The sequence below is a fragment of the Massilia sp. LXY-5 genome (assembly GCF_059801075.1).
Genome location: NZ_JBNNEH010000001.1, coordinates 454,832 through 512,502 on the forward strand (window position 1 = coordinate 454,832; position 57,671 = coordinate 512,502).

General features: G+C 63.1%; 47 protein-coding genes, 1 tRNA gene and 1 pseudogene (2 of these 49 running past the window's edge). 30 read left to right on the forward strand and 19 right to left on the reverse strand.

Annotated elements, in window-relative coordinates:
* Positions 1-1,552: the 5' end (the start) of an efflux RND transporter permease subunit gene (locus ACI48I_RS02065; protein WP_498573181.1), read on the reverse strand. It extends 1,568 nt beyond the left edge of the window; 1,552 of the gene's 3,120 nt are visible here — the first part of the coding sequence; the start codon lies at positions 1,550-1,552; its stop codon lies off the left edge, out of view.
* A 4-nt stretch (positions 1,553-1,556) separates the two neighbouring features.
* Complete coding sequence (locus ACI48I_RS02070) at positions 1,557-2,783, reverse strand: efflux RND transporter periplasmic adaptor subunit (protein WP_498573182.1); 1,227 nt, start codon at positions 2,781-2,783, stop codon at positions 1,557-1,559.
* 337 nt (positions 2,784-3,120) lie between these two features.
* On the opposite strand from ACI48I_RS02070, the gene ACI48I_RS02075 reads away from it, so the two are divergent.
* Complete coding sequence (locus tag ACI48I_RS02075; RefSeq protein ID WP_498573183.1) at positions 3,121-5,223, forward strand: putative bifunctional diguanylate cyclase/phosphodiesterase; 2,103 nt, start codon at positions 3,121-3,123, stop codon at positions 5,221-5,223.
* Here ACI48I_RS02075 and ACI48I_RS02080 read toward each other — a convergent pair.
* Positions 5,204-6,178, reverse strand: coding sequence for an endonuclease/exonuclease/phosphatase family protein (locus ACI48I_RS02080; RefSeq protein ID WP_498573184.1), 975 nt, complete (start codon positions 6,176-6,178; stop codon positions 5,204-5,206). The two genes, ACI48I_RS02075 and ACI48I_RS02080, sit on opposite strands and share 20 nt — an antisense overlap.
* Before the next feature lie 38 nt (positions 6,179-6,216).
* Between ACI48I_RS02080 and ybaK the strand changes: the two genes are divergently transcribed.
* The 3 genes from ybaK (at position 6,217) to ACI48I_RS02095 (ending at position 8,162) form a co-directional block, all read left to right on the forward strand.
* On the forward strand, positions 6,217-6,708 hold the full coding sequence (gene ybaK, locus ACI48I_RS02085) for a Cys-tRNA(Pro) deacylase (protein ID WP_498573185.1): 492 nt from the start codon (positions 6,217-6,219) through the stop codon (positions 6,706-6,708).
* 66 nt (positions 6,709-6,774) lie between these two features.
* Positions 6,775-7,395 carry a glycerol-3-phosphate 1-O-acyltransferase PlsY gene (gene plsY / locus ACI48I_RS02090; protein ID WP_498573186.1) on the forward strand — a complete coding sequence of 207 codons (621 nt, stop codon included), beginning with the start codon at positions 6,775-6,777 and terminating at the stop codon, positions 7,393-7,395.
* 104 nt (positions 7,396-7,499) lie between these two features.
* Positions 7,500-8,162, forward strand: coding sequence for a DsbA family oxidoreductase (locus ACI48I_RS02095; RefSeq protein WP_498573187.1), 663 nt, complete (start codon positions 7,500-7,502; stop codon positions 8,160-8,162).
* 120 nt (positions 8,163-8,282) lie between these two features.
* Here the strand turns inward: ACI48I_RS02095 and ACI48I_RS02100 are convergent, their stop codons facing one another.
* The 3 genes from ACI48I_RS02100 to ACI48I_RS02110 all read right to left on the reverse strand — a co-directional run bounded on the left by ACI48I_RS02100 (position 8,283) and on the right by ACI48I_RS02110 (position 11,421).
* Positions 8,283-9,137 carry an endonuclease/exonuclease/phosphatase family protein gene (locus tag ACI48I_RS02100; RefSeq protein WP_498573188.1) on the reverse strand — a complete coding sequence of 285 codons (855 nt, stop codon included), beginning with the start codon at positions 9,135-9,137 and terminating at the stop codon, positions 8,283-8,285.
* A 98-nt stretch (positions 9,138-9,235) separates the two neighbouring features.
* Positions 9,236-10,276 (reverse strand): tRNA (adenosine(37)-N6)-threonylcarbamoyltransferase complex transferase subunit TsaD, encoded by a 1,041-nt coding sequence (tsaD, locus tag ACI48I_RS02105; protein ID WP_498573189.1) that lies wholly within the window; start codon positions 10,274-10,276, stop codon positions 9,236-9,238.
* An 86-nt stretch (positions 10,277-10,362) separates the two neighbouring features.
* Positions 10,363-11,421 (reverse strand): 3-deoxy-7-phosphoheptulonate synthase, encoded by a 1,059-nt coding sequence (locus ACI48I_RS02110; protein WP_330635414.1) that lies wholly within the window; start codon positions 11,419-11,421, stop codon positions 10,363-10,365.
* Positions 11,422-11,532: 111 nt separating this feature from the next.
* On the opposite strand from ACI48I_RS02110, the gene ybiB reads away from it, so the two are divergent.
* From ybiB to ACI48I_RS02170, 12 genes are all read left to right on the forward strand, one after another.
* The gene (gene ybiB / locus ACI48I_RS02115) at positions 11,533-12,504 is read left to right on the forward strand and encodes a DNA-binding protein YbiB (RefSeq protein WP_498573190.1); all 972 of its coding nucleotides are present in this window, start codon (positions 11,533-11,535) and stop codon (positions 12,502-12,504) included.
* 249 nt (positions 12,505-12,753) lie between these two features.
* Positions 12,754-13,272 (forward strand): DUF4402 domain-containing protein, encoded by a 519-nt coding sequence (locus ACI48I_RS02120; RefSeq protein WP_498573191.1) that lies wholly within the window; start codon positions 12,754-12,756, stop codon positions 13,270-13,272.
* A 33-nt stretch (positions 13,273-13,305) separates the two neighbouring features.
* A complete protein-coding gene (locus tag ACI48I_RS02125; RefSeq protein WP_498573192.1) occupies positions 13,306-13,842 on the forward strand; it encodes a DUF4402 domain-containing protein in 537 nt (178 codons plus the stop codon).
* Between the two features lie 38 nt (positions 13,843-13,880).
* Entirely contained in the window at positions 13,881-14,729 is an 849-nt protein-coding gene (locus ACI48I_RS02130) for a fimbrial biogenesis chaperone (protein WP_498573193.1), read from the forward strand.
* 908 nt (positions 14,730-15,637) lie between these two features.
* Positions 15,638-17,437: an MSCRAMM family protein gene (locus tag ACI48I_RS02135; protein WP_498573194.1), complete on the forward strand. Its 1,800-nt coding sequence runs from the start codon at positions 15,638-15,640 to the stop codon at positions 17,435-17,437.
* Between the two features lie 96 nt (positions 17,438-17,533).
* The gene (locus tag ACI48I_RS02140; protein ID WP_193688425.1) at positions 17,534-18,754 is read left to right on the forward strand and encodes a BaiN/RdsA family NAD(P)/FAD-dependent oxidoreductase; all 1,221 of its coding nucleotides are present in this window, start codon (positions 17,534-17,536) and stop codon (positions 18,752-18,754) included.
* Positions 18,755-18,935: 181 nt separating this feature from the next.
* Complete coding sequence (rpsU, locus tag ACI48I_RS02145) at positions 18,936-19,148, forward strand: 30S ribosomal protein S21 (RefSeq protein WP_005665410.1); 213 nt, start codon at positions 18,936-18,938, stop codon at positions 19,146-19,148.
* 136 nt (positions 19,149-19,284) lie between these two features.
* On the forward strand, positions 19,285-19,734 hold the full coding sequence (locus ACI48I_RS02150) for a GatB/YqeY domain-containing protein (protein WP_193688426.1): 450 nt from the start codon (positions 19,285-19,287) through the stop codon (positions 19,732-19,734).
* 114 nt (positions 19,735-19,848) lie between these two features.
* Positions 19,849-21,645, forward strand: coding sequence for a DNA primase (dnaG, locus tag ACI48I_RS02155; RefSeq protein WP_498573195.1), 1,797 nt, complete (start codon positions 19,849-19,851; stop codon positions 21,643-21,645).
* A 256-nt stretch (positions 21,646-21,901) separates the two neighbouring features.
* Positions 21,902-24,127, forward strand: a complete 2,226-nt coding sequence (rpoD, locus tag ACI48I_RS02160; RefSeq protein WP_227496685.1) for an RNA polymerase sigma factor RpoD — start codon at positions 21,902-21,904, stop codon at positions 24,125-24,127.
* A 122-nt stretch (positions 24,128-24,249) separates the two neighbouring features.
* Positions 24,250-24,328: transfer RNA gene (locus tag ACI48I_RS02165), tRNA-Ile, on the forward strand.
* A gap of 177 nt (positions 24,329-24,505) precedes the next feature.
* On the forward strand, positions 24,506-25,672 hold the full coding sequence (locus ACI48I_RS02170) for a GGDEF domain-containing protein (RefSeq protein WP_193688429.1): 1,167 nt from the start codon (positions 24,506-24,508) through the stop codon (positions 25,670-25,672).
* On the opposite strand, the gene ACI48I_RS02175 is transcribed toward ACI48I_RS02170, so the two are convergent.
* On the reverse strand, positions 25,655-26,635 hold the full coding sequence (locus ACI48I_RS02175) for an MBL fold metallo-hydrolase (protein ID WP_193688430.1): 981 nt from the start codon (positions 26,633-26,635) through the stop codon (positions 25,655-25,657). The genes ACI48I_RS02170 and ACI48I_RS02175 overlap by 18 nt on opposite strands.
* Positions 26,636-26,912: 277 nt before the next feature.
* Here ACI48I_RS02175 and ACI48I_RS02180 point away from each other — a divergent pair, with 277 nt between their 5' ends.
* Positions 26,913-28,826 carry a bifunctional diguanylate cyclase/phosphodiesterase gene (locus ACI48I_RS02180; protein ID WP_498573196.1) on the forward strand — a complete coding sequence of 638 codons (1,914 nt, stop codon included), beginning with the start codon at positions 26,913-26,915 and terminating at the stop codon, positions 28,824-28,826.
* 24 nt (positions 28,827-28,850) lie between these two features.
* Here ACI48I_RS02180 and ACI48I_RS02185 read toward each other — a convergent pair whose 3' ends face one another.
* Both ACI48I_RS02185 and ACI48I_RS02190 read right to left on the reverse strand, forming a co-directional pair.
* A complete protein-coding gene (locus tag ACI48I_RS02185) occupies positions 28,851-30,131 on the reverse strand; it encodes a cytochrome P450 (protein WP_498573197.1) in 1,281 nt (426 codons plus the stop codon).
* A gap of 122 nt (positions 30,132-30,253) precedes the next feature.
* Positions 30,254-32,587 (reverse strand): CHASE domain-containing protein, encoded by a 2,334-nt coding sequence (locus ACI48I_RS02190; RefSeq protein ID WP_498573198.1) that lies wholly within the window; start codon positions 32,585-32,587, stop codon positions 30,254-30,256.
* Between the two features lie 223 nt (positions 32,588-32,810).
* On the opposite strand from ACI48I_RS02190, the gene ACI48I_RS02195 reads away from it, so the two are divergent.
* The 4 genes from ACI48I_RS02195 (at position 32,811) to ACI48I_RS02210 (ending at position 36,596) form a co-directional block, all read left to right on the forward strand.
* The gene (locus ACI48I_RS02195) at positions 32,811-33,269 is read left to right on the forward strand and encodes a cupredoxin domain-containing protein (RefSeq protein ID WP_193688434.1); all 459 of its coding nucleotides are present in this window, start codon (positions 32,811-32,813) and stop codon (positions 33,267-33,269) included.
* Positions 33,270-33,368: 99 nt separating this feature from the next.
* On the forward strand, positions 33,369-33,989 hold the full coding sequence (locus tag ACI48I_RS02200) for an LON peptidase substrate-binding domain-containing protein (protein ID WP_193688435.1): 621 nt from the start codon (positions 33,369-33,371) through the stop codon (positions 33,987-33,989).
* Between the two features lie 5 nt (positions 33,990-33,994).
* A complete protein-coding gene (locus ACI48I_RS02205; protein WP_193688436.1) occupies positions 33,995-34,744 on the forward strand; it encodes an anti-sigma factor family protein in 750 nt (249 codons plus the stop codon).
* 358 nt (positions 34,745-35,102) lie between these two features.
* Positions 35,103-36,596, forward strand: a complete 1,494-nt coding sequence (locus ACI48I_RS02210) for a DEAD/DEAH box helicase (protein WP_498573199.1) — start codon at positions 35,103-35,105, stop codon at positions 36,594-36,596.
* Positions 36,597-36,660: 64 nt separating this feature from the next.
* Here the strand turns inward: ACI48I_RS02210 and ACI48I_RS02215 are convergent, their stop codons facing one another.
* Positions 36,661-38,334, reverse strand: coding sequence for a histidine kinase famiy protein (locus ACI48I_RS02215; protein WP_498573200.1), 1,674 nt, complete (start codon positions 38,332-38,334; stop codon positions 36,661-36,663).
* 444 nt (positions 38,335-38,778) lie between these two features.
* Between ACI48I_RS02215 and ACI48I_RS02220 the strand changes: the two genes are divergently transcribed.
* The 5 genes from ACI48I_RS02220 to galU all read left to right on the forward strand — a co-directional run bounded on the left by ACI48I_RS02220 (position 38,779) and on the right by galU (position 43,106).
* The gene (locus ACI48I_RS02220) at positions 38,779-39,000 is read left to right on the forward strand and encodes a hypothetical protein (RefSeq protein ID WP_498573201.1); all 222 of its coding nucleotides are present in this window, start codon (positions 38,779-38,781) and stop codon (positions 38,998-39,000) included.
* Positions 39,001-39,104: 104 nt separating this feature from the next.
* Complete coding sequence (locus tag ACI48I_RS02225) at positions 39,105-39,833, forward strand: glycosyltransferase family 2 protein (RefSeq protein WP_498573202.1); 729 nt, start codon at positions 39,105-39,107, stop codon at positions 39,831-39,833.
* Position 39,834: 1 nt separating this feature from the next.
* On the forward strand, positions 39,835-41,466 hold the full coding sequence (locus ACI48I_RS02230; protein WP_498573203.1) for a glycosyltransferase family 4 protein: 1,632 nt from the start codon (positions 39,835-39,837) through the stop codon (positions 41,464-41,466).
* A 79-nt stretch (positions 41,467-41,545) separates the two neighbouring features.
* A complete protein-coding gene (locus ACI48I_RS02235) occupies positions 41,546-42,088 on the forward strand; it encodes a hypothetical protein (protein ID WP_498573204.1) in 543 nt (180 codons plus the stop codon).
* A gap of 127 nt (positions 42,089-42,215) precedes the next feature.
* The gene (gene galU, locus ACI48I_RS02240) at positions 42,216-43,106 is read left to right on the forward strand and encodes a UTP--glucose-1-phosphate uridylyltransferase GalU (RefSeq protein WP_498573205.1); all 891 of its coding nucleotides are present in this window, start codon (positions 42,216-42,218) and stop codon (positions 43,104-43,106) included.
* A gap of 82 nt (positions 43,107-43,188) precedes the next feature.
* Here the strand turns inward: galU and ACI48I_RS02245 are convergent, their stop codons facing one another.
* From ACI48I_RS02245 to ACI48I_RS02280, 8 genes are all read right to left on the reverse strand, one after another.
* Positions 43,189-44,775: a hypothetical protein gene (locus tag ACI48I_RS02245; RefSeq protein WP_498573206.1), complete on the reverse strand. Its 1,587-nt coding sequence runs from the start codon at positions 44,773-44,775 to the stop codon at positions 43,189-43,191.
* Positions 44,776-44,828: 53 nt separating this feature from the next.
* Positions 44,829-45,575 carry a glycosyltransferase family 2 protein gene (locus tag ACI48I_RS02250; protein ID WP_498573207.1) on the reverse strand — a complete coding sequence of 249 codons (747 nt, stop codon included), beginning with the start codon at positions 45,573-45,575 and terminating at the stop codon, positions 44,829-44,831.
* Between the two features lie 4 nt (positions 45,576-45,579).
* The gene (locus tag ACI48I_RS02255) at positions 45,580-45,978 is read right to left on the reverse strand and encodes an HAD family hydrolase (protein ID WP_498573208.1); all 399 of its coding nucleotides are present in this window, start codon (positions 45,976-45,978) and stop codon (positions 45,580-45,582) included.
* Positions 45,971-47,434 carry a hypothetical protein gene (locus ACI48I_RS02260; protein WP_498573209.1) on the reverse strand — a complete coding sequence of 488 codons (1,464 nt, stop codon included), beginning with the start codon at positions 47,432-47,434 and terminating at the stop codon, positions 45,971-45,973. The genes ACI48I_RS02255 and ACI48I_RS02260 overlap by 8 nt, the downstream gene beginning before the upstream one ends.
* Position 47,435: 1 nt before the next feature.
* Entirely contained in the window at positions 47,436-48,326 is an 891-nt protein-coding gene (locus ACI48I_RS02265) for a lysylphosphatidylglycerol synthase domain-containing protein (RefSeq protein WP_498573210.1), read from the reverse strand.
* 13 nt (positions 48,327-48,339) lie between these two features.
* Positions 48,340-49,155 carry a glycosyltransferase family 2 protein gene (locus tag ACI48I_RS02270; protein ID WP_498573211.1) on the reverse strand — a complete coding sequence of 272 codons (816 nt, stop codon included), beginning with the start codon at positions 49,153-49,155 and terminating at the stop codon, positions 48,340-48,342.
* 1 nt (position 49,156) lies between these two features.
* A complete protein-coding gene (locus ACI48I_RS02275; RefSeq protein ID WP_498573212.1) occupies positions 49,157-49,594 on the reverse strand; it encodes a GtrA family protein in 438 nt (145 codons plus the stop codon).
* A 193-nt stretch (positions 49,595-49,787) separates the two neighbouring features.
* Positions 49,788-50,951: an acyltransferase family protein gene (locus tag ACI48I_RS02280; RefSeq protein ID WP_498573213.1), complete on the reverse strand. Its 1,164-nt coding sequence runs from the start codon at positions 50,949-50,951 to the stop codon at positions 49,788-49,790.
* A 623-nt stretch (positions 50,952-51,574) separates the two neighbouring features.
* Here ACI48I_RS02280 and ACI48I_RS02285 point away from each other — a divergent pair.
* The 4 genes and pseudogenes from ACI48I_RS02285 to ACI48I_RS02300 all read left to right on the forward strand — a co-directional run.
* Positions 51,575-51,831, forward strand: a pseudogene (locus tag ACI48I_RS02285) (IS30 family transposase); the annotation flags it as partial.
* Between the two features lie 229 nt (positions 51,832-52,060).
* On the forward strand, positions 52,061-53,611 hold the full coding sequence (locus tag ACI48I_RS02290) for a class I SAM-dependent methyltransferase (RefSeq protein ID WP_498573214.1): 1,551 nt from the start codon (positions 52,061-52,063) through the stop codon (positions 53,609-53,611).
* Positions 53,601-55,664, forward strand: a complete 2,064-nt coding sequence (locus ACI48I_RS02295; protein ID WP_498573215.1) for a glycosyltransferase — start codon at positions 53,601-53,603, stop codon at positions 55,662-55,664. The genes ACI48I_RS02290 and ACI48I_RS02295 overlap by 11 nt, the downstream gene beginning before the upstream one ends.
* A 404-nt stretch (positions 55,665-56,068) precedes the next feature.
* Positions 56,069-57,460 carry a hypothetical protein gene (locus ACI48I_RS02300; protein WP_498573216.1) on the forward strand — a complete coding sequence of 464 codons (1,392 nt, stop codon included), beginning with the start codon at positions 56,069-56,071 and terminating at the stop codon, positions 57,458-57,460.
* 168 nt (positions 57,461-57,628) lie between these two features.
* On the opposite strand, the gene ACI48I_RS02305 is transcribed toward ACI48I_RS02300, so the two are convergent.
* Positions 57,629-57,671, reverse strand: partial view of a glycosyltransferase family 2 protein gene (locus tag ACI48I_RS02305; protein WP_498573217.1) — the 3' end only. The gene runs 1,475 nt beyond the window's last position; 43 of the gene's 1,518 nt are visible here — the last part of the coding sequence; its start codon lies beyond the right edge, outside the window; it ends in the stop codon at positions 57,629-57,631.

Sequence of the window (57,671 nt, forward strand, 5' to 3'; positions counted from 1 at the left end):
GCACGTGCTCGATGCCGACTTCGATCCTCGCCATGATCCGGCCCAGCCACGGCACATATTTGAAGCGGTCTTTTACAGGATCCGGCCACACCGAAGACAGCATCGGATCGAGCGTGAACGAGACGAACAGCGACACCAGCACCGCCACCGCCACCGTCACGCCGAACTGTAAAAAGAAGCGCCCGATGATGCCGTCCATGAAGGCGATCGGCACGAACACGGCGACGATCGCGAAGGTCGTCGCCATCACCGCCAGGCCGATCTCGTTGGTGCCGTCTTCGGCCGCGCGCAGATGGCTCTTGCCCATGCCGAGGTGGCGCACGATGTTCTCGCGCACCACGATCGCATCGTCGATCAGCAGGCCGATGCACAGCGAGAGCGCCATCAGGGTCAGGAAGTTCAGGGTAAAGCCGAAGTAGCGCATCGCGATGAAGGAGGCCAGCACCGAGATCGGCAAGGTGAGGCCCGTGATCACCGTGCTGCGCCAGGAGTGCAGGAACAGGAACACGATCACCATCGTCAGCAGCGCGCCTTCGATGATGGTGCGCTTCACGTTGTCGAGCTGGTGCTGGACGGTGGTGGACTGGTCGTCCATCACGCGGAACTTGACGTCTTTCGGCATCGTCTTGCGCAGCTCTTCCACCATCTTCAGGATGCCGGTGCCGACCAGCACCGTGTTAGCATCCTGGACCTTGGTGATGTCGAGCGAAATGGCGCGCACGCCGTTGACGCGCGAGATCGAGGTCTCTTCACGCTCGCCGTCGACCACTTCCGCCACCTGCGACAGATAGACCGGCCCGCTGGCGCGGCGCGCCACGATGATGTTGTTGAACTCGCGCGCTTCGCGCATCTTGCCCTCGACCCGCACCAGGCGCTCGGCCGCGCCGTACTGCAGGTTGCCGGCCGGGAGATTGGTATTCGTCGCCTGGATCGCGCGCAGCACTTCGTCGATGCCGATGTTCTGGCTGCGCAGCTGCTCGGGCTTCACGTGCACCAGTATCTGGCGCCGCGCCACGCCGCCGGTGCGCACTTCGCCCACGCCCGCCACGCTCTGCAGGCGTTTCACGATCACCTGTTCCGCCAGCGTCGACAGCGCGCGCATGTCGCGTTCGTTCGAGGTGACCGACAGGCGCACCACCGGCTGCTGGTTCTCGCCGTCGGCGCGGATCAGGAAGGGTTCCTTGACCTCTTTCGGGAAGGTGGGGCGCACGCGCGCCACCTTGTCGCGCAGGTCCTGCATCGCCTTGTCCATGTTGGTGGCGATGTGGAATTCGATCGAGACGCCGCTGCGGCCCTCCCAGGAATTGCTGCGGATGTTCTTGATGCCGCTGACGGTATTGATGACTTCTTCCATCGGCCGCGTGACGTCGTTCTCGACCTGTTCCGGCGAGGCGCCCGGATACTGGGTCTCGACCCAGGCGAACGGAATCTCCACGTTCGGCATGCTTTCCACGCCGAGCGAGCGGTACGAGAACATGCCGAGCACCATCAGGCCGACCATGACCATGGTCGCGAAGACGGGGTGGCGAATACTGACTTTGGTGACCCACATGATGTCAGCCTTTCTTCGCCGCGACGACCGGAGCCGGCGCTGCGCTGTTGGCCGCTTTCGCCAGCTTGACGTCGCTGCCCGGCTTCACGCCGTCGAGCGGCACGGCCAGCAGCACGGCGCCGGCTTCGACGCCGCCCGTGACCTCGGCCATGCCCTCGGCTTCGCTGCGCATGCCCAGCTGGACCGGCTGCGCCACCACCTTGCCGCCGTCGACCCGGTAGACGACGTCGCGCGCGCCATCCTTGCGCAGGGCGGCCAGCGGCACGATCGGACGTGGGGCGGATTTTTCGGTCGTGATCTCTCCCTTCGCGAACATGCCCGCGCGCAGGCTGCCGTCGTCGTTGGCCACGCTGATATACACCAGCATCGAGCGCGATCCGGGCTCGGTGGCCGGATTGATGCGCGCCACCTTGCCTTCGAAACTGCGCTTGTCGAAGCCGTCGACCTTGAAGCGCACGTCCTGCCCGACCTGCACGCGCGGAATGTCGGAGGCCGGCACTTGCGCGTCGAGCGTCAGGTGCTGCAGGTCGACGATCGCCATCACCGGGCTGTCCGGCGAGAGTTTTTCGCCGGCCTGCACATAACGCTTGCTGACCACGCCCGCGAGCGGCGCGCGGATGGTCGTGTCGTTGAGGGCGATGCGCGCGAGATCCAGCTGGGCGCGCGCGGCGTCGACCGCCGCCTGCGCCAGCTCGACGCTGTTGCGGGTGGTGTCGAAGGAGTTTTGCGAGATGTAGTTCTGCTTGAGCAGGGCCTGGCTGTTGGCTTCGTTCTTGGTTGCCATTGCCAGGCGCGCCGTCGCTTCCTTGAGCAGCGCCGATTGCTGGGCGACGCGGGCGCGGGCGTCGGCGTCGTCCAGGCGCGCGATGACCTGGCCGGCCGCGACCTTCATCCCTTCGCGCACGCTGGTATCGAGCACCACGCCCGAGACCTTCGATTTGACGGTCGCCTGGGCCAGCGGCGCGAGCGAACCGGACAAGGGCAAGCGCAGCGCCAGTTCGCGCGACTCGACCGTGACGACGTCGTTCTGCGCCAGTTCGAACACGGTGGGCTTGTCGGCCTTTTTGGCGGCAGCGGCCGCCGCTGCGGGCGGCGTGCCCTTGCCCTGCAGCGCGAACCAGCCGCCGCCCGCGAGTGCAATGACTGCCAGCGCGATCGCCGGCTTGCGCCAGCGCAGACGCCGGGTAGATAGGGGGTGGGCGGAAGTGAGCGGCAGGGTTTCGATTTTCATGGCGGCCGTTGTTCGAATTGTTGAGAGCGCGAGGAGAGACGGGAAGCGAATAGGGAGCGCGCGTGCTCCACCTGGTCCGAGGCGAAGCTCCGTGCGCATGGTGGTGACTATAGAAATTGACAAGTTGCTGCGCCATCGGAATGCGATAAGCAGCGGTTTCTGGACGCTGAAGTGCAGAAAAGGAGGACAAAGCGTGGCAAGCCGCGGACGCGCCTGCGGCGCTTCATGCAGGCGCGATTATTTGTGTGTGCGCAAACGAATCCGGGCCGGCGAGGTCAAAAATGGGTCGGTTGAGGGCGCTGCATCGCCTTCATTTCATTCGAGAAAAGGATTTTCCGTGAGCAGCGATTTGCCCGAGCCGCCCCTGTCCGCCTTCCCCGGCGGGCCGGCGCGGGAAGTGCTGGACTGGCTGTACCGTTTCGTCGCGGCGATCGAACTGAGCCCGTCGGTGGCGGTGCACAGCCAGGACCGCAAGGGCGTCGTGCGCTTCTGGAACCACGCCTGCGCCGAGCTCACCGGCATCCCGGCCGCCGAGGCGCTCGGCCAGCCCTTCGTCAAGCTGGTCAAGCACCTGGGCACGCAGGAGGAGTTCGACGACACCATCGCCGCGGTCTGGCGTACCGGCGAGGCGGTCAAGTCGCGCGAGTGGCATGTCGAGCTGCGCGACGGGCGCCGCCTGTGGCTGCACTCGAGCCATTTCCCGGTGCCGGGCGATGGCAAGGGCGAGGACGCGGTGCGCCAGGTCTTCTGCATGGAAGTCGACGTCACCGCGCGCAAGGAGCTCGAGGAATCCTTGCGCCAGGCCGGCCAGGTGTTCGACCACGCGCGCGACGCCATCCTGGTGGTCGACCGCGAGCACCGGGTGCTGGCCGCCAACCGCGCCTATACCGAGCTGACCGGCTATACCTCCGACGAGGCCGTCGGCGTCGAACTGCCGAGCCTGCGGCTGGGGGTGCAGGAGCGCGCCTTCTACGACCGCCTGCGCGACCACCTCGACGGCCACCAGCACTGGGAGGGTGAACTGTGGGGCATGCGCCGCGACGGCACCACGATCCCGATCCGCGCGGCCCTGTCGCCGATCACCGACAAGAACGGCGCCGTCACCAGTTATATGGTGATGCTGACCGACATCAGCGAGCGCCGGCGCGCGGTCGAGCAGGCGCGCCACCAGGCCGAGCACGACCCGCTGACCGGCTTGCCGAACCGCATCCTGTTCATGGACCGGCTCGAGCAGGCGCTGGCGACGGTGGCGCGCAAGCAGCGCCAGTTCGCGCTGATGTTCATCGACCTCGACCATTTCAAGGCGATCAACGATACCCATGGCCATGAGGTCGGCGACGCCGTGCTGCTGGAAGTGGCGCACCGGCTGCGGCGCTGCGTGCGCCGGGTCGACACGGTCAGCCGGCTCGGCGGCGACGAATTCGTCGTGCTGCTGGCCGACATCGGCGGCGTCGACCAGGCGGCCCACGTCGCGGACACCATCATGCAGTCGGTGGCGCGTCCGGTGCAGGCGACGGTCGGCTCACTGACCCTGTCGGTGTCGATCGGCATCGCCATTTGCCCGAGCGACGGCGACGACCCGAAAACCCTGCTGCGCCACGCCGACGTGGCCATGTACCACGCCAAGGAAGCGGGGCGCAGCGCCTTCCAGTTCTTCAGCCAGGAAATGAATTCGCGCGTGCTCGAGCGCGTGCAGGTGGAGCAGCGGCTGCGCCGGGCGCTGGACAAGGGCGAGTTCGAGCTCGAATACCAGCCCGAAATCGACATCGGCAGCGGGCGCACGGTCGGCTTCGAAGCCCTGATCCGCTGGCGCGACCCCGAACGCGGCCTCCTGATGCCCAGCGCCTTCATCAGCGCCGCCGAAGAATCCGGACTGATCGTGCCGATCGGCAAGTGGGTGCTGTTCGAGGCCTGCCAGCAGGCACGCCGCTGGCGCGACGCCGGCTTTACGGTGGCGGTGGCGGTCAACCTGTCGCATGTCCAGTTCATCCACGACGACCTGCTCGGGGATGTCGACGAGGCATTGGCGGCGTCCGGCCTGGCGCCCGAATTCCTCGACCTGGAGATCACCGAAAAAACCATCATGGGCGGCGACGCCGCGACGCTTGCCCTCGTCAGCACCCTGCGCGCGCGCGGCGTGCAGCTGACCATCGACAACTTCGGCACGGGCTTTTCCAGCCTGTCGAGCCTGCGCCGCTTCCCGCTGTCGAAACTCAAGATCGACCGCAGCTTCATCGACGACATCGTCAGCGAGCCGGACGGGGCGGCCATGATCCCGGCCATCATCGCGCTGGCGCGCAGCCTGAAATTGAAGGTGATCGCCGAAGGGGTGGAGACGGCCGAGCAGCTGCAGTACCTGCGGCAGCATGGCTGCGACGAATACCAGGGGTTTTATGCGGGGACGGGGCGCGGGGCGGTACCTACACCCCCGCCTCCATGAGGCCGTGGCCTTCGTCGTAGAGGCGGATGCGCGCCAGCACCTGGCCGTGGTCGGACGCCGCCGGCAGCGCGAGGTCGAGGTGGTCATTCAGGTAGATCACGTCGACCACTTCGCCGACCGCGCTCGGCAGCGCGCCGTTGAACTCTTCCGACACCAGGATGTGGTCGATGGTCGAGTAATGGCCCTCGTGCACGCTCGAGAAGCCGAGGTGGCGCGCATGGTCGGCGCGGCGCTGCACCTGGCTGGCGTCGTACAGGCGGTCGCCCAGCGGCGTGCCGGCGCCGAGCACGATGCTGGTGGTGACGGAATCGGCGACGTCGTTGAAGTCGCCCAGCAGCACGCGCGGACGGCGGTTGGCGCGGCCCATTTCCGTCATCAGGACGCGCAAGGCCGCCGCCTCGGTGCCGCGCCGGATCAGCGAACGCAGGCAGGCCAGCGCATACAGGGCGGGGTCTTCGCCTGTGTCGCCGGTGCGGTAGTCGGGGCGGCGCGATTTCAGATGCACGACCACCACGTCGACCAGCACGTCGGGCGAGACGGTGATCACCGCATGCAGCGGCGCGCGGGTGAAGCGGGCGGCGTCGCGGCTGCCTGCCGGCAGCTCTATGCCGCGTGGAAACTCAATCATTTGCCGGGCGGGCGCGGCCAGCGGCAGGCGCGACACCAGGGCCACGCTCGGCGTCAGGCGCATCGCCGCCGGGTCCGGGTCGAAACCGAGGTGGAAGGCTTCGCGGTAACGGGTGGTGCGCGCCAGCACTTCCTTCAGCGTTGCCTGCGAGAAGATTTCCTGGAACCCGATCACGTCGGCGTCCAGCAGGTCGAGCTGGTGCGCCGTCCAGTTCAGCTTGGCCTCGTATTCCTCCAGCGTGGTCGGCAGCAAGTTGTCGTACAGCTTCACGCCCGGTGGCGCCAGGTTGCATACGTTGAAGGTGGCAAAGCGTATTTCTTGCTGCATAATAGAAACCCTTTATTCCAGTGTTTAGCGTATCACGCATGGCCAAGAAAGAGCACGTGTCCGAGACACCCGCCACAAGCTTCCTGCGCAAGCATGCGGTCGAATTTTCCGAACATCCCTACGCCTATGAGGAACACGGCGGCACTGCGGTGTCCGCGCGCGCGCTCGGCGTACCGGAGCACGACGTGGTGAAAACCCTCGTGATGCAGGACGAGGCGGCCCGCCCGCTCATCGTGCTGATGCACGGCGACTGCAAGGTGTCGACCAAAAACCTGGCGCGTGCCATCGGCTGCAAGTCGGTCGAACCCTGCAAGCCCGAGGTGGCCCAGCGCCACTCCGGCTACCTGGTCGGCGGCACTTCTCCCTTCGGCATCCGCAAGGCGATGCCGGTGTATGTCGAGGAAAGCATCCTCGCCCTGGAGAAGATCTACATCAACGGCGGCCGCCGCGGCTACCTGGTCGGCATCGCGCCGCGCGTGCTGGTCGAGGTGCTGGGCGCCAAACCGGTGCAGTGCGCGCTGGCCGACTGACTACCGTCCAGCTCGGCGCTGGTGTATATTCACGAGCCCGCCAGAGGGAATGACTAGAGAGACACCATGAACACCCTGATTGCCACCATCGCCGCCTACTTGCTCGGCTCGATTTCCTTTGCCGTCGTGATGAGCCGCGTGTTCGGCCTGTCCGACCCGCGCACCTATGGCTCGAAGAACCCGGGCGCGACCAATGTGCTGCGCAGCGGCAGCAAGAAAGCGGCGATCGCGACCCTGGTCGGCGACGGCGCCAAAGGCTGGCTGGCCGTCTGGCTGGCGGTCCATTTTGGCGATCAATTCGGCATCGACGATACCGGCATCGCGCTGGTGGCGATCGCCGTCTTCCTGGGCCACCTGTGGCCGGTCTTCTTCCGTTTTGTCGGCGGCAAGGGCGTCGCCACGGCGCTGGGCGTGCTGCTCGGCCTGAACCCCTGGCTCGGCCTGGCTACCCTCGTGACCTGGCTGGTCGTGGCCTACGCCTTCCGCTACTCGTCGCTGGCCGCCCTGATCGCCGCCGTGTTCGCGCCGTTTTATTATGGCCTGCTGTTCGGCGTGAACGAGATCCTGTTTGCCGTGATCGCCATGAGCGCGCTGCTGCTCTGGCGCCACAGCACCAACATCGGCAACCTCATCGCAGGCAAGGAATCGCGCATCGGCAGCAAGGCTGTCGGCGCAAAAAAGAAGTAAGCACGGGGCGAACAATGCCCTGTTGATTCCCTCACAAGCATCCCCACATACCGCTTTTAGCCGGCGCACAGTGCGCCGGCATCCATTCAGGAAGGCGGTGTAGCGTGAGCAAGCAATTGAGGATTGATTTCGTGTCGGACGTGTCGTGCCCCTGGTGCGCGATCGGCCTCAAGTCCCTGGAACAGGCCCTGGAGCGCGTTGCGCCCGAGGTCACGGCCGAGCTGCATTTCCAGCCCTTCGAACTCAATCCCGACATGGGTCCCGAAGGCCAGGACATCGTCGAACACATCACCGAAAAATACGGCGCCCCGCTCGAGCAGCAGATCCAGTCGCGCGAACAGATCCGCCAGCGCGGCGAAGCGGTCGGTTTTACCTTCGACATGGCGCGCCGCGGCCGTATCTACAACACCTTCGACGCCCACCGCCTGCTGCACTGGGCCGAGTCGCAGGGCCGCCAGCACGCACTCAAGCTTGCCCTGTTCGAGGCCTATTTCACCCATTGCGAAGACCCGAGCTCGCGCGAACTGCTGGTGCGCGTGGCCGGCCAGGTCGGTCTCGACACGACCGAAGCGCAGCGCATCCTGGAAACGGGCGAGTATGCCGACGAAGTGCGCGAGAGTGAACTGTTCTTCCAGCGCGCCGGCATCCGCTCGGTACCTGCGATCGTCATCAACCAGCGCCACCTGATCTCGGGCGGCCAGCCGCCGGAAGTGTTCGAGCGCGCGCTGCGCGAAATCGCGGCGCAGGCGGACGCGCCGTTGATTTGATTGGGTGATGCCCGTAGGGTGGGCGCCCCGGGCCCACCAATGCATGCGTCACGTTTGCTCATGTTACGGTGGGCACGGGGCGCCCACCCTACGTCCCGGTGGGTGCACGTCGCCGGATAATCAGGCCCCCGGAACCAGCTCCAGCACCACCGGCTGATGATCCGACGCCGCCGTCTCCGACTGCACCTCCACGCTGGCCACGCGCCGCGCGAGATCTTCGGTGACAAAAAAATAATCGTAGCAATCCGGCTTCTCCGGCCACGGATAACCATGCAGCCCGGCGGTCGGCGCGCGCGCATGGCCGGGATGGCGGGCGGCCCAGGCGTCGAGCAGCAGCGGCGCGCCCTCCGCATGCGGCGCGAGCAGGGCCTGGTAGGCGGCGTCGCCCGGCGCCATGTTGAAGTCGCCGCAGTAGATGGCCGAGGCCGGGCGCTCGCCCAGCTGGTAAGGCGCGTCCATCTCCGGATGCGCGGCGAAGATGCGGGCGCGTGCGCTCGCTTCCGCATGCAGTTCGCGCAGGCGCCGGATCTGCGCCATCCTTTGGAACGGCGAATGGTATTCGAGGTGGGTGGTCACCAGGCGCAGCCTGGCGCCGGGCGTATCGAGCACGACCTCGATCGCGCCGCGCGGCATGCCGGGTGCGCCTTCCGGGTCGACCGGCCAGGGCAGCATGTGGCGCTGGGCCTGGGTGATGCGGTATTTCGAGAGGATCAGGTTGCCGAACAGGCGGGGGACGTTGTTACGGTAGATTTCACTGGGAGCGTGCTCGATCGCGTGGAAGCCACCGAAGGCGCCCGCCAGCTGCTTGAACTGGTTGGCGGTGGCGCTGCCCTCGAGTTCAGGGTGGTTGGCGGCGACTTCCTGGAGGCAGATGATGTCCGGATTGAGCTTGCGCAGCACATCGATGATCGCGTGGATACGGATGCGCCCGTCTTTCCCACAACCCCAGTGAATGTTCCAACTTACAACGCGCATGTAGGACCTCCCAAAACTGGACCGCCCGAGTTTGCCATCGTTCGGGGCAGGGCGGTCACACGGTAGGATCGTTGTCAGCGTTGCAAGTTCACGAAATCCTAAGCGGCTTCCAGCTCGTCCAAAGGCCAGCGCGGACGCACATTGAAGGCGTAATCGCGGGTCGCCAGCGCGGGATTTCTCTCCAGGCGCAGGGCCCCGGCAAAGGCGATCATCGCGCCGTTATCGGTGCAGAACTCGAGCTCCGGATAGAACACGCGGAACTTGCGTTTCTCGGCCGCGGCATTGAGCGAAGCGCGCAGCTGGGCATTGGCGCCGACGCCGCCGGCGATCACGAGGCGCTTCAAACCCGTGTGGCGCAGCGCGTTCACGCATTTTGCGGTGAGCACGTCGACGATCGCATCGACAAAACCGCGCGCGATGTTCGCCTTGTCCTGCTCGCAGATATTCGCGATCACCTTCTCGTCGTGGTTCTTCACCACGGTCAGCACGGCCGTTTTGAGACCCGAGAAGCTGAAATTGAAATCCTTCGAATGCAGCATCGGGCGCGGCAGCGTGTAGGCAGCCGGATCGCCGAATTCGGCCAGGCGCGAAATCGCGGGGCCGCCCGGATAGCCGAGGCCGAGCAGCTTGGCCGATTTGTCGAAGGCTTCGCCGGCGGCGTCGTCCAGGGTTTCGCCGAGCAGGGTGTAGCGGCCCACGCCGTCGACCCGCATCAGCTGCGTGTGGCCGCCCGAGACCAGCAAAGCGATGAAGGGGAAGTCGGGGCGCTCGGTGGCCAGCAGCGGCGAGAGCAGGTGGCCCTCGAGGTGGTGCACGCCGAGCACCGGCTTGTCCAGCGCCAGCGCCAGGCTGCAGGCGACCGAGGAACCCACCAGCAGCGCGCCGGCCAGGCCGGGGCCCTGGGTGTAGGCGATGGCGTCGATGTCGCCTTTCGCGATGCCGGCGCCTTTCAAGGTCTGTTCGAGCAGGGGCAGGGCGCGCCGGATGTGGTCGCGCGAGGCCAGTTCCGGCACCACGCCGCCGTACTCCTCGTGCATGGCGACCTGCGAATGCAGGGCATGGGACAGCAGCCCGCGCTCGGTATCGTACAGAGCCAGGCCGGTTTCATCGCAGGAGGATTCGACGCCGAGAACAATCATGGGAAAAGCCGGAAGGGAAGAGCGGAAGACGGCATTGTAAAGCAGACGGCCGGGCAGTGCCCGGCCGCAGGATCACAGCACACGCATCAAGGACGCGCCAGCAGCTCCTTGTGTGCATTTTTCAGCATCGTCACCGTATCGTCCCAACCGATGCAGCCGTCGGTCACCGAGCAGCCATATTTCAGCTGGGTCAGGTCCGAAGGAATCGGCTGGTTGCCGGCCACGATATTCGATTCGATCATCACGCCCACCAGCGACTGGTTGCCGTGCTTGATCTGCTGGATCACGTCCGACATCACCAAGGGCTGCAGCTCCGGCTTTTTATAACTGTTCGCGTGCGAGCAGTCGACCACCAGGTTGGCCGGCAGGCCCGCTTTTTTCAGGGCCTGTTCGGCGATCGTGACCGAGACCGAATCATAGTTCGGACGGTCGCCGCCGCCGCGCAGCACGACGTGGCCGTAGGCGTTGCCGCGGGTACGCACGATCGAGACCGCGCCCTTGTCGTTGATACCGAGGAAGGCGTGCGGATTGGCCGAGGACAGCACCGCATTGATCGCGATGCTCACATCGCCGTCGGTGCCGTTTTTAAAGCCGACCGGCGTCGACAGGCCCGAGGACATCTCGCGGTGGGTCTGCGATTCGGTGGTGCGCGCGCCAATGGCGGTCCAGGCGATCAGGTCGCCCAGGTATTGCGGCGAAATCGGATCGAGCGCTTCGGTGGCGGTGGGCAGGCCCAGTTCGCACACGTCGATCAGGAATTGCCGCGCGCGCTCCATGCCGACGTCGACCTGGAAAGAGTCGTCCATGAACGGATCGTTGATATAGCCCTTCCAGCCGGTGGTGGTACGCGGCTTCTCGAAGTACACGCGCATCACCAAGAGCATCGTCTCCTTGACTTCTTCCTGCAGCGCTTTCAGGCGGCGCGCATAGTCGAGGCCCGCTTCCGGATCGTGGATCGAGCAGGGGCCGACGACGACGAACAGGCGCTCGTCCTTGCGGTCGAGGATGTCGCGCAGCGCGGCGCGGCCGTTCATGACGGTGGCGAAGGCGCTTTCCGAGAGGGGCAGCTTGGCGTGCAGCTCGACCGGGGTCGGCATGCGCCCGAACGAGGTAACGTTGGTATTTTCGATATCTGGTGTGATCAGCATGGTGCAGTCCGTGGACAGGGTCGGACCAACGAGTGTAGCGCCAAAAATGCTTATTTGCAGCAGACAGGTCAAAAGCAGGTCAAATGCCTGAGGGTGTAAGCTAACGATATGGACAACAATACTACCCGCCCCACCGAATCCTTTCCGGCCGCCCGCTTCATCAAGGAGATCGGCCGCGGCGTGAAAGGCGCGCGCAGCATGACGCGCGAAGACGCCGCCGCCCTGTACGGCGCCATGCTCGAAGGCCGCGTCTCCGACCTCGAACTCGGCGCGATCCTGATGGCGATGCGCATCAAGGGCGAGTCGGTCGAGGAACTGGCCGGCTTCATGGACGCCGCCGAAGCCGCGTTCGCGCCGTTACCAAGCCCGCCCGGCGAGTTCGCGCCGGTGCTCATCCCGAGCTATAACGGCGCGCGCAAGCTGGCCAACCTGACACCGCTGCTGGCGCTGCTGCTCGCGCGCGAAGGCGTGCCGACGCTGGTGCATGGGGTGCGCAACGATCCGGGCCGCGTGACGACGGCCGAGATCCTGGCTGAACTCGGGCTGGCCGAAGCGGCCACCAGCGCCGCCGTGCACGACGCCTTTGCCGCGCGCCGCCCGGCCTTCATGCCGATCGAAACGCTGGCGCCCAGCCTTGCGCACATGCTCTCGCTGCGCCGCATCCTCGGTGTGCGCAGCTCCACCCACACGATCGTCAAGATCCTGCAACCTTTCGAGGGCGCCGCGCTGCGCCTGGTGTCGTACACCCATCCGGAGTATCTGCAGGCCCTGGGCGAGTACTTCACGAGTGCTGCACCGCACGCGCGTGGCGACGCCTTCCTGATGCGCGGCACCGAGGGCGAAACCGTGGCGAACCCGCACCGCGCCCAGCAGATCGACTGGTTCCATGGCGGGCAACGCACGCTGCTGGTCGAGCGCGACATGCCTGCCGACACCCTCGCCGAGGTGCCCGAGGCGCGCGATGCCGCCGCCACCGCCGCCTGGATCGCGCGCGCGCTGCGCGGCGAAGTCGCCGTGCCGCCTTCGATCAGCGCACAGGTGGCCGCCTGCGCGCGGACTGCGCGGGCACTGCGCACCTGAGTCCGCAGCGTTTCCTCGTTCCGATGCAAACACGGCTGCGCCCGGCGGCCGTGTGGATCGCGCGAACAAATTATTTCTTTCAGGAATTAATCGATAGATGATCTAGGGCAAAAACGGCTGGGCGATTTTCTTTCACTATGGAAAAACGATACCGCAAAGCAATTCATTTGAGTTGCAACCGACATGACGCGTTCGGTCTCGTTATCGATCCGGCTCCGGCCGGTCCTCCCAATTTGAAGGATGCCCAGAATGAACAAGACCTTCCGCTCTACTTCGAACGTTTTCAGCTACGCCGTGCTGGCCCTGGCCATCGCCGGCGCCGGCAGCGCCATCGCGGCAGAGGACACTGCCGTGGCAACCGGTACCGTCATCGCGCCGATCCAGATCACCAAAGTTGCCGACCTGGTCTTCGGCAGTTTCGCTGCCGGCGCAGCGGGGGGTACGGTCACCATTTCCACTGCCGGCGCGCGTGGCCAGAGCGGTGACGTGTTCCTGGCCGGTGCCGCGGGTAGTGCGGCGCAGTTCAACGTGACCGGCGAGGGCGGCCTGACGTATTCGATCGCCCTCGCGCCGACTCCCCTGACCAGGAGCGGCGGCACGGAAACAATGACCTTCACCGCACAAAGCGACATCGCCAGCGGCACCCTGTCCGGCACCGGTGGCGCCGGGGCCCAGAGCTTCTTCGTTGGCGGCGTGCTGACCGTTGGCGCCGGGCAGGTGCCCGGCAACTACGTGGGTTCGGTCAAAGCAACGGTCGCGTACAACTAAGGGAGCGGGTAGCGGGGTCACCCGCTCCTGACCATGCCGGTACGCAGCAAGCGCTTCATCCTGCTCGCGAGCACCGCCGTCCAGGCGCTGCTCGCGTTCGCGCTTGTGCTCACCCCGTGCGCCGCGTCCGCGCAGCAGGTTGCACTCAGCAACACCCGCGGCCTCGACTTCGGACGTTTCGTCGCCGGCAGTGGCGGCACGATCACCCTGAGCCCCTCCGGCCTGCGTTCGCGTACCGGTGGCGTGATCCTGCTCAACTCGCCGAACGCGAGCCAGGCCGCATTCAGCGCCAGCCAGACCACGTTCGACGCCGGCCGCGGCAGCCTGCGCGCAACGGCCACGACCGCCGCCACCACGGCGGTCATCGTCTCGGTGCCGGCCAACGGCGCTACTTACCTCACCAGCGGTGCCAACAGCATGGCGGTCGGCGATTTCGTCACGTCGGACGCACTGCTGGCGGTCGGGAGCAGCGGTGCCTCGCTCGCAGTCGGCGCGACGCTGGTCGTGGCGCCGGATCAGCCGCCCGGCAATTACTCCGGAACCTTTTCCGTCATCCTCAACCACCAGTAATCCTGTGCGCCAGCGCCGCACAGTGAAAGAACATCGTCATGCTCTACTCCGCGTTTGCAACCATCCCTGCCGCACCCCTTGTGCTCGCCTGCCTGCTGCTGGCGCCCTTCCTGCCCGCCCGTGCCGAGCTGATGCTGCACCCCACCCGCATCGTGTTCGACAAGAATACGCGCGCCACCCAGATCGAGCTGATCAACAACGGCAGCAAGCCGGCCAGCTATCGCATCTCGCTGGTGAACCGGCGGATGACCGAGGCCGGCCAGTTCGAGGCGGCCGAAAGCGAGCAGGACGGCGAACGCTTTGCCGATGCGATGCTGCGCTATTCGCCGCGCCAGGTCACCTTGCAGCCTGGCACTGCCCAGACCGTACGCGTCATGCTGCGCAAGCCCGCGGACCTGGCCGAGGGGGAATACCGCTCGCACCTGCAGTTCGACAAGCTGCCTGAGGCCGAGGGCAGCGCCAGCATCGAGAACCAGGCCACGAGCGGCACCCAGATCGGCGTGGTGCTGAACGCGCTGGTCGGCGCTGCCGTTCCGGTCATCGTGCGGCACGGCGCCTCCAGCGCCAGCGTCAAACTGGCCGGGCTGACCTTGGGCAAGGACGAGGCCAGGCATGCGCAGCTCGCCCTGCAATTCGAACGCGAGGGCAACAGCTCGGTGTATGGCGACGTCAGCGTTACTTTCACGCCAAAGAACGGCAAGCCGCAGAGCCTGGCCCAGGTCAAGGGCATTGCCGTCTACACGCCGAACCGCATCCGCAAGACGACGCTGCCGCTGCAGGTGCCGGACGGCGTGGCGCTGGCCGGCGGCACGCTCGACGTCAGCTACCGCGACCGGCCCGAAGCCGGAGGCAAGCTGCTGGCGCAGGCCAGCCTGAACCTGCCATGAGCATGCGGGGCAGGGCGTCCGGCGCCATGCCTGTTTACTAGGCAGCGATCCGGTGGGCGCGGCGCATTGGCAAGGTGGGCACGCACGGCGCGCGGGCCTGGTGCTCGCGGCGCTGGCCGTGTCCACCGCGCTGCCGGCATTCCAGCCGGTCGCCGCAGCGGTGCCCGTGCAGGCGAAGGAGAGCGAGGCGAACGAGGTCCTGCTCGAGGTGCGCCTCGGCAGCATGGTGCTGTCCGACGCGGTCACGGCCTACGAGCTCGGGCGCGACGTCTACCTGCCGCTGGGCGAAATGGCACGCCTGCTGACCTTGGCCATCCGCGTCATGCCCGGCGCAGGCCGCGCCAGCGGCTACATCCTGTCCGAGCAACGCAATTTCAGCCTCGACGCAGGAGGACGGGCGGTCGACATCGCAGGCAAGCGCGAAGCGGTCGATCCCGCGCAGCTCAAGCTGGAAGGGGATGAGATCTATGTGGCCAGCCGCCTGCTGGCGCGCTGGCTGCCGGTTGACCTCGACCTCGATATGCCGAGCCTGGCGCTGAAGGTGCGCCCGCGTGAGCAATTGCCGCTGCAGGCGCGCCTGCAGCGGCGCGAGCGCGGCCGGCTGCCGGGCAGGCCAGGCGGCTACATCGATCCCGGCTATCCGCGCCTGGCCACGCCCTATCGCCTGGCCGACGTCCCCTTCATCGACCAGACGCTGGGGTTCGGGCTCGACCAGCGCAGCGGGGCGCGCAGCACGGCGGCATCCTGGAGCGCCTATGCCGCCACCGATTTGCTGGGCATGGAAGCGGCCCTGTATGTCAGCCGCAACCTGCATGCGCCCATGTCCGCGCCGCGCCTGACGCTCGGGCGCCACGACCCGGACGGCGGCCTGCTCGGGCCGCTGGGAGCGCGCAGCGTGCTGTTCGGCAGTGTGCCGGTGCCGGGCGTGGCCAACATCTCGGGCAGCAGCGCCACCGGCGACGGGGATCGCGCTCAGCAACCGCCGGCTGGACCAGCCGACCAGTTTCGACCGCCACACACTGCAGGGCGACCTGCCGCCGGGATGGGATGTCGAGCTGTACTACAACGAGGCGCTGGTCGGCGTCCAGCAGCCGGGACCCGGCGGCAAATACAGCTTCGATGACCAGCCGCTGGCCTATGGCCCGAACGAGTTCCGCCTGGTGTTTCATGGTCCGCTAGGGCAGCTGCGCATCGAGCGCCAGTCCTTCCTGCTGGAGCAGTCGGCGCTGCCGCGCGGCGCGCTGTTCTACGACCTGGCCGCGCACCGCGACCGGGAAGGGCGCCAGCGTGCCCTGGCGCAGTTCGAATGGGGCGTGGGCGAACACCTGAACGCCACCGCCGGCTGGCAGCGCCTGCCGCTGTTCGGTGCCACCCGCAGCTATGCCAACCTCGGCCTGCGCAGCTACTGGAACAGCGTCATCCTGACCGCCGATACGGTGCAGGCCGACGACCGCGGCAGGCTGGCCCAACTGGGGCTGAAGACGCGGCTCGGCAATGTGGCAATCTCGGCCAGCCATGCCCGCCTCGACAAGTTCACCAGCGAATTTTTTACCTCTACCAATGACCCGGTGCGCACCCGCGACGAGCTGCGCGCCGAAGGCGTGCTGGCGCTGGGGAGCGCCAGTTTCTTTCCGCTGTCCCTGCAGTTCAGGCGCGACCTGCTCACATCAAGCCTTGAGCGCCGCGAGATCCAGGGGCGCCTGTCGGCCTACCGCAATGGCACCGCGCTCAGCAATGCGCTACGCTGGCAGTCGCTGGGCGCTGCCAGGCATGCCGATGGTGCGCTGCAGGTCAGCCGCAGGATGGCGGGCATCGGCATCACAAGCCAGCTGCAATACACGCTGGCGCCCGCAGCCCGGCTGGACAGTGCGGCCGTGTCGGCCGATTGGGTCCTGCGTGACGGCTACATGCTGAACCTGGGGCTGACGCGCCTGTTCCAGCAGCGCGAGCTGCGCGCGGCCGGCTCGCTCAACAAGAGCCTGGGCAGTTTCGGCCTTGGCCTGAGCGGCTTTTACTCGAGCCGCCGCGAGCTCGGCATCGGGGTGCGCCTGTTCATGGCCATGGGCCTGGAGCCGCGCAGGGGGCGCGTGTTGCTGGAGGCGCAGCCGATGGCGAACATGGGCGCGGGATCGGTCCGCGTGTTCCTCGACAAGAACCTGAACGGCACGAAAGACGAAGGCGAGGAGGGCATTGCCGGTGCCGGCTTCACCATCAACGGCGCCAATGTCGCGGTGCGCACGGATGCCGGCGGCGTCGCCTGGCTGCCGCGCCTGCCGGCCAGCCGGCATGCGGACATCGGGCTCGACCCGGACACCCTGGAGGACCCGCAGTGGCAGCCGCAAATAAAGGGCGTGCGCATCGTGCCACGTCCGGGCAAGGTCAGCCGGGTGGACTTTGCGGTCAGCATGACCGGCGAGGTGGACGGTACGACCTGGCTGCTCGGGCAGGGCGGCCGCCGTCCGGTCGGCGACTTGCGGCTCGAACTGGTCGATGCGTCGGGCAAGGTGGCCGCCACCATCAACAGCGCCGCCGACGGCTATTACGTCATGACCGGCATCTTCCCTGGAGAATATGTGCTGCGCGTCGCACCGGAGCAGCTCGAACGCCTCGGCTTGCAGCAGGCCGGCACACACACCATCACGATCGGGCCCGAGGGTAGCGTGCTCAACGGGCGCGACCTTGATGTGCGCCCGCTCGGTGGTGCCTGAAGCCTGTGGCGTGCCCGCGGCCGATTTGGCTGCGGGCGGCCGCAGCCAGCCTGCAAGCGTTTACAATGGCGGGTTTGAATCTGGCGGCAGCAGCTCATGGCAAAACAATTCGATGTAGCGGTAATCGGCGCAGGCGCGGCCGGAATGATGTGCGCGGCGATTGCCGGCGCACGCGGCAAGCGCGTGGTACTGATCGACCATGCCGAAAAACTGGCCGAGAAAATCCGCATCTCCGGCGGCGGGCGCTGCAACTTCACCAACATCAACGCCGGGCCGGCCAACTTCCTGTCCGAGAACCCGCATTTTTGTAAAAGCGCGCTGTCGCGCTACACGGCCCAGGATTTCCTGGCCCTGGTGAAAAAACACCGCATCGCATACCACGAAAAGCACCGCGGCCAGCTGTTCTGCAACGACTCAAGCGAGCAGATCATCGCCATGCTGAAGGCCGAGTGCAGCGCGGCCGAGGTCAACTGGCGCATGCCGTGCAAGGTGCATGGCATCACGAAAGAGGCGGACGGCTACCTCATCGATACCGACCACGGCGATATCGCGGCGGAGAGCGTCGTGATCGCCACCGGCGGCCTGTCGATCCCGAAAATCGGCGCCACCGACCTCGGTTACCGCATCGCCACCCAGTTCGGCCTGCCGCTGGTCGAGCCGCGTCCGGGCCTGGTGCCGCTGACCTTCGATGGCCCGGGCTGGGCTGCTTTTGCGCCGCTGGCGGGTATTGCGCTGGAGGTCGAGGTCTCCACTAGTTCCGGCAAGGGTAAACATGCAAGGAATGGAAAAGGCGGTGGCCTGTTCCGCGAAGATTTATTGTTCACCCACCGCGGCCTGTCGGGCCCGGCGATCCTGCAAATTTCCAGCTACTGGGAACCGGGCACCCCGATCGTGGTGAACCTGTTGCCGGAGATGGATGTCGCCGAGGAACTGATCGGCTCCAAGACGACGGTCAAGAAGCAGCTCGGCAACGTGCTGACCCAATGGCTGCCCGCGCGCCTGGTCGAGGGCCTGCTGCTGGCCAACGGCCTCGCCCCGGACGCGCGCCTGGCCGACATGCCCGACGCCAAGCTGCGCAAGCTCGGCGACGCCATCAACCGCTGGGCCATCGTCCCGACCGGCTCGGAGGGGTATCGGAAGGCCGAAGTCACCCTCGGCGGCGTCGACACCCGCGCGCTGTCCCAGCAAACGATGATGGCCAAGGATGTCCCCGGCCTGTATTTCATCGGCGAAGCGGTCGACGTCACCGGCTGGCTCGGCGGCTACAACTTCCAGTGGGCCTGGGCTTCCGGCTACGTCGCCGGCCAGAGCGTTTAAGTTTTTGTGGGGTGGGCATGCATGCCCACGCGGATCATGCCGACCACGAACGGCCCAGCCGCAGCTCCACAACGCATCAACACCCCTGTATCAAATCCATCACACCGACGTAATCTCTTCCACTGCTTGCCAAAAGCTGCTAGAATTTCGTTCTTCCTAAATCCAACGGTTTCATTTTTACATGACCACTATCCGCCTTAAAGAAAACGAGCCGTTCGAAGTCGCAATGCGTCGCTTCAAGCGCACCATCGAAAAAACCGGTCTGCTGACCGAACTGCGCGCACGCGAGTTCTACGAGAAGCCAACTGCAGAGCGCAAGCGCAAGCTCGCCGCTGCCGTGAAGCGCCACTACAAGCGCATCCGCAGCCAGCAACTGCCTAAGAAACTGTACTAAGACTGCCTGCCGGCTAGTCCGGCGACGAAGCGCTGCGCTCGTCCCGGTAGCTGCGAGAAGTCCTGCGAACCCGCCCTGGTTGTGACCCCGGCGGGTTTTGTTGTTTGTAGTCCGTACTAATCGATTCGGAGAAGCCATGAGCCTGAAAGAACAAATCACCAACGACATGAAAGCGGCGATGCGCGCCAAGGAAGCCGGCAAGCTCAACACGATCCGCCTGCTGCTGGCCGAAATCAAGCGCAAGGAAGTCGACGAACAGATCGAAGTGAACGACCAGCAAACCGTGGCCATCGTCGAAAAGATGATCAAGCAGCGCAAGGACTCGATCACCCAGTTCGAAGCCGGCAACCGCCAGGACCTGGCCGACATCGAGAAGGCCGAGCTGGAAGTGCTGGTCGCCTACATGCCGGCCGGCCTGTCGGATGACGAGATCGCCGCCGAAGTTGCCGCCGCCGTGGCCGCCTCCGGCGCCGCCGGTCCGCAGGACATGGGTAAAGTCATGGCCATCGTCAAGCCGAAGCTGGCGGGCCGTGCCGACATGACCGTCGTCTCGACCCTGGTCAAGAAAGCGCTGACCGGCGCCTGATGTAGCATAACTGAGCACAAACGGGCCGGACGGCCCCGGGCTTGTTGTAAATCAATTTGCAGCGAGCCCTGCGGTATAGTCTGAGCTTAGACAAACACGGTGTAGACCTCCTACGTGATTCCGCAATCCTTCATTACCGATTTGCTCAACCGCGTCGACATCGTCGACGTGGTCGGGCGCTATGTTCAGCTCAAAAAGGGCGGCGCCAATTACATGGGGCTGTGTCCTTTCCACAGCGAAAAGTCCCCCAGCTTCACCGTCAGCCCCACCAAGCAGTTCTATCACTGCTTCGGTTGCGGCGCCCATGGCACCTCGATCGGTTTCCTGATCGAGTACTCGGGCATGGGTTTCGTCGATGCCGTCAAGGACCTGGCCCAGAACGTGGGCATGGTCGTGCCCGAGGCCGACGACAAGATTCCGCCGCTGCAGCGCGCCGCCCAGCAGGCGCAATCGCAGTCGATGACGGAAGCGCTCAGCCAGGCCTGCGACTACTACCGGGCCCAGCTGAAAACCGCGCCGAACGCGATCACCTACCTGAAGAACCGCGGCCTGACCGGCGAAGTCGCCGCCCGCTTCGGCATGGGCTATGCCCCGTCCGGCTGGGACAACCTGCGTAGCGTGTTCCCGGATTACGAGATGCTGGCGCTGGTCGAATCCGGCCTCGTGATCGACAAGGTCGACGAGGACGGCGGCAACAAGAAGCGCTACGACCGTTTCCGCGAACGCATCATGTTCCCGATCCGCAACACCAAAGGGCAGGTGATCGGATTCGGCGGGCGCGTGCTCGACAACGGCGAACCGAAATACCTGAACTCGCCTGAAACGCCGCTGTTCCAGAAGGGTCTCGAACTGTACGGCCTGTTCGAAGCGCGCCAGGCGATCCGCGACGCCGGCTATGTGCTGGTGACGGAAGGCTATATGGACGTCGTCGCGCTGGCCCAGCTCGGCTTCCCGCAAGCGGTGGCCACCCTCGGCACGGCGTGCACCAGTACCCACGTGCAAAAGCTGCTGCGCCAGACCGACAACGTCATCTTCAGTTTCGACGGCGATAAAGCAGGCCGCCGCGCCGCACGGCGTGCGCTCGAGGCGTGCTTGCCGCAGGTGTCGGACAACAAGACCATCCAGTTCCTGTTCTTGCCCGAAAAGCACGACCCGGACAGCTTCGTGCGCGAGTTCGGCGCCGATGCTTTTGCTCAGGAAATCAACGACGCGATGCCTTTGTCCCAGTTTTTGCTGCGCGAAGTGACGGGCGAACACGATTTATCGACGCCGGAAGGGCGCGCCGCCACCCAGTACGATGCCAAGCCGCTGCTGCAGGCGATGACGCCATCCTCGCTGCGCCTGCAGATCGTGCGCGGTTTGGCCAGCCTCACGGAATCGTCGCCGGCCGAGATCGAAAGTCTGTTCGAGTTGTCCAAGCCGGTATCGGTTGCCAAGAAGGCGCCGCCGCGTCAGGGGCGGCCGGAACCGGTCGGCCTGGAGTTGCAGATCGTGCGCATCCTGGTTGCGCATCCGGCGCTGTCGCTGACCCTCGACGAGGAAGCGCTGCAGGCGTTTGATCATTTCGGCCAGGAATCGAGCGATGCCTTGCGTTATCTCGTCGGCACCGCCCAGGCCCTGGGCGAATACGGCAACTTCGCGGCCCTGTCCGAACAGTTGAAAGAGGGCGGCGGGCACTACGACCGCATCATTGCCGAAATCGCCTCGGAGCCGGAATCGGATCCTGAAGCCGACCGTGTCTGGCTGGGTAGCGCCGTGAGGCAAATCAAAAAGGATGCGCTGAAACAGGAGTTGAACCAGTTGTTTTCCAAGGGCCTGACCCCAGATCAGGTGAGCGCTCGCTATCGCGAAATCATGGCCCAGCAGCAGGTCCTGGAACGCGAAGATGCGGCGAACATGTCGCCCCGCTAAGGGTGTGTTGCAAAGCCGGCAGTTAAGCTTTGTGCAACTTGGAAAAAGAGGGGTGCGTGCTATAATAAAACGCTAACTATTGCAACCTTTGAAACGACTTTCGTGTCAAAAGGGGCGTGGAGTTTCAGTTAGCGCAGCAGTGTTGTACGCTGTTTGAAGCGTGATGTAAGGTAACAAAACTTTATCTTTAACCATCGTAAAGTTAGTCGTTGTGACATCGAAAGCGCCTGTGCCAACCAAGAAACCCGAACCCAAAGTGGCTGCCAAAACCACCAGAGCGTCCGCCAAGGCGGACAATGCGCAAGACAAGGCGGAAGCTCGCACTGCGGGCGCCGCACCTGTCGTCAGCCAGACCACCGATGCCGCCGCATTGGCCGCCATCGACACGTCGGGCTACGTGCTGCCATCCGTGAAAGTCCCGGGGCGCCGCGGTCGCAAGCCGAAAGAATTCACCCCCGAGAACGACGAAGTCGCCGCCCTGAACGCGGTCGAACGCGCCGAACTGAAAGCCGTCGACAAGGCCAAGGCCAAGGACCGCAAGGCCAAAGAAAAAGCCTTGCTGAAAGACGCGTTCGCGTCGGATACCGAAGCGAGCGAAGAAGAGATCGAGCTGCGGCGCCAGAAGCTCAAGACGCTGATCAAGAACGGCAAGGAACGCGGTTTCCTGACTTACGCGGAAATCAACGACCACCTGCCCGACAACATCGTCGATCCGGAAGCGATCGAAGGCATCATCGGCACCTTCAACGACATGGGCATTGCCGTGTACGAACACGCGCCCGATGCCGAAACGCTGCTGCTGTCCGACAACGTTGCGACCGTCACGAGCGACGATGAAGCCGAGGCCGCGGCCGAGGCGGCGCTGTCGACCGTCGACTCCGACTTCGGCCGTACCACCGACCCGGTGCGCATGTACATGCGCGAAATGGGTTCGGTCGAGCTGCTGACCCGCGAAGGCGAAATCGAAATCGCCAAACGCATCGAAGACGGCCTGCGCGACATGATCCAGGCGATCTCCGCCTGCCCGGTGACGATCGCCGAAATCATCTCCGCTTCCCAGCGCATCGAAGCCGACGAGATCAAGATCGACGAAATCGTCGACGGCCTGGTCGAAGAAGAAGGCGCGGTAGAAACCTCGCCATCGGCGGTCGGCCCAAGTTCCGACGACGACGACGAAGACGAGGAAGAAGAAGCCGAGGAAGAGGGCGAGGAAGAAGAAGCCGCCGCCACGCCTGGCGCCGCCGGCTATTCCGCCGAGCAGCTCGAAGCACTGAAAATGGCCGCCCTGGAAAAGTTCGGCACCATCGAGTCGCAGTTCGACAAGATGCGCAAGGCCTACGAGAAGGACGGCTACAACTCGAAAGCCTACGTCAAGGCGCAGGAAGCCATCTCCGACGAACTGCTGGGCATCCGCTTCACGGCCAAGGTCGTCGAAAAGCTGTGCGACACCCTGCGCGGCCAGGTCGACGAGGTGCGCCACATCGAAAAGCAGATCCTGGATGTTGCCGTGAACCGCTGCGGCATGCCGCGCGCCCACTTCATCAAAGTCTTCCCGGGCAACGAGACGAACCTGGAATGGGTCGATGGCGAAGTCAACGCCGGCCACGCCTACAGTGCCATCCTCGGACGCAATATCCCGACGATCAAGGAACTGCAGCAACGCCTGATCGACCTGCAGGCGCGCGTCGTGCTGCCGCTGCCGGACCTGCGCAACATCAACCGCCAGATGGCGGCCGGCGAGATGAAGGCGCGCAAGGCGAAGCGCGAGATGACCGAGGCCAACCTGCGTCTCGTGATCTCGATCGCCAAGAAATACACGAACCGCGGCCTGCAATTCCTCGACCTGATCCAGGAAGGCAATATCGGCCTGATGAAGGCGGTCGATAAATTCGAATACCGCCGCGGCTACAAGTTTTCGACCTATGCGACGTGGTGGATCCGGCAGGCCATCACCCGCTCGATCGCCGACCAGGCGCGCACCATCCGTATCCCGGTGCACATGATCGAAACCATCAACAAGATGAACCGCATCTCGCGCCAGATCCTGCAAGAGACGGGCGCCGAGCCGGATCCGGCCACCCTCGCGGTCAAGATGGAAATGCCGGAAGACAAAATCCGGAAGATCATGAAGATCGCGAAAGAGCCGATCTCGATGGAAACGCCGATCGGCGACGACGACGATTCGCACCTGGGCGATTTTATCGAGGACAACAACACGCTGGCGCCGTCCGATGCGGCCCTGCACGCCTCGATGCGTGGTGTGGTGAAGGACGTGCTGGACTCGCTGACCCCGCGTGAAGCGAAGGTGCTGCGCATGCGTTTCGGCATCGAGATGTCGACCGACCACACGCTGGAAGAGGTCGGCAAGCAATTCGACGTCACCCGCGAGCGCATCCGCCAGATCGAAGCGAAGGCGCTGCGCAAGCTGCGGCACCCGTCGCGTTCGGACAAGCTGAAGAGCTTCCTGGAAGGCAGCAGCTGATTGTTGTTGCTGTGCTCAGCTAAAGCTTGACGGCTCTGTACTAAAAGCAATATCCTCTCGCCACTTCGTTCGGGACACCGCAGCGCGGTGGCGAGATTTTTCTTCCCATCTGTAACGAGTTTGGGCCTCTAGCTCATGCCTGGTTAGAGCAGCGGACTCATAATCCGTTGGTGCCCGGTTCGACTCCGGGGAGGCCTACCAGTCAAATCGATACCTCAGCCCAGTCCGCCGGACTGGGCTTTGTTGTTTCCAGCCGAGTCAACGCGGCACGTCCGTCGCGCGCGCCATCTACCGATAGTGACAATGCGTGATTCTCTAAGGTGCTAATTGCTGGCACAATGGCATCCTGATCAGCAGGCGCAGGGCGTTGGGGTAACAATGGAAATCAATTCGCTGACCGGCGAGTTCGTGCACGCGCCGACCGAACGCGCCTTTTTGCAGCACAAGCAGGACCAGACCCAGTCCTTGCTGGGCTTTACGCTGACCTTCTGCACCGTCTTTTATCTCGGATTTTTCGCCACCGACCTCGCCGCGCTCGGCTGGGGCCATGACACGATGGCGCTGCTGGGCGCGCGCATCGCCGTTGCGCTGACGGCCGGCAGCTGCGCCTGGCTGGCTTACCGGCGGGTCCTGTCGGTGCCTGCCGCGCGCCTTGCCGCTTCGCTGGCGGAGGGGGTGGCGCTGGCCTGCTTCATGTTCATCGCGGTGTTGCGTCCGGCCGAATTCCACTGGCACGCGATGTCGCTGGCGATCATGCTGGTGGTGGTCTACCTGTATATCCCGAACCGGCTGCGCTATGCGTCGACCATTGCGGTGGTGGCGACGATCGTGTTTGTCGTGCTCGCGGCCGAGTACAGCCGCATGTCGTCCGCCGACAAATTCACGATGGGCATGCTGCTGGTGCTCGTGAATACCTTCGGCTTCCTGGCCGCACGCCGTTTCCAGTACGTGTCGCGCGAGGAGTTCCGCTCGTGGTCGGTACTCAAACATGCGGCCGAGCGCGATCACCTGACCGGGTGTTTCAACCGCCGTTACCTGCACGATCAGTTGATGGGCGGGCGGTGGCGAGAACGTGCGCCGGATGCGGACAGCCTGAGCGTGGTGCTGTGCGACATCGACCGCTTCAAGCAGATCAACGACACCCATGGACACGGCGACGGCGACATGGTGTTGCGCGGCTTTGCCCGGATCCTGCAGGTCGCGGTTCGGGACGGGGTCGACAGCGTGGTGCGCTATGGCGGCGAAGAATTCCTGGTCGTCCTGCCGGGCACCGACCTGGCCGGCGCGCTGCGCCTTGCCGAGCGTCTGCGCGTTACCTTCGCCGCGACAGAGGTCGTGTCGACCGACGGCGCGACGCGGCTGCGGGCCACGGCCAGCTTCGGCGTCGCCAGCGTCGATCTGGCCCAGTTCACCTTCGAGCATCCGCTGCGCCACCTGATCTCCGCCGCGGACGAGCTGATGTACCGGGCCAAGCACAACGGGCGCGACCGGATCGAGTCGCTTCAGCTGGCGGGGCCGGCGCGCAAGTCAGGCGCCGTTCGGTAAGGGCAGGGCTGCCAGCTTGCCCTGCCGGTCCAGCGTATAACGTTGTAAATCGCTCGCCAGGAACAGATTGCCGCTGTAGGCGAAACGCGCCTCGGCTTCGATATCCGCCATCGTCGCCCCGCCATTGCCCTGCTGCTGGTAGCGCGGACTGAAATGCGTCAGGATCAGGTTCGGAATCCCGGCCTCTTCAGCGAAGGCGGCGGTCGCCCGTGCCGAGCTGTGCTGCGGCCCGGGCCCGACCTTCTGCAGCACCTCCTCGGTATAGGTCGCCTCGTGCACGAGAACGTGGGCGTCGCGCGCCTGCGCGGCGAGCAGGGATGGCGTGTCGTTGTCGCCGGCAACGATGACCTTGCGCTGGCGCCGGCCGGGCAACAGGTAGTCGGCGCTGCGCGCCACCCGGCAATCGGGTAATGCGATGTCTTCGCCGCGCTGCAGTTGGCCCCAGCCGGGGCCGGAGGCGATGCCGTCGCGTTCGAGCCTGGCGATGTCGAGACGGCGTTCGACGCTTTTTTCGACGAAGCTGAAGGCGAACGAGGGCACGCGGTGCGACAGTTCCGCCGCCTCGATGCGAAAGTCGGGCAAGGTGGCGAGCGACCAGCCGGGCTCGACGGCCGAGAATTCCACTTGGTAGGGCAGGCGCAATTCCGTGCTGTCCATCACGCCGCGCACGAAGCGCTCCACTGCCGGCGGGCCGGCGATCAGCAGCGGCTCCGCGCGGTTGAGCAGGCCGGCGCTGGCGAGCAGGCCCGGCAGCCCATAACAGTGGTCGCCGTGGATGTGGGTGATGAAGATCGCGCGCAGGCTGATCGGCGAGAAATTCGTGCGCAGGATGCGGTGCTGCGTGCCTTCGCCGCAGTCGACCAGGTACCAGTGTTTCGACCCCGTTGCGCGCAGGGCCAGGCCCGACACGTTGCGCGCGCGGCTGGGCGTGCCGGACGAGGTGCCCAGGAATTGCAGTTCCATGTATTGTCCTTGTTCGTTCCTCGATTATGCGTGAAACGGGCGAATGCGGCGGACAATTGCCGAGTGCGGGTCATGAAAGAATATTTCAAGATCTATCTTGGAATGACATAATCTTGCATTATTCTGTAGGACGGTGCCTACAAACAACACTTCGTCTTTATTGCTTGAGGGGCCATCAGCGCATCTGTAAAATTAATTGCGTAACTTCTCGTCTACACTTCAAGCCCGCCTACCGTGCCGGGTTATCCGGCCGATGCCCCACCGAACGATACTGTCCATGCGCCCCTTGCGTGACGCCGGCGCCTACTTTCGTAGCACGGTCTTGCGCCGACTCGCCCTGTTCCTGGCCGTCGCGTTGCCGCTGGTGTGGCTGTTCGTGGCGCATGAACGTGGGCAACTGGTTCAGATTGCGCGCGATGAAAGCAATCGCAATGTGCGTAACCTGGCGCATGCCTTCGCCGAAGAAGTGCGCTCGAGCATCGTCACCATCGACTTGTCGCTCAGCCAGTTGCGCTTGAGCTGGCAGCGCAATCCCGAGCAGTTCGGCGCCATCGTTAGCGAACTCAACGCTCATCTTCAGGGACGGCTCCACCTCAATGTCGTGGTCACGGACGCGGACGGACAATTGGTGTTTTCGAGTATCGCCGGGGCGGCTGAGCACATCGACCTGAAGGACCGCGAGCCCGTGCATACCCATTTGACGGGCGTGCCCGGAGACCGGCTGTTTATCGGCAAGCCACGCACCGGGCGGGTGTCGGGAGAATGGGAGGTCCAGTTTTCCCGGCCCATCCTCGATGGTGACGGCAAGCTGGTCGGCGTGATCGTGGCCGGCGTGGCGCCAACCTATTTTTCGCGCTTCTACCACAGCATCGACCTCGGTGGCTCCGCCTCGATTGCCCTGGTACGCAACGACGGGATCGTTGTCGCCCGCACCACGCGTGACCTCACCATGCGCGACAGCGGCAAGTTGTTGACGGGTTACCCGTACTCGCCGGACAGCGGGCCTGGAGGCAATTTTCAGCGCGCCAGCCGCATGGACGGTGTCGAACGCTATTACGGCTGGAGCGCGCTGGCCGACTATGGCCTGCTGGTCACCGTCGGCCAGTCGATCGCGGATGCGAATGCGCGCTACGTGCAGCAGAGCGAGTTACTGGTCTACACCGGCGCTGCCGTCTCGCTGCTGCTGGCACTGACCGGCTGGGCCGCGCTGGCCGCCGCCGACCACCGCCGCCGTGGGGTGGTCTCGCTGGCAGCGGCCGAAGCGCGCTGGAAACTGGCGCTGAATGCCACCGGCGAAGGCGTCTGGGACTACAGTTTCGACAGCGGCCTGGTCACCCTGTCGCCGAGCGCGCAGGGCATCGTCGATGCTGAAAGCACCTTGTTGCCGTTCGACCGCACCGTTTTCACCGGGATGTCTCATGCGGAAGACGTGCCGGCGGTGCTGCATGCGCTCGACGCCCATCTGAATGGCACCGCCCCGGACTACACGGCGCAATACCGCACGCGCCTGCGCAACGGCAACTGGCGCTGGATCCTGGCGCGCGGCCAGGTCGCCGAGCGCGATGCTGCCGGACGCCCCTTGCGCATCGTCGGCACCGTCGCCGATATCGATGCGCGCAAGATGCAGGAAGAGCAAATCCGCCACCTGGCGCACCACGACATCCTGACCGGCCTGCCGAACCGCCTGCTGTTCGGCGACCGCCTGCGCCAGGCCTTGCTGGCGGCCCAGCGCGAAGAGCACAAGCTGGCCCTGATCTTCTTCGACCTCGATAAATTCAAGCCCGTGAACGACAGCTATGGCCATGCCGTCGGCGACGTGTTGCTGCAGCAGGTGGCGACGCGCCTGCGTACCACCCTGCGCGCTTCCGACACGCTGGCCCGCCTTGGCGGCGACGAATTCGTCGTGCTGCTGCCGCGGGTTACCGGTGCCGGTGACGCGAAAAAGGTCGCCGAAGATATTTTGCGCGAACTGAACCGGCCCTTCATGACCGAAGGTTTTACTGTGCACATCTCGGCCAGCCTGGGCGTGGCCGTGTATCCGGATGGCGCGCTTGATGCCGACAGCCTGCTGCGCTGCGCCGACACCGCCATGTACGAGGCGAAATTGCTTGGCCGCGGACGGGTGGGCGTGCATGCCGTGGCTGAGCGCAGCCCGCTCGAACTGCTGCCGACCGAGCGCGACGCGGCCTGAGGCAAGGCCGCGCATCGGTTCCACTCAAGCCGGCTGTACATCCTCGATCACGAAGCCGCTGGCCGGCAGCGCCGGCATGCGCGACAGGCTCACTTCCAGGTCTTGCTGCGGCACCGTGTAGCTCACCTCGGCCGCCAGCAGGCGCAGCGCCGATTTGGTCAGCTCGACGGTCAGCGTTTCGCCCGGACAGCGGTGGCCATGTGCCACATCGCCGCCGCCTTGCGGGATCGAATCGAAGCCGCTGCCTTGCCGGCCTTCGAAGCGTTCCGGACGGAACACCTCTCCATCGGGCCAGGTCGAGGGATGGCGATTCGTGCCGTAGACGTCCAGCAGCACCCACTCTCCCTTTTCGAAGCGTAATCCGTCCCACTCGAAGGCGAGGTTGGCGCGCCCGCCGATGGCCGGAAAGAAGGGGTAAAAGCGGCGCACTTCCTCGACAAACATCTCCAGGGCCGCCTCGTCGCCGCTTGCCAGGCGCGCTCGCCACTCGGGGTAAGTGTGCAGCGCCAGCGCGCCGAACACGATGTAGCGCGCCACCGCCACCACCGGCCGCAGCACATTGATGAGTTCGGTGGCCGCATCGTCCATGGACAACACTTCGCCGTCGGCATCGGTGTGGAAGGCGATCACGGCCAGCGGGCTGTCCGGCTCGGTCGGGCGGCCGGCGCGTACCGCCGCAATATGGTCGTGCGCCCACTGCCGGGTATGCCGGCGCAGCGACAATCCCAGCCAGTTGCGCGGACCGACTGCGCCGGCGCCATCGATCATGGCCGAGAATTCGGCCGTGCGCAGCACCTCTTCCTCGACGTTGGCGAGCGGCACGCCGGCCCAGGCGCAGGCGGCGCGGCACAGTACCGCCTGCGCTTCCTGGATCAGGACCTGGCGCCGCAAGCGCGGCCAGCGTTTCATGCGCTCGCGCCATTCGCGCTCGGCCAGCGCCACCAGGCGCGCGCGCGATTCCGGCGCTTGCAGCGACAGCATCATCGCCTTGCGCACCCGGTGCATCTCGCCGTCCAGGGTTTGCGTGCTGCCGTGGTCCTGCAGCAGGGTCAGCGTGGTCGGCGGAATCGCGCGCCGCCGGGTAAAGCGACCGGGCTGGTAGAACATGCGCGCGGCCGCTTCGCCGCGCACGCACACCACGCGCCGCAGCATCAGGCGGGTGCCGAAGATGTCGGTGCCGAGTTCGTCGCAGCGGTTGCCGATGAAGCGGTAGCCTTCCTCGAGCAGGGCGATGGTGTTGTCGAAGCCGGGCGCCTGCAGGATGGCGCGGTGCACGGGCAGGGCGGCGGAATGGGGCGCGTTCATGGGCGATCTCCTTTGCACCAGAGTGTGCCAGAGCCGATGCATTCCCAATGTGCGCTGGCGCCCGCACGGAAGCGTTGTCGCGCTTTGTACAACACTGGCCTGCTGTGTGATGCACCAGGTGCTCAGTGCGCGGCCGGCGCTTGCGGCAGGGCTGCGTCGGGCTGCGTCTCGGCACGCGGCAGGTAGATGCTGACGGTCGTGCCCTGGCCGGGCACGCTCGCGATCCGGATATGGCCGCCGCTCTGGCGCACGAAGCCATGCGCCATCGACAGGCCGAGGCCGGTGCCCTTGCCTTCGGGCTTGGTCGTGAAAAAGGGTTCGAAGGCGCGTTCCATGACTTCCGGCGGCATGCCCTCGCCGGTGTCGGAGACGGCGATGCGCACGTAGTCGCCGGCGGTCAGCTCGGGGTCGGCCGCTGCGGTGGCGTTGTCGATCGCCAGGTTCTCGAGGGCGATGTTGACCTTGCCCTTGCCTTTCAACGCGTCGCGCGCATTGATGACGAGGTTCAACAGGACGTTTTCGAGCTGGTTCGGGTCGACCAGCGTGTTCCACAGGTCGGCGCCGTGCGCCAGGGCGATCTCGACCGATTCGCCGGCGGCGCGCTGCAGCAGGCTGTCCATGCGTTCGAGCAGGAGCCCGACGTTGACCAGGTTCGGATGCAGCGGCTGGCGCCGCGCGAAGGCCAGCAGCTGGGACGACAGTTTCGAGCCGCGCTCGACGGCGTCGAGGATGCTGCGCAGGCGCTTTTCGCTGTTGTTGGAGGATTTCATCATCAGCTGTACGTTGGCGCTGATGATGTGCAGGATGTTATTGAAATCGTGGGCGACGCCGCCGGTCAGTTTGCCGACCGCTTCGAGTTTTTGCGAGCGCGCCAGCGCCGTGCGCGCCTCGTCCAGGCGTTGCTGGCGCAGCCGTTCGCGCGCCTCGGCTTCGCGCCGCGGCGTGATGTCGCGCAGGAAGGCGCTGGCGCCATGGCCGACTTCGGCGGGCAGGGCGGCGACGACGATTTCGACCGGCACCAGGTGGCCGTCGCGGTGGCGCGCCAGGACTTCGGCCGGCTCGCCGTTCAAGAGCGGCCTGGCCTGGCGCACCAGGGGAACGCCGCGTTCGTCGGTCCCGGCGGCCGGGTCGTCCAGGGCGGCGAACTGGGCAAAGCCGCGTTCGTGCGCCACGCGCTGGTCAAGCGGCACCAGCAGCTCGCCGATCTCGCGCCCCAGGGCCTCGGCGCGGGTCCAGCCGAACTGTTGCACAGCGCGCGGATTCCAGTCGGTGACGCGTCCTTCGGCGTCGATGGCGATGAAGGCGTCGTAGGTGTTTTGCAGGATCAGGTCCATGCGCATGCGCTCGGCGTCGATGCGTTCGTAGGACTGGCGCAGTTCGAGCGTCATCGCGCGCGCCAGCTGCACGGCGCGGCCCCGTTCGCTCGCCAGCAGCCAGACGACCACGCTCAGCAGGAAGCCGAGGCCGATGCCGGTGATGCCGATCATTTGCGGGCGGCGCGTGTCGAGGCGCGCCTCGAAGCCGGGCGAGGAAGCGATGTCGATCAGCCAGGGGCGGCCGGAAATGTTCGCCGGCAGGGTCTGGCGGAACAGCGGCTGGCGCCAGGCGGCGGCGTCCTGCGAGCGGAACAGCAGGGACTCCGGATCCGGACGCATGCCGTCGTAAATCGTCACCTGCAGGTCGGCCGCGTGCGCGCCGCCGAGGCCGCGCATCAGGTCCGCCATCCGGAACGGCGCATACACCCAGCCGACGATGGCGGCGCGGCGCTCGGCGACGCTGGCGATGGGGGCGCCGCGGCGGTAGACCGGCACGTACATCAGGAAGCCGGGCTGGACGTCGCGTCCTTCCTGCACCAGCACCACCTTGCCCGAGACGGCGGCGCCGCCCGTGTCGCGCGCGGCCGCCATCGCGGCGCGGCGCACCGGTTCGCTGTACATGTCGAAGCCGAAGGCGCGCAGGTTGCGTCCGGTGAAGGGCTCGATGTGGGTAACCGAGGTGGCGAACTCGCCCGTGGGCTGCGGGTGCACTTCGTAGCTGGCAAAACCCTGGGCGCGCAGCGCCGACTGGTGCGCCGCAAGCCGGCTGCGTTCGATGATGCTGGCGATGCCGAGCGCCTCGATGCCGGGGAAATGTTCCTGCAGGTTCTGGGTCTGGAAATACTCGGCGAATTCGCGGCGGTCGATGTCGACGCTGCCGCGCATGAAGCCGCGCGTGCCGCGCAGTACTTGCTCGTAGACGGCCATGCGGCGCACCGTCGTGTTGACGAGGTCGCGCGCGCGGTAGTCGAACTGGGCGGCGAGGTCGGCAGCGGCATCGCGCCGCGCGCTGCTCCAGGCGCCATAGGTGAGGAGCAGGGACACCAGGAAAACGAAGCCGGCGAGGATCAGGGGCCCCCACCCCTGGCGGACAGGTGCGCCGCGGGTGGGGATGGTCTCGTCGGGTTCCGGATGCGGCATGTAGTCGGGGGTAGGCAGCCGCAGGGCGGCGGGATGATCAGGGCTAAGGCGTCGGGCAAGCGTCGAGGTCTGCAGGATACGCGGCAATGCCCCGCGCAGGCGCACGGGATGCCTACTTATTTACCTGCCACTCACCTGCGGCCCCGCGCTTTTGTTTGCATAATACAATATCTGCAGTGCTACAATTCGGCGCCGTATCCGCCCCCGTCTACCAGACTTCCCGATGATTCCCCTGCATCCGATCCTGCGCCGCCGCTGGCTGCCGTGCGCACTTGTCGGCGCCTTCCTGCTGGCCTTCCTGTGGGGTGCGCTGGCGCCGCTGCGCACGCCCAGCCAGGAACGCGGTTTTACCTTCCCCGGGCCAGCGGCGGCCGGGGAGCGCGGCGCGATGCTGCCGCGTAGCATCCGCCTGACCCTCGGCGTGCAGGACGTCCTGCTGCTGCGCAACCACGACCGCCGCCCGCATGTGTTCGGTCCGCTGCAGCTGCTGCCGGGCCAGGAGTTCCGGCTGCCCTTTGAACAGGCGGGCATCTATCCGGTGGCCTGCCCGGACGTGCCCGGCGGCACCCTCACGGTGCAGGTGGTCGCCTTGCCCGATCCCGGCTGGGACCGCCTGCGCTGGCGCCTCGAGGCACTTGGCCAGGCGCTGCGCACGCTCCCGCTGGTGGCGCCGCAGGGTTGAATCCGCTGCGGCGGGCACAGCGCGGCCAGGCGGAATCGGACCTGTCAGGGCGCCCGCAATCGTGCTGCGGTCTGTCGTTCGATTCTGTCATTATTGGGCATGGCCACGATTTCCCTTCCATTGTTCCCACTGAGCACGGTGCTGTTCCCGGACGGGGTATTGCCCTTGCAGGTGTTCGAGGCGCGCTACCTCGACATGGTCAGTCGTTGCCTGACCGAGGACACGCCCTTCGGCGTCGTTCTGCTGACCCAGGGACATGAAGTGCGCGCACGGGGCGGCGCGCCCGAGCGTTTCGTCGAAAGCGGTACCCTGGCCACCGTCTGCGACACCACCGCCACCACACCCGGCCTGTTGCAGGTAGTCTGCCGGGGCGGCGCGCGCTTCGAGGTGAAATCTTCGCAGCAACGCCTGAACGGATTGTGGATGGCCGAGGTCGAGCTGGTCGAAGACGACCATCCGGTGCGCATTCCGGCCGAGCTGCAGGGCGCTTCCGACGCGCTCGACCGCGTGCTGGCCTCGCTGCACGACGTGCCGCAGGAGCGCTGGCCGGTGCAGCCGCCGTTCCGGCTGGAGGATTGCGGCTGGGTTGCCAACCGCTGGTGCGAACTGCTGCCGCTGCCGAACACCCAGAAACACAACATGCTCATGCTCGACAACCCGGTCATCCGCCTCGAGCTGCTGCACGATGTGCTGGACGAACATGGCTTGATCACTTCCTAGCTGCCATGAAATTTTCCGACGAACTCTTGATTGCATTCGTCAACGGCGAGCTGGCCGAGCCGGCCCGTGCGGCCGTCGAACGCGCGCTCCGGGCCGACCCGGCGATCGCCGCGCGCGTGGCCCAGCACCGTGCCCGCCGCAGCCGCGTGTACGGCGTGGTGGCGGGCGGGTGCGACGGCGGCGCCCATTCTCACGCCCCGCATTCGCCCTCCGGCGCCAAGGTGGTGCAGCTCGATATGGTGCGCGCGGCGCGCAATGGCCCGCTGCCGGTCCCGCCACCGCCCCAACCGGCCTGGACGATCCGCCATTGGGGCGCCGTCGCCGCGGCGCTGGCGGCCGGGGTGCTGGCCGGCGCCTTCGGCTGGCATGCCTGGCAGGGCGAAGCGGAACTGGCCTCGCTCAGCGGCGCCGACGGCGCGCTGGTGGCGCAAGGCCACCTGGCTTCGGCCCTGAGCGGGCAGCTGGCCAGCCCCGGGCCCTCGGGACGGGTGCGCATCGGCATCAGTTTCCTTGCCAGGGACGGCAAGTATTGCCGCAGTTTTGTCATGGACACGACCGCTGGCCTGGCCTGCCGCGACGGCGGCCAATGGAAAATCCCGGTGCTGGCCCAGGGCGCGGCGGGGGCGGCCTGGATGGACGGCAGCGGCTTGCCGCCGGCCGTGCTCGAGGCGATCGACGGGCGCATCGCCGGGGCCCCGCTGGGACCGGCCGCGGAACGTGCCGCGCAGTCCCGCGGCTGGAAGCGCGAGGGTTAACGCGCCATTCCTGCGGACAGCCGGGTCAAGCCGGGCTTGCCGAAACGGCAATGCCGCGGCTGGGTTCGCACACGATTCCATATACACTGCCGTGGATTTGAGGTAACCTTGAGGGCGATATATTGCGTCTCTACGTATGCGCTGTCGGTTTACCGGCGCGACGTGCCCACCGAGCCGGCCTGTTGGCCGTGCCCCAGCCGGCGGCCAGCCCGCCTCTCCAGGAGTTGTCAGTGCCGGCCGCGCCTGCCGGGCGCGCGTGGTCATCGCCCGTAGAGCAAATTGAATTTTCAGGAGCTTCGGGAATCCGCCGCACGCCGTGCAGCAGGTTGATCGAGACATCCTCAATGCGGAAAGAATAATGTCTGAAACACCGAACAACGAAGCCGCGGCTGTCGAACCGAGCGTGACCTTTGCCGATTTCGGCCTGGCGCCGGAAATCCAGCGTGCGCTGTCCGACCAGGGTTATGTCCATCCGACCCCGATCCAGGCCCAGGCAATCCCGATTGTCCTGCAGGGCCGCGACGTCATGGGCGCCGCCCAGACCGGTACGGGTAAAACCGCCGGCTTTTCGCTGCCGATCATCCAGTTGCTGCTGGCCCACGCCAACAGCAGCATGTCGCCGGCGCGCCACCCGGTGCGCGCCCTGGTGCTGACCCCGACGCGCGAACTGGCCGTGCAGGTCGCCGACAACGTGAAAGCCTATTCGCGCCACACGCCGCTGCGTTCGACCGTCGTTTTCGGCGGCATGGACATGAAGGGCCAGACCGCCATCCTCAAAAGCGGCGTCGAGATCGTCATCGCCACCCCGGGCCGCCTGCTCGACCACATCGAACAGAAGAACGTCAGCCTGGCGCAGGTGCAGATGCTGGTGATGGACGAAGCCGACCGCATGCTCGACATGGGCTTCCTGCCCGACCTGCAGCGCATCATCAACCTGCTGCCGAAGAAGCGCCAGAACCTGATGTTCTCGGCTACCTTCTCGCCAGAAATCAAGAAGCTGGCCAACAGTTTCCTGGACAAGCCGGTGCTGATCGAAGTGGCGCGCAGCAATGCGACCGCCGAGAAGGTCACGCAGGTCGTCTATAAAGTCGAGGAAGAGCAGAAGCGCGACGTCGTCGAATTCCTGATCCGCCAGCGCGAGCTGAAGCAGGTGATCGTATTCTCGAACACGAAAATCGGCGCCTCGCGCCTGTCGCGCCACCTCGAGCAGACCGGCATCAAGGCGTCGGCGATCCACGGCGATAAAACCCAGCAGGAACGCATGGCCGCACTCGAGGCCTTCAAGCAGGGCGAGATCGAAGTGCTGGTGGCGACCGACGTCGCCGCCCGCGGCCTCGACATTTCCGACCTGCCGTGCGTGATCAATTTCGATTTGCCCTACAACGCCGAAGATTACGTGCACCGCATCGGCCGTACCGGCCGTGCCGGCGCCTCGGGCGACGCCCTGTCGGTGTTCACCGAAAAGGACGAGCGCCTGCTGGCCGATATCGAAAAGCTGATCAAGCAGACGATCACCCGCGGCGAACTGACCGGTTTCGCGGTGCGTCCGCGCGGTCGCGATGCGGAACGCGGCGAACGTCCACAGCGGGGCGAGCGCGTCGAACGTGGCGAACGCAGCGAACGCCCGCCGCGCCGCAGCGAATCCGAGCGCGGCGAGCGCCCTCCGCGCAGCTACGGCGCCGGCCCGCTGCCGCGCCGCGAGAAGGTCGATCCGTGGTTCCTGAAGCCCTACGAGCCGGCCAGCGCGCCGCGCCAGGACGCCGGTGCGGCGGTGTCGAACACGAACTCGGCCAAGCCGAAGCAGAAGATTGCTGCCTTGCTGGGCGGATTGCCGAAGCCGCAGCCGCAATAAGCGGGTTCGCCTTGACGTAAAAAAACCTGTGCGCCGAAAAGGCCCGCAGGTTTTTTTTTACGGCCTACCCATTCGACGCGGGCAAAATCGCCCGCACCCGCGCCAATAAATCTTCCTGGCGGTACGGTTTGCCGAGCACATCGAGCCGCTGGCCGCGCGCCGCCGGCAGCTCATCCATGTAGCCGGTGGTGACGAGGATCGGCGTGCCGGGGCGGCGCGCGCGCACCTGGTCCGCCAGTTGCAGCCCGTTCATCCCGCCCGGCATCATCACATCCGTAAACACCAGGTCGATCGCGGCGCCCTCGTCGAGCACGGTCAAGGCCTGTTCGCCGCTCGGCGCCGAGACGACGGCATAGCCCGCGGACTCGAGCATCGTTTCCGCCAGTTCGCGCACGTCTTCGTTGTCCTCGACCACCAGGATGCGCGCCCTGGCGCTTTCTTGCGCCGCCTCGTCCTGTTCCTGTGCCGCGCCATCGCGCGCGCCGTCCACGGGGAAAACCATGCGCACCGTGGTTCCCTGGCCGGGCGTGCTGTCGATCTCCAGGCGGCCGCGCGACTGCTGCACGAAACCATGCACCATCGCCAGCCCGAGGCCGGTGCCCGGCCCCTTGGTCGTGAAGAACGGTTCCGTGGCCCGCTGCGCGACTTCGGGCGCCATGCCTTCGCCCTCGTCGGCGATGCAGACCGCGACCTGGGCGGCGCCGGGGTCATTGGCGGCGGGGCCGCTGCCGGCCAGCACGGCGGTGCTCACGCGCACCCGGCCGCCGTTCGGCATGGCGTCGCGCGCGTTGATCAGGACGTTCAGCAGGGCCATCTCGAAATGCGTCGGGTCGAGCTTGCAGGAGGGCAGGCCCGGTTTCAAGTCGAGCTGCAGGTCGACCCGGTCGCCTAGGGTACGCACCAGCAGCTCCGAAAATTCGACCAGCAGGGCATTCAGGTTGACGCGCTTCGGTTCCAGGCGCTGCTTGCGCGCGAAGGTCAGCAGTTGCTGGGTCAGCTTGCCGGCTTTCATGGCGGCCCGCTGGGCACGCCGGATCGGCTCGGCCGCGCCGCCGGTGTTGTTCAGCGCGAGCAGGGCGAGTTCCAGGTTGCCGTTGATCACCTGCAGCAGGTTGTTGAAATCGTGGGCCATGCCGGCCGTCAGCTGGCCGATCGCTTCCATCTTCTGCGCCTGCAGCGAGGACTGCTCGCTGGCGCGGCGCTCGGTGATGTCCATCTGCGAAGCGAAGAAATACAGCAGCTCGCCGTCCTTGTCGAAAATCGGGCCGATATACAGCGCGTTCCAGAACGGCGTGCCGTCGGCCTTGTAGTTCAGGATGTCGACGGCGACGGCGCGCCGTTCGGCCAGCGCCGCACGCAGCTCGGCCACGGTATCGGGATTGGTCTGCGGCCCCTGCAGCAGGCGGCAGTTGCGGCCGATCAGATCTGTTTCTTCGTACTGCGTGAGGTCGAGGAAGGCGCGGTTGGTGAAGACGATCGGATTATCCGCCTGGCGCGGGTCGGTGACGACCATCGGCATGCGCGTCATCTCGACGGCGGCGAAGAAAATATTGCCGCGCTCTTCCAGGCCCGGCTCCTCGATGTAGCCAGCCTGCCAGTGCTTTTCGCCGGGATTGCCGAGCGGATTGAAGGCGCTGCCCTCGACTTCGCCGGAAGCGGGCACGCCGACGCTCTGCCCGTCACCCTGGATGTCGAGCGGCTTGCCTGCGTTTTCTTCGGGAGTCGAGCCGGTTGCCATTGGGTCCTTTCCGCACGATCGGTTTTGCACTGCCCATGCATAAGGCAAGCACATGGCCGATGCTACTGTGGCCGGACACGCCCGACTGTGCGTCGCTTCACGCAAGCACGCCATCGGCTCAGCGCCCGGCACACATTTGAGAGGGCACAAACCCGGCAAGCCGGCTACCGCGAACATCACAGTCGGCTGTGCGCAAAGAGGACGGCGCCGCAGGATCGGAGACGTGCAGTGATGCCAGGAATGAAACCTCTACGTTACAATCTGCTACCTTAAGGTGACGGGGCTGCCGCAATTACCTTGTATAATTGCTCGGTTGCCATGCTGCTGTAGAGCGTTTGCATCTCTCCTTTCAGCGATCGAAACGCTTGCCGCGGTCGATGGCTGCAAATTAAGTCGCGGCCTGTTTTACGGTCTCCGTCGCGTCCTTTCCAAATGTGCAATGCAATGCAATTGAGCCAAACCATTCCCAAGCCGCTGGATCCGTTGCGCTTGCTTTGGGTACACCGCTTTCTTATCCACCAGCTCGTCGAGCGCGAACTGACCGCCTTCGAAGCGCACCATGCCACCGCCGAGGCGCAGAACAATGCCTTGCTCGAAGAACTCAACCGTACCGAGCGCGAGCGCATCGAAGCACTCGAGCGCGCTGCGGGTCCGTTTTCGCACTAGTGCATACAACAACACACACACCATGTCCAACAATGCGCTGCCATGTTAGCGGTTCCGTCGGAGAACCCGGCAGGCTGGCGAGCGAGCCGAGAGAAAAGCAGAACATGAAGACCGATCCTGTCGTCAGTGCCGTTATCACGATGCACGGCGAGGGCATTCTTGCCTACCGTACCTTGTTGTCGATTCAGCGCTGCCGCGAGTATGCGGAAGCGCGCGGCTTGCGCACCGAATTCGTCGTCACGCTCGACAATGCCACCGCGGAAACCCGTCGCGTGATCATGTCGCATCCGGCGCTGCGCGATGACGACCAGGTCCACGAAATCAATTTCCGCGACCTTTCTTTGTCACGCAATTTCGCCATCGAGAAGGCGCGCGGCGAATACGTCGGCACCTTCGACGGCGACGATTATTTTTCGAAAAACTGGATCGAGCGCTGCGTCCGCGGCATCGAGGAAAACGGACCGACCACGATCTATCACCCTGAACTGATGGTGGCGTTCGGCGAACTCAATGCCTACTGGTGGCAGCCCGACCAGTTAGGCAAGTACTACACGCCCGAATGCCTGTTGACCATGAACCCGTGGAACGCGTGCGCCTTCGCCAAGCGCTCGGTTTACCTCGAGTATCCCTACCAGGTGTCGCGCCCGGGAGAATCGGGCTTTGGCTACGAGGACTGGCTATGGAACTGCGACACGATCGCTGCCGGCTATGTGCACCGCACGGCACCCGAGACGATTCGCTTCGAACGGCGCAAATCGAACGGCTCGCTCAACGTCGCGCACCAGCGCACGGGCGCGGTGATCAGGCCTTCCGCTTTCTTCGACCAGGTTTAACATGATGTATCGACACGTTTCCCGCATTTACCGATTGATCGATCGCGCCGTACTGCGCCGTGGTCCTATTGCACTCGAGCGTACCGTCAAGGGCACGGCGTTCCGTATTGCGAAGTTCGCTTTTCCAAATCGCATCCCCAGCGCGACGGCCGAGCTCTATCTCGCACGGGCCCTGGCGCATCGTCTCGAGCGGCGCAATCCGAATGGCAGCGTGAGTGGCCAGGTACCGCAGCCGCTGAGCGGCGTGCGTTCCGTTGCAGGGATGAGCGCCGAAGAGCGGATCAAGCTGGAAAAGGCCGGTGTCCTTGTGCCGCCGGCGTTGCCGTCCTGGGCCGCCAGCGAAATCGAGGAAATCGCAGCCACGCTCGATCCGGCCTTCCATGCGGCGGGCCCGATCACCCCGCACCTCCAGTACTACGCGATGCCGCTCCAGCACCACTATCCCGGCATTGTGTATGCACGCCTGCGGCGCCAGGTGACCAGCAAGATCGACGTGGTTATCCTGGTCCCCTGGCTGAAGCAAGGGGGCGCCGACCTGGGCGCCATCCACTTCGCCACAGCCCTGCATGATACGTTCGGCAAGAAAGTACTGGTGATTGGTACCGAAGCTGCCGATTCGCCATGGGCCAGCCGTCTTCCCGAAGGCGTGCAGTTCCTGGATGCCGGCGCCGAAATGGCACAGCTGTCGGCTGACGAACGCCGCCTGGTCATGGTGCGCCTGATGCTGCAATTGGCTCCCAAAACGATTCACCTGATGAATTCCTACCTCGGCTGGCAAATGGTGGCATTGCATGCGAAAGCCTTGCGTCACACCACCAGGATCTACGCCTCGCTGTATTGCGACGATGTATCCGAAGCTGGCCAACTCGTGGGCTATGCGCAGACTTTCCTGATGGATTGCTACGAATCGCTCGACGGCGTCATTTCCGATAACGGCGTGGTAGGTGCCGAGTGGTCGCGTTCCATGGGCATGGCTCCGTCGCTGTTCCACGTCGTGCCGTTCCCGGTACGCGAGCCGGCACAGCCGCTTCCGCCGCAGATGCCGGCTGCCCGCACCTTGCTGTGGGCCGGCCGCCTGGACCGTCAGAAACGCCCTGACGTGTTGCTCGCCATTGCACAGGCCATGCCGGACTGGACCTTCGACGTGTACGGACAAACCGTGCTGGGTCAGGAAAGTGACGCAATCAAGGGCTTGCGCAAGGCGCCAAACGTGCGCCTGCGCGGTGCGTTCAACGACTTCTACGCCATCGTCCGTCTCGATCACCTGGCGCTGGTCTACACCACGCAGTGGGATGGGATGCCGAACGTGCTGCTGGAAGCGGCCAGGGCCGGGCTGCCGATTGTGGCGCCTGCGGTGGGCGGCATCGGGGAGTTCATTCCCCGCGAGTGGCTGGTTTCCGAGTGTGCCGACGTGGCAGGCTATGTTTCGCAGATCACGCGCCTGGCAAGCGACCCCGCCGTGCGTAAAGAACGCGTGCGCACGTTGACGCAGCGCGTCGGCGAGCAGCATTCGTGGAACGAATTCGTTGCCGCGATTAGACAGGTGCCTGGCTACCTGCATGCGGAAGCGACCCAGCTCCCGACCGGTCTTCCGCAACACGACGTCGGAACGCGCGTCGGTAGCGTGGCCTGAGCAAGACTCCGTCGGTTTCATCCTCGTCATGCCCGCGGCACGCTTGCGCTGCCGCGGACACATTTTTAAATAAAAAATAATGAACAAGAATCTCATTCGCCTTGGTGCCGGTTTCTGTGTCCTCATCGGGATGGCCTATATTGGCCGTGGGGTATTTGCAGACCCTTCGAACGGAACTCCAGAAAGTGCCGCCATGCCGGCATCGTTGAGCGGGAGCCGTGGGTATGTGGTCTATCCCGACCGTGCCACCGAAAACGAATTGAAACTCGGCTATCCTACGTTCAACGGCAACTTTGCCGATAATGTGACGGTGACACCGCTGCCGCCGCATTTCCCCGGCAAGACGTTGCTACGCCTGCTCCCAGGGCAGGCGCAGGCGATCGAGATCGTCCTCGACGACCTACGTTGCCAGAATCCTGTCCATGTTGCGCTATACCGTGTCAACGACCGCGCGGCAATTGCCACTGGAGCCGTCGATGCAAAGCAATCGACGCTATCGGTACCGTTCAACGACGGCCAAGTCCCGTCGATGCTTGCCGAGTTCCGCATGGACGAAAAGGCGGAAAACAATTATTGGTGCGGAGTCACCATGCGCTGGAAGCAAGCGGCACCGGCGGCTTGACGCCCTTGGTGGGATCAATGAGCTGTTCGCTAAGGTAATTCCTTGTTATTATTGCTATTCTTCAATAAATAGCACTTATCTGGCGTTCGTCGTTTTTTGCCAGATAGAAGAGGCACCTATCACAACAATGCAACGAATTACCAGAGCAGTATTTCCGGTCGCCGGCCTCGGCACGCGTTTTCTTCCAGCGACCAAAGCAAGCCCGAAAGAAATGCTGCCAGTGGTCGACAAGCCGCTGATCCAGTATGCGGTCGAAGAGGCGATGGCTGCGGGTATCACCGAGATGATTTTCGTGACCGGCCGCAGTAAGCGCGCTATCGAAGACCATTTTGATAAGTCCTATGAAATCGAAGCCGAGCTGGAAGCGCGCGGTAAGGAAAAGCTGCTTGAGGTCCTGCGCAGCATCAAGCCGAGCCATGTGGACTGCTTCTATGTCCGCCAGCCAGAAGCCTTGGGCCTCGGCCATGCAGTTCTATGCGCCGAAAAACTGGTTGGAAACAACCCGTTTGCCGTGATCCTTGCGGACGACCTGCTGCATGGCGAGCAACCGGTCATGTCGCAAATGGTTGATGTGTTCAATCATTATCATAGCTCAGTTATCGGTGTCGAAGAGATTGCACGCGAGCATTCAAAGTCCTATGGCGTCATCGCTGGGCGCGAATGGGAAGATCACTTGGTCAAGCTGTCGGGTATCGTCGAGAAGCCGGAGCCTGCCGATGCGCCCTCGAACCTTGGGGTAGTAGGGCGCTATATCCTGAAACCGAGCATCTTCAATCACATTCGCAACCTGAAGCCCGGTGCCGGCGGCGAACTGCAGTTGACCGATGCGATTCAGTCCCTGCTGTCGAGCGAACAGGTGCTGGCGCTGAAGTACGCTGGTACGCGTTTCGATTGCGGCAGCAAGCTTGGTTACCTGAGGGCGACTGTGGAGTTTGCGCTGCGCCATCCGGAAGTGGCGGCTGACTTCAAAGATTACTTGCAGACTTTTATGAAGCAGCAGGAAGCAGGGAAGGCTTGAAACGCAGGCCCCTGGAGGTGGCCTGCCGTCGTATAGCTGGGCAGCCCAGCCGCTTCGCTTATATGGCGCTTCCCTGGAAAAACTAATAGATTTCCGCAGCGGCCTTGCGCATGTGTCCGCGCCAGCTGGCCAAACCGGCCAGCGCGAGCACGAGCACGAAGCTGCCGCACAGGACGACCGGCAGGTAGTACTTGAATTGCGAGGCCGGCGCGGTCAGGAACACCAGGGGAACCCGCGCGAAGACTAGCAAGGCGGCTGGGCGCAGTCCAGGCAGGCGCGGGCCAAAGCAGATCACGACGAGCAGCAGCAAGATCCACGGCAACACATTCCAGAACACTGCAGAACCAGACGTCAGCGTCGGCTGGAATTGGGCCGACTGGTCGAACCAGGCCTTGGCCGCCGCCGCCAGTGCCGGGAGCGGACGCCCGGCCCCGAGATCCAAGTTGTATTGCGCCGGCGGAATCCACTGCACGGGCCAGTGTGCGCCGTACAGATCGTCGATCTTGAAGCCGCCCGCGCTCAGACCTGTTGCAGCCGAGAAGGTATGGACCCGGCCGGCCATGAATATGCCGACGTTTTCGCGCAGGTAGCCCGCGACATGGCCCAGGTAGGCCTCGCGCTGCTGCGGCGTCGCGGTTTCCAGGATCAGTCCACCGCTCCACCATGCCGGGATCTCGTAAGGCGTCTGCAGCTCGCGGATCTTCTCGACATTCACAACCTTGGCGATCTCGGCCAAGTGCTGGCCATGATCGGTACTGAACTTGCTCTGGAGGACGTAGCCGAGCGGATTCACGGTGTTCGCCACTTGGTAGTCCCGGTGGTTGCCCTGGTATCCCAGCAGGACTGGCAAGAGCGCGACAAACGCGAGGGTAGTGGCCAGCATCGCGCCCAGGAACATGCCTGTCAGGCGACGGTTACGAAGCTGCCATGGAACGATCAGCGCCAGCGGCAGCAGCACCAGCCAGCCGTCGCCGCTGCGAACGCCCGCTGTCAGACCACCGATGACACCGGCCAGCAGCACCGGTCCCGGGGCCGAATCACGGCCCCGCGCAATGCGCATCACGAATGCGGCCAGCCACAGGACTAGCAGGCTGAACAGAGTGTCGCGGGTCTGCAACCCGAGGTTGTAGACGAGCGCGGGGTTGAGTACCACGATGGCAGCAAACAGCAGCGCGTAGCGCCGTTTGCCGGTGGTCTCGACGACCGTATCGCAGGCATAGGCAAGGACGGCGGCGGCCACCAGAAGCTGGACGACGGTCAGTGCGCCGACGTGGGGGACTAGCTGCAGGATTGCCGAGGTGTAGAAGGGGGTGAAAAAGCCGAGCCAGAGGTTAAACGGGAATTCCAGGCTGTACTTGAGGGCCGCGGCTGAATCGGAGATGAGGTAGCCGGGCCAAATGACGGCGCAGTACAGGGCACAGACGAGCGCCCAGCCGCCGAAAAACAGGCGGACGCGGCGTCCGTTCCAAGCAAGCCAGCACACCAGTACTGCGGCGGCGAACGAGAGCGTCAGGGCGCCAGCGACGCGCAGCACGAACAGAGGGGTGGACGGCCAGGCCGGCGCGTCGTTTAGCGTCCACCAGTCGCCGCCGTAATAGGTGGCGAAGAATGCCACGAACAATGCTGCCATCGTGAGCGCGAAACCACGCGCCCGACCCGTGAATGTCATCGGCTTGATCCTTTTACGATCGGTGAAAGTTGGCGGCCGCCAGGCGTCAGATATCAGGCGACTTGGGAGGGATCCCGAGCCAGGAAAATGTCCAGCTCTGCGGGTGTGCCGAGCACATGTACATCGGCAGCCGGCAGGTCCGAAATCGAGATCTTCTTGCCTTCGCCGATCAGCTGCGCATAGAGCGGCGCGATATAGCGCTCGCCTTTCACCAAACCTTTACCGGCAGCAAAGAACTTGTCATAGGCGGCGACATACTCGGCCGCCTCGCGGAACCAGTACAAACCGACCGAGGCATTGCCCGAAATTCGCTTTTTCTCTGCCACTTCGCGTGCCCAGCCATCGGCACCGACGCCAACGAAGCTCCAGTGCTCGCCCGGCACCTGGAAGCAGGGAATCCAGCCGTCCGAGCCCGGCGCGATCTGGGCCGGATGAAGGGCGCGCGGATGGATGTAAGTGTCGATGTTATAGACCAGCAGCGGGGCGCCCTCGCGCCAGAGGTGGCGCGAGACGTAAGCGCTGGTCGCCTGGCCGTCGGTCAGTTCGTCCAGTTCGAGCACGTGGACGTCGGCCAGGCCGAGGGCGGCGCAGCGGCGGCGCACGAACTCCGACGAATCGTTCGCCTTCAGGCAAACGAAGATGACGCGGCTGTCGGCATTGATGAAATTTTTTAGCGACAGCATTGACCAGTCGAACAGGGTACGTCCGTGCGCTTCGATTTCGTATTTCGGTACCGTGTAGCCGGCTTCGTAAAAGCGCGAGCCGCGTCCGGCCATGGTGATGACGATATTGGTGCCCATGATCTCAATCCTTTCCGAGGAGGCGATGAATCTCTTCTTCGCTCATGCGCAGGAATTCGTCGGGACGAATCGCGCGGTCGTCGATGTAGAAACCCTTGGTGCGCGGCCAAGGCTTGCCGAACAGGATTTCGTCGTAGGGCACGTCCCAGCGCGCCAGCCAGTCGAGCAGGATCGGGGCCGTGTGCTTGTTGATCAGCCCCAGGTTATTGCCGTGGGTCTTCATGTTCCGTGCAGTGTAGAGCAGGATGCGATAACCCTTGGCCTGGTATTCGCGCAGTTTGGCGATGACGTCGAGGTGGGGCGCCACGTCGGCATACGACTGGCCCGGCGCCTTGACTTCGCATAAGGTGCCGTCGATGTCGACCACCAGCATGCCGTCGGCCTCGTCCACTACATTATTCACTCTCTACCTCGTCTAAAATCTGGTTCGCCTTGAGCAGGAAGGCGACGACCTTGTTGGGATAATCGATATGCAGCGGCAGCATCGATAGGAACAGCGAGGCTTCGCCCAGGCGCATGATGCGCGTGTCGTATCCCGCCTTGTTCACCGCGACGCGGAACAGCGGCTTGAGCGCCGCATGATTCGCGTGGCGCAGACGCAGCACCAGGTCGTTGTGGTCGGTGAAGCCGACCTCGTACAGGCCATTGTTGATGAAGTCGTAGTCGCCCAGCGCGCTATGCGAGATTTTGCACAGGTCATACAGCGGGTGGGTCCACAGTTCGTCTTCGGTGACCGCGCCCTTCGGGTCGATCAGCTTGAGCAGGTAACGCTGCTGGTCGTACAGCACGTTCGAGAAGCAAGGGTCGCCATGGCCGACGGCCAGGTGCTCGAACACGAAACCTTTCTGGTGGCGTTCGTAGAGCTTCAGGTAGCGCTGCAGCTGCTGCGCGATGTCGAGCTTCGGGGTGGCGCTGGCGGCCACGGCGTTGATGCGCCGGCCTTCCTCGCTGCCAAGGAACTGCTGCACGCGCGACTCGACCTTGGTGACGAACAGCTCGCGCGCCAGCACCGCCGACTGCTCGCGCGTGCAGGGACGCACCGGGCGCTGCGACAGGAAGAACAGCAGGCGCTCGACGAAGGGCACGAAGGTGTCGGCATCGAAGGCGCCATGCACCCACTGCAGGGCGGCGTCGGCCAGGTAATAGCGCATCATCTTGTACGAGGCGCGCTCGCCTTCGTCCTGGAAGTCGAAGGGCTGTATCAGCCAGGGGCGCATGCTTTCGGGGGCCAGGCCGTAGAAGCCGTACTCGGCGCGCATCTTGCGCTTGTCGGTCGAACGCTTGGTGTAGTAATAGGCGTCGATTGCCACTTCGTTGAAGTGGCGCGTCGCGGTCGAGCCGGAAATGAATGCAAGGAAGTCGCGGATGCGCGACAGGTCGAGCGGTGCCACCGACTGCAGGCGCTGGCTGCCCTGCCAGCTCTTGTCCCATAGATGCATGGGCGCGGTCTCGAACGCCGGCCACTGGCCGATCAGGGCGTGGGCATCGTACTGGAAGACGAGCAGGGGATTGTACAGGCGGTCCGTAAAGTCTTCCTCGGCATACGGTAGGCGTTCGACCAGCTGGAACAGGCGTTCCGGTTGGACGAAGCCGGCACGTCCGGCGATCACGCACAGCGACGTGTCCTCGCCGCTGGCCTCGAGCCTGGCGCGCAGGGCCGTGAGGTCGTCGCTGCCGCGCAGGTGGACCAGGCGCGCACGGGCCCACTCGGGCAGGGCGGCGCGGAAGTGCTCGACGACGGCGCGGCGCTTGTAGATGATATCGCCATAGCGGCGTGAACCGACGAGACTGCGCACCTCCTCGCCGGCAAATTCGCGATCGTCCAGGATCAGCAGGATATTCTTGTGCAGGTCAGACATGTCATGGCCTCGATAGCCGGTAACGCGCCGCCACCCAGGTCGCGGCGAGGAAAATAATAGTCAGCACCATCAGTGCAAGCGACTGATACAGGCCAAAGGTGTTGGCGGCGTCGCCGGCGCCTCCCAGCACGCTGGCCAGCAGACCGGACATGAACAGGGAGGCGAAATCCGGCTCGCCGCGCGTGAATTGATTGACGAACAGCGACAGCGCGAGGATCTCGATGGTCCAGATCAGTACCGAGAACAGGAGAATCGCTGCCAGCCGGCCCTCGACCGACTTGCGGATGTCCTGCTCGAGGCGGCGCAAGGCGTGGCTGATGCGTAGCAGCGCCAGGCCGCGTGGCCGGTGGCTGGCCAGCACCAAATGGCGGTTGATGTAGACCGAGACCTTGGCCACCGCAAACAGGGCGAACAGTCCGCCGACGACGGCTACTAGGAACAACACGAACACCACGCGCATCGCAGGCGGTACCTCGATGTTGAAGAGGTACAGCGCGAAGATGAACGTGGCGATCACCAGCATGTCGCCGAAACGCTCGGCCAGCCACACGGCCAGCGCCTTACGGCGCCCGTCGTACACGTGGAAGAAGGCGCCCAGACGCAGAATCTCACCGATTTTCAGCGGCAGGAAGCTGCTCGGAAAGGCAGTCAGCGTGTGCGCGGCGATCAGCGGAAAGGCCTGCGCTCGTTCGTCGAGCGTCAGCAGGACCAGGCGCATCATGCGGCACAAGTGCGAGCACAGGTAAAGCGCTGCGACGCCGACCAGCAGCAAGCCGTCGGCTCGCTCGGCGAAGGCGGCTAGCGCCGGCGTACGCAGCCACAGCCAGCCGAGCACGACTGCCATCAGGAGCACCAGGTAGGCCCTGGTGCGGGAAGGAAGTGTCCGGTACATGCGTGGCGTGCGTTCAGGCCGACGGCCCGTGACGGTGCTGGATCTGCCCGGTGTAGGCATCGAAGGCCTTGGCCCGCATGTCGGTGGCCAGAAAGCGACCCCGGCGCAGGAAATAGCCGCCCAGGATGCCGAGGACCTTGAAGGCCTGGCGGAACAGGCGCACGTTCGATACCTGGTCGTCTTCGCGCCAGCTGATCGGAAAGAAGCGGACCTGTTGCTTGCGGTTGTAGCTGGCGAGCAGCATCGCGTAGTTAAAGGTCAGGTCGTCGGGGAAGGGCTTGTAGTAGAACTCGCGGTAAGCCGCCAGCCGGTACATGTTCAGGCCGGAACCGAGATCGTAGATGCGGCGCATTGCCACGAGCGAAAACAGGGCGTTGTAGACGCGGTTGCCGAAGGTGCGGAACCAGGAATATCCCTTCAGGCGGCTGCCGGGCATGAAGCGTGCGCCGAGCAGGCAGTCGGCCTGCAGGTGGGCGCCGGCCTCGAGTTGCGGAATCAGGTCATGGACGTCAGCCTGGTCGTCGCCGTGTAGCACCACCAGGTAATCAAAGCCCTGGTCGACGGCATAGCGGAAGGCGGCCTTGTGCGAACCGCCCAGGCCATAATTGTCGTCATTGCGCCAGGCGATGAAATTGCAGCCGGTGAGCTTTTCCTTGCCGCGCGCAATGGCCGTTTCGAGCGTGTTGTCGGGCGAGCGGTTGTCGACGACCAGCACAGTGTCGATCCAGGCACTGACCCGCGCGTCGAACTGGTCGATGACGCGGGTGATCTGGGCTTGGCAGCGGTAGGCTGGGATGAAGACGAGAATGCGGGGGCGGGGTGCAACCATATCAGGATTCGCTTTGCGTGGCCTGTTCCATGAAGCGCGTCAGGAAGCGCATGAACAGGAAGTTGGTGACGAGGTTAAACGGCGTGACGAAGATTTTCGCCGCCAGCGCGGCCTGGCCGGCGAGCCAGGCGGGCATGTCCGGCGCGGCGAAATGCAGCATCACGACGTGCAGGAATTGGGAATAGCACAGGATCGAGGCCAGCTGGAACAGCCAGTACGCGGCCAGGAAGTTCCAACGGCGCGCGCCCTTGCGGCCGAAAATCATGCCGACCGAGGTGAACCAGACGAAGGTCACACCCATGAACGAGGAGACGATGTTCGCGGCGGACGCCGGAAGGCCTGCGCCATTCACCAGCAGCACGAAACTGGCGATGTCGCAGAGCCAGCCGGCACCGGAAAGTATCGTGAATTTCAGGAAGACAGGTAGTCGCGCGAGCATGAATCGATCTCAATAGTGTCAGTGATGCCCATGGCAAGGGCTGCGGCGGAGCCATACGGCAACTGACCCCATGCGCCCGAAAGAGACGAAGCAGCGGCTGCGCATACTGGCGTGGATCGGGCATACAGGTCAACCGTAGATTTTAACATCGGCAGTCTGAACTGTAATTTTCCAAATCTTCTACGAGGCAATCTCACGCGGCTTGCAGTTTTGCCTGGCGGCGAGCGTCATACAACGACAGGATCAGTTCGCGGCCCGGCTTTTCGATCAGGTTCCACATGGTCCAGGCTGCCGCCAGCGACACCGCCCAGTACAGCGTCATCTGGGCTTCGATCGATCCGAAATGAGTGAAGCCAGGATAAGCGAACAGGATCTGCGCGATTGGAGAATGCACGAGGTACAGGGCAAAGCTGATTTCGCCGAGCAGCACGAGCGTGCGCCCTGAGAGCGCGCGAGACACCAGGCCGCGGCCGAAGGCAAGCACCGGGATCAAAATGGCAAACACGGGAGCGCAGATGATCAGCGACAGCCAGAACGACGTCAAGCCGTTCGGCAGGCCAAGCCAGCCGAGCAAGCGCTCGAGATACAGCAGGCCGAATGCAGTCAGGGCACAGGCCAGCAATTCGGCGATCGTCCAAGCAAAGGTCCCGAACCGGTGGGCCAGGTGGCGCCATTCGAGCCAGACCGATGCGGAAAGCATACCCAGGCAGAATTCGATGATGCGTGCCGGTGGCAGGAAGATGACGAAGCCTTGTGCGTAGAGGCCATTCTCTCCCCATGGCAGAACTGGCGCGCCCAGTGCCGTGCCCAAGGCCGCGGCAACCAGCCCGAGGCCGGCACAGAATGCGATCTTGGCCCAGCGTGTGCGGCGCCAGTTGAGGATAAGGAAGGGGAAGGAGACGTAAAAGAACAGCTCGGTAGACAGACTCCACGATGGGCCGTTCAATGCGAAGTTAAAGCTGGGCAAAGGTATCCAGGAATGCAGCAGCAACACGTTCGCCAGATAGGTGCCCAGTCCCGGCGTCGAATTGAGATAGCCGTGCGGATAAGGGAGCGCGATGAATACGAACAGTGCCATCGCAATGTGCGATGGCCAGATCCTGGCCAGGCGCGACACCACGAAGCGCGGCACATTTCCGCCGTCCTGCATACCCTTGTGCGCGTAGAACAGGATGAAGCCAGACAGCACAAAAAAGAACGATACGCCTCGGTCCAGTCCAATTTTCGTCGCCAGGTCGGTCCCGTAGCCAAAATAATAATGGGTGTGATGGATGACGATCATCGCGGCGGCGAAGAACCGGAGCGAAGTCAGCGCATGCAATGCCGGGCCGCGGGCGTGTATGGAACTAGGAATCATGGATGGTAGATGTTCAAGATTGCAACCGTAGAGGACCTGTGTGCATTACATCGCCGCTGCGGCACAGCATAGTAACGATCGCTGAATAAGTTGAATTCGTTGCCATATTGTATCAGCTGGAGTATTTCATTCCGGACTTTTCCAGACCGAATTCTTGGCAGTCGGGCAGGTCTTCGACGAAGCACCCTGCTTGCTCTTGGAGTGTCGCCTCGGTCAGGTCGCACAGTCGGATCGATCCGCGTGTAAATTGCTGCTATCCGGATAACAGCGTTGGACGATCAAGCGTACTGCCGATTGCGCTCGGCTTACCACAGCAGTTGGAGCAACCAGCCCATGAAGCAAACATCGGCCAAGTATGTGAAGTGTGCAGCGCGAGCGGTGAGAGCGACCGCCGCTATGCAGGCAGCAGGATGAGCGACCTGATCGCTGCCAGATACCGCCGCCGAAGCCCTGCCAGGTAGGCCGGAGCGCCTCGATTGTCGCCTCGTCGATCGGTTCGAGCACGAGACCTTTTATGTGATAAGGTGCATAAGGGGGAGCGCGTGCCACGTAGCAATCGCGCGCTCATATACCTCTTCCAGCAGAGCCAGATCGGCGGCCCGGGTGCCTGAGACGAAATTGCTGTTGGACGAGCACCGTCGACGGTGGACCGGGAGATCAAGCATAATGATAGATTGGAGCGCTACCGGGCAGCCCAGGTTGACCAATATGCCTGGCATCGGGCGCGTCGTCCTAAGCCGTGTAAGCTCGTAGTCAACCGGAAACTGGCCGACTTTGTCGCTGGCAAGGTCAAGCTCCAGTGGTCGCCAGAAAAATCGCTGGCTGGCTAAAGCAGGCATATGCTGGTGACGAGGCATATCGCCTGTCGTATGAAACGATCGCCGTAGCCTCCATATCCAGGTCTGAACCGCCCTGAAAAGGGATTGCTGGAGCACTTGTGCGTGCATGTGTCAGGTCGACTGATTGATTGCGCACTTTCAAACGCATCATTACTGGTTACAGCAATCTGAGTCCGACGAAATGAGACAAGTGGCCGGTCAAAATGCCGCTGTAGAGATTGTCCGATAAGGGCATTCAGCGCATTTGTTTAACTAAAACCAAAGAGAATCATGGAGCGTTCAGAGTTCGGCGGTTCGTCCCGCTATGTTGCGATCGAGGCAGCGATTCACATCGCTCGCTATCTCACTGTGAAAGAACATTGCGCGGACCGCAAGGTCCTGGATATCGGTTGTGGTGAAGGATATGGATCTTGGCTAATGGCTGAATGGGGGGCGCAATCTGTCCTGGGCGTCGATGTATCTTCGAAAGCTATTGCCTCGGCCGATAAGCGTTTTTCGAACGAGCGTCTACGTTTTGCTATAAGCTCGGGAGAGCAACTGACACAAGTAATTTCCAATCAGAAATTTGATCTGGTTGTTTCATTGGAAACAATTGAACATGTTGACGACCCGCATATGCTCTTGGAAAACATTCGTGATGCCGCTGCTCCGAATGCAACGATTATTATTTCTGCGCTGAATGGCTATTTCTACGACGATCGCGATAGCCAGACTGAATCCCACAAGCGCCGATTCACATTTGAGGAGTTCCAGGCTCTCACCGAGAGTGTACTTGGCAAGGCTAATTCCTGGAATTTAGGCACCTTGGGAATAGGCTTTTCTGTCTCGGAGCAAGGGAGTAAGTTGCCGAGCGGCGACGCTATGACGCCGCTCGATGCAATACTTGAATTCCAGCCTGTCGATTCAGCGGTTTATGTTCCATCACAGGTCGAGTGTGATATCACTCCTGCAGAGTCGGCGTTTTATGTCGGCGTCTGGGGCGCAGCAGCGAAACATAAGACAATCTTCGCCGGATATCCAGTATCAATGAATCTGGGACGCCAAATACTCTTTCCGCAAGATGGAATTGGGACTACCCACCCTGATTCATTGAGCCACACAAGTAATGTTTCGACCCAGCAATCCATTGTCAAGGAAGAGAAGGCTCAGAAGCCCCAGGATGTGCACTGCCGGGAACGGGCATTGATCGAGGAAATCGAATCGCTCAATGCGGCTCTGCTTGCGAGTAAGGAAGAGCTCGAGCAAGCGAGATCACGAGAAGTAGTGACAAATAATAAGCTGTCTGTTCTGGCAGATTCTGTCGCTGATTACAGCGAGAAACTGCATTTCACAGAAAGGGAAGTCGAGCGCTTGGGAATGTCCCGCCGTGCCGCGCAAGCTGAGGTGGCGGTGGCTTGGAGGGCGATCTACCGACACGAGCATGCAGCTTTGGACATGCAAGCGAGGCTTGAGGCTGTGCGCGGCGAACTTGAGTTGGCACGGAACGAAGTTGAGTTAAAACGGAACGAACTTGAGCTAAAGCTGAACGAACTTGAGTTGGCACAGAACGAACTTGAGTTAAAACGGAACGAACTCGAGTTGACACAGCACGGACTTGAGTTGGCACAGAAGGAACTTGGGTTAAAAGGGAACGAACTTGAGTTGGTACAGAACGAACTCGAGTTGGCACGGAACGAAACTGAGTTGGCACGGAAGCAGCTCAGCCAAATCCCTTGGAAGGTCGTTAAAATCTGGTGGTTAATTCGCAAGGTCATTCCTACCCCGCTTCTTCACCTTGTGGGTACTGTATTCAGTTCCATCCGTCGACGCAATGCAAGATAACATTGAAAACCTGGAAAGCGGTCTCGAAACGAGATCCTATATCACCCATCGGTATCACGAATTCCTGAATGCAGACGCGGGACGGCGAGAAGGAGCAAACATCGGACTAAATGGTGAGCATCTCACCATCACGTTCTTGTCGCTGAATCGCAGCAGGCTGTCGATAAAGCTCTGTCGTTCCATCGCCGATCAGATTCCAAACTTCAAAGGTGAAGTCCTCGTCATCGATAGCGGATCGAGCGAAGAGGAACTCGAAGCGCTTCGTTGCGCCTTGGAGAGGATGCCGTTCTCCTGGCGTATCGAAATGCTTGGACAGAACTACGGTGTAGCCGGCGGACGGAACAGGACGATGGCCCACGTTCGCACCGATTGGGTGATGAGCTTGGATAACGACGTCCATTTCATCAAAAATCCGCTTCCGGACATCCAGAGCGATCTAGCCATACTCGGCTGTCATTTTATGACAATGGCCGTGCTCAACGAAGATGCCACCACCAATTTCATTCGAGGCGGGCATCTCAACCTGACGTTTGACATGAATGAGTTCATTATCGGTGGCGGTACAGCCCATCGTCGGGACTACACCGGCCAGGAAAGTCCAGGTTATCTCGGCACTTTCATGTCGGGATGCGCATCCGTGTTCCGAAAGGACACATTTTTGGCGCAAGGAGGTTACGATGAGGAGATGTCCGGATTCGAAGACCTTGAATTTTCAGTACGCTTGTTCCGCGCTGGGCTAAAGGTCGGAGCCAGCGATGTCAGGGCTCTAGTGCACGATCGCCTGAAACCGGGCAGCACCGACGACAAAGATGACGAGCGAGCTCGATTTGCTCGTGCCCGGCTCGAAGCTGCTGCTCACCTTGAGAAGAAACACGGGTACAAGGTGTGGACGGAAGATATGGACACCTCGGCGCGTCAACCAGAGCGACAGCTTGGATTGGACGTTCACAAAGCTCGCCAGCATGACGCCGATTCCGCTGGATCAGGTCCGCGTCGACCACGTGTCGCTCTGATCGTAGATGTCAATACCTGGGCTCTGGCGAACATCGCGCGCCAGATCATCAAGTACACGTCGGATGAATTCGAGTTTGACCTCCTGACATCTCAAGATGTGGAGCAGCCGATGATGCTGCTTGAAATGACCAAGGACTACGACTTGGTACACTATCTTTGGCGCGAGCCTCTGTCTTTCATTTGCGAGCCGTGGCAGCGCGGTAGAATAGATCTGCTCTATGGCAGCTGGAACGATTTTGTGTCTCAGGTCATTTCGCCACGTCCGGTCACATTCAGTGTATTCGACCATTTGTTCTTGACCGAATCCGAGATTGCCCATCGCCTCCCGCTCTTTACGCAACTTTCGAACGGGTACACCGTCAGTTCGCGCATATTGCAGCGCATCTATCAAGACATTCAGGACTATCCTGATCCGGATATGGTAACGCCCGATGGAGTTGATCTGACGAATTTCGCGCCGGTTTCTACGGCGCGCTTCATAGGGGACCAGCATCGGCCCTTGCGCGTTGGCTGGGCTGGTAACAGTGCGTGGAATGCGCATACTGAAGAAGGCCGTGTTCGAGACCCAAAGGGTTTCCACACTATCCTGCGGCCAGCACTGAATCTGCTGGAATCGCGGGGCGTCGTCGTCGAAGAATACTTTGCGGATCGCCAAATCCGTCAGATATCGCACGACAGGATGCCCGACTATTACAATTCACTGGATGTTCTCATCTGCTGCTCTGAAAGCGAGGGCACACCCAATCCAGTGCTCGAGGCGATGGCCTGCGGTGTGCCAGTCATTAGTACCAATGTCGGCATTGTGTCCGAGGTATTCGGTCCGCAACAAAAGCACTTCATTCTCAAAGAGCGCAGTCCCGTCCTTCTGGCTGACGCCATCGAGGAACTGGCCAAAAAGCGGCACTTGTTACATTTGCTTTCACAAGAGAACCAGCAATGCATTAAGCATTGGGATTGGAGCATTCGCACCGATGCTTACCGGCGTCTATTCCGACATCACATCAAGGCCGGTCGACCTGTCGCCAGTGCCGCAGTATGAGGCCGGATATACGTGAGCAGTCGTACCTCACGGGCCGAATTGAATTGTTTGCGAACGAGGAGGAGTCCATATACGGACGCCCGACTTGGAGCGCCTAACAAAACTGCCATGGCTGCGTTGCAGCGCCTCGCCGTACCTCGTACCGTCGTCGGCGCTGCGCCTTCTCCTAACAGTCTTGTTAGGCGCCCTTGCGCTAAGCCATCTCGCGACCTGTTCCGCGCCTGCTTTAGGAGGTCTTCTCTACGACGTCTCCTTGCGTTTGGCCGCCTACTTATTGTCAAGCGTGTTACTCGTTGGAGAAACTTCGATTTAAAAAAACGGCGTATAGGAAGCCTGTATAGGTCTGTGCTAGCTGCCGTGCTGCACTTCACTGTATAATCCTGGGGCCACCACATAATAATACCATGCCGAATACTTCCAATTTCGATGCCGAATTTAGCGGCCGCCGTTTTGACTGCGTCACAATTATTGCTATTCTGTTGTTCTTAACAGGCCTTGGCACATCGATATTGACATTTTATCCAGGATGGATGAGTGCAGACTCTTCCGTTCAATATTTCGAAGCTCGGCATAATCACTATAGTGATTGGCACCCGATTCTAATGGCTTGGTGGTGGCACTTACTAATTAAATTGAAAGAGGGGCCAGCGCCATTTCTTCTTCAGAACGTGAGCTGTTATTGGTTGGCGCTACTGCTTTTTTTCCTCGGCGCGAAAAAATTGATCGGCAGAGCAGCCATCCTTTTTCTGGCTGTCGGGTTTATGCCAGGATTACTGTTCCCACTTGGACAAATCTGGAAGGATGTTGTATTCGCTGTTTTAATTGTGTTGTGTTTAGCTATCACTTTCCATAGAGAAGTCTCAGGGAGGAGCGCTTCATGGCTCGAACGGATCTTCATTCTGTCGGCAATTATCTTGGCGTATGGCTCAAAAACTAACGGAATTACCGCGATTCCCTTCATCATTTATTACATGGTATATGTTGATCGTCCAAAACTCAGCATTGCCAAAAAGCTAGCAGCAGCCGTTTGCATTGCATTCGGGGTGGTTGTAATTGCGAATATTTTAGTGCCAGAAAAAAACATTACGCACTCTTATGGCTTTCAGTATACGCAAAGCCATGATTTACTTGCCATATCGGTCGCAACGGATAGCAACCTGCTTCCTAGCTATATAAACAAAAAAATAGCAGGCTTCGAAAAGCCGTTGTCATCATATTATTCCACTGACTCCAATAATTTGTTGTTCTATGGCACGGCGGGAAATCTAAGGACCACAGATTTGAATGAACTCAAGGAATTACGTTCCAATTGGTTGAGCGCGATCAAGTCTCACCCCCTTATTTATTTAAAGCACAGGATCAACACATTCGTATCTTTATTGAGAATTGGGGCAGCAGCTCCGGCTTACGTTGCGGATCCGCAAATCGTTGATACTAGTATCCCCTTTACCTTCAAGAAAAATGCAATATCGGATTTTTTGGAGTCAACTCAAAAATCAGTTCCCGCTCTATATTTCCCTTGGATATATCTTGCGCTGCTAGTGGCGTCGGCATGCTTTTGGCGATTTATTACGCCGCAACTGCGGCCGGTATTCGCAACAATGCAAGCCAGCGCATGGGGGTTTATTGTCCCACATTTTCTGGTAGTGCCTGCCGCTGATTATCGATATTTATACTGCGCATATTTTTGCGCAATATTCAGTACGATAATAGTAATCGGCAGCTTTTCTTCTCGCCTGAAATATCGTTACGTTAGCAATTCAAAAAAATTGCATAATGATGAGTTGAGAGCCTGAACGATCAAAAACGTGGCGGCTATTCGACGGCGCTACGAAAGTGCATTCACTAAGAGAAGCTCGCTCGCTTGATAGTCATAAGGCTAAGGTCTCGCAACGAGCCTACGGGTGTTTTAAAACTTCGCTTGAGTTCGCGATATCGATGACCTGCCGCTGACCTGCAGTTTGCTATGAGACTGCCGGTGCGGGATGGATGACGATGGCCGAGGTG

Coding starts and splice junctions, on each gene's coding strand:
- ACI48I_RS02070 (WP_498573182.1), bottom strand. CDS start 2,783: ATGAAAATCGAAACCCTGCCGCTCACTTCCGCCCACCCCCTATCTACC.
- ACI48I_RS02080 (WP_498573184.1), bottom strand. CDS start 6,178: ATGCAGCAAGAAATACGCTTTGCCACCTTCAACGTATGCAACCTGGCG.
- ybaK (WP_498573185.1), top strand. CDS start 6,217: ATGGCCAAGAAAGAGCACGTGTCCGAGACACCCGCCACAAGCTTCCTG.
- plsY (WP_498573186.1), top strand. CDS start 6,775: ATGAACACCCTGATTGCCACCATCGCCGCCTACTTGCTCGGCTCGATT.
- ACI48I_RS02100 (WP_498573188.1), bottom strand. CDS start 9,137: ATGCGCGTTGTAAGTTGGAACATTCACTGGGGTTGTGGGAAAGACGGG.
- tsaD (WP_498573189.1), bottom strand. CDS start 10,276: ATGATTGTTCTCGGCGTCGAATCCTCCTGCGATGAAACCGGCCTGGCT.
- ybiB (WP_498573190.1), top strand. CDS start 11,533: ATGGACAACAATACTACCCGCCCCACCGAATCCTTTCCGGCCGCCCGC.
- ACI48I_RS02120 (WP_498573191.1), top strand. CDS start 12,754: ATGAACAAGACCTTCCGCTCTACTTCGAACGTTTTCAGCTACGCCGTG.
- ACI48I_RS02125 (WP_498573192.1), top strand. CDS start 13,306: ATGCCGGTACGCAGCAAGCGCTTCATCCTGCTCGCGAGCACCGCCGTC.
- ACI48I_RS02130 (WP_498573193.1), top strand. CDS start 13,881: ATGCTCTACTCCGCGTTTGCAACCATCCCTGCCGCACCCCTTGTGCTC.
- ACI48I_RS02140 (WP_193688425.1), top strand. CDS start 17,534: ATGGCAAAACAATTCGATGTAGCGGTAATCGGCGCAGGCGCGGCCGGA.
- rpsU (WP_005665410.1), top strand. CDS start 18,936: ATGACCACTATCCGCCTTAAAGAAAACGAGCCGTTCGAAGTCGCAATG.
- ACI48I_RS02150 (WP_193688426.1), top strand. CDS start 19,285: ATGAGCCTGAAAGAACAAATCACCAACGACATGAAAGCGGCGATGCGC.
- ACI48I_RS02170 (WP_193688429.1), top strand. CDS start 24,506: ATGGAAATCAATTCGCTGACCGGCGAGTTCGTGCACGCGCCGACCGAA.
- ACI48I_RS02175 (WP_193688430.1), bottom strand. CDS start 26,635: ATGGAACTGCAATTCCTGGGCACCTCGTCCGGCACGCCCAGCCGCGCG.
- ACI48I_RS02180 (WP_498573196.1), top strand. CDS start 26,913: ATGCGCCCCTTGCGTGACGCCGGCGCCTACTTTCGTAGCACGGTCTTG.
- ACI48I_RS02185 (WP_498573197.1), bottom strand. CDS start 30,131: ATGAACGCGCCCCATTCCGCCGCCCTGCCCGTGCACCGCGCCATCCTG.
- ACI48I_RS02190 (WP_498573198.1), bottom strand. CDS start 32,587: ATGCCGCATCCGGAACCCGACGAGACCATCCCCACCCGCGGCGCACCT.
- ACI48I_RS02195 (WP_193688434.1), top strand. CDS start 32,811: ATGATTCCCCTGCATCCGATCCTGCGCCGCCGCTGGCTGCCGTGCGCA.
- ACI48I_RS02200 (WP_193688435.1), top strand. CDS start 33,369: ATGGCCACGATTTCCCTTCCATTGTTCCCACTGAGCACGGTGCTGTTC.
- ACI48I_RS02205 (WP_193688436.1), top strand. CDS start 33,995: ATGAAATTTTCCGACGAACTCTTGATTGCATTCGTCAACGGCGAGCTG.
- ACI48I_RS02210 (WP_498573199.1), top strand. CDS start 35,103: ATGTCTGAAACACCGAACAACGAAGCCGCGGCTGTCGAACCGAGCGTG.
- ACI48I_RS02215 (WP_498573200.1), bottom strand. CDS start 38,334: ATGGCAACCGGCTCGACTCCCGAAGAAAACGCAGGCAAGCCGCTCGAC.
- ACI48I_RS02220 (WP_498573201.1), top strand. CDS start 38,779: ATGCAATTGAGCCAAACCATTCCCAAGCCGCTGGATCCGTTGCGCTTG.
- ACI48I_RS02225 (WP_498573202.1), top strand. CDS start 39,105: ATGAAGACCGATCCTGTCGTCAGTGCCGTTATCACGATGCACGGCGAG.
- ACI48I_RS02230 (WP_498573203.1), top strand. CDS start 39,835: ATGATGTATCGACACGTTTCCCGCATTTACCGATTGATCGATCGCGCC.
- ACI48I_RS02235 (WP_498573204.1), top strand. CDS start 41,546: ATGAACAAGAATCTCATTCGCCTTGGTGCCGGTTTCTGTGTCCTCATC.
- galU (WP_498573205.1), top strand. CDS start 42,216: ATGCAACGAATTACCAGAGCAGTATTTCCGGTCGCCGGCCTCGGCACG.
- ACI48I_RS02245 (WP_498573206.1), bottom strand. CDS start 44,775: ATGACATTCACGGGTCGGGCGCGTGGTTTCGCGCTCACGATGGCAGCA.
- ACI48I_RS02250 (WP_498573207.1), bottom strand. CDS start 45,575: ATGGGCACCAATATCGTCATCACCATGGCCGGACGCGGCTCGCGCTTT.
- ACI48I_RS02260 (WP_498573209.1), bottom strand. CDS start 47,434: ATGTCTGACCTGCACAAGAATATCCTGCTGATCCTGGACGATCGCGAA.
- ACI48I_RS02265 (WP_498573210.1), bottom strand. CDS start 48,326: ATGTACCGGACACTTCCTTCCCGCACCAGGGCCTACCTGGTGCTCCTG.
- ACI48I_RS02270 (WP_498573211.1), bottom strand. CDS start 49,155: ATGGTTGCACCCCGCCCCCGCATTCTCGTCTTCATCCCAGCCTACCGC.
- ACI48I_RS02275 (WP_498573212.1), bottom strand. CDS start 49,594: ATGCTCGCGCGACTACCTGTCTTCCTGAAATTCACGATACTTTCCGGT.
- ACI48I_RS02280 (WP_498573213.1), bottom strand. CDS start 50,951: ATGATTCCTAGTTCCATACACGCCCGCGGCCCGGCATTGCATGCGCTG.
- ACI48I_RS02290 (WP_498573214.1), top strand. CDS start 52,061: ATGGAGCGTTCAGAGTTCGGCGGTTCGTCCCGCTATGTTGCGATCGAG.
- ACI48I_RS02295 (WP_498573215.1), top strand. CDS start 53,601: ATGCAAGATAACATTGAAAACCTGGAAAGCGGTCTCGAAACGAGATCC.
- ACI48I_RS02300 (WP_498573216.1), top strand. CDS start 56,069: ATGCCGAATACTTCCAATTTCGATGCCGAATTTAGCGGCCGCCGTTTT.